The organism is Burkholderia sp. Ac-20384, assembly GCF_017104605.1.
Lineage (GTDB): Bacteria > Pseudomonadota > Gammaproteobacteria > Burkholderiales > Burkholderiaceae > Burkholderia > Burkholderia lata.
This window is the reverse complement of record NZ_JAAGPE010000040.1, coordinates 1-50,178: the sequence shown is the minus strand read 5'-3', so window position 1 is coordinate 50,178 and position 50,178 is coordinate 1. Positions and strand designations below refer to the sequence as shown.

Here is a 50,178-nt window from a genome sequence, read left to right as displayed (position 1 = left end):
TTCTGTTCGGTGTGCTTTTGATCTATGGTACTCATTTGTTTATGTTCATGATACGTCGACGCCCGTGATCTACACAGTATCTTACACTCTGTCCCTGCACGACGCTCTTCCGATCTCTTCCGAATCATCGAAGCACTCCGAACAATTTTCGTTTCTTTTCCGGCAGCATCCGTGCGACGGCGCCACCCCATGATTCTTTCGTCGTAACGCGCACGCATCGTCATGCCGGCTTGCGCCCCTGAAGCTTGACGAGCACCGGATACGAAGTCGCCGGCGGCGGCACCTCGTCGACCCGACCGAGCGCTTCGACCGCCGCGACGACGGCCGCATCGATCTTCGCGTCGCCGGTGGACTGCGCGATCGTCACCTTCGTGATCCGTCCCGACGCATCCATCCACAGGTTCAGGTTGCCCGCGAACCGCGCGCCGCCGGCCTCCTGCACGCCCTTGTCCTGCTCGATCGCGCGCTGCAGCACGTACACCATGTATTGCGCATAGCTCGCGTTGCCGAACTTGCCGCCCCCGCCGCTGCCCAACATGCCGGAACCGTCGCCCGCGCCGATGCCGAAGTTGTCGGTGCCCGCCTGCGCATCGGCGTTCATCGTCATCTGCTGCGGCTGGTTGTCTGCCGGCTTCGGTGCTTCGGACGGCTTCGGCGCGATCGTCGGCCGGTCGATCGGCGTCTTGACCTCTTCCTTCACCTTCTCGGGCGGCGGCTTCTGTTTCGGCGGCGGCGGGGGCGGCGGCAACGGAATCACCGTCGTCACCTGCGGCGCGCTCACGCGCTTCACGCCCGCGGTGTCGCCCGCGAAACGCCAGATCAGCGCGGCCACGCCCGCGAGCACCAGCGCGATCGCGACGGGCTTCACGTAGCGGCCTGGGCCCTTGTCCGGCGGGCCGCCGTTGTAGGTCATTTCCATCGCGTCAACCGCCCTGCTTCGCCTTGCCGGTCACCAGACCGACCTGCGACAGGTCGAGGCGGCGCAGCAGGTCGAGCACGTCCATCACCTTCTGGTACTGCACGCCCGCGTCGCCCTTCAACACGATCGGAAACTCCGGACTGGTCGCCTTCTCGGTGCGCAACCGGCTCTCGAGCTCGTCCATCGTCACCGGGTACGCGTCGAGGAACACCTGCCCCGAATCGGCCACCGTGATCGCCTTCGTCTTCGGTTTCGCGAGACTCGCGGACGAGCTCGCCTTCGGCAGATCGACCTTGATGCCCTGCACCGACGCGGTCGTCATGATGATGAAGATGATCAGCAGCACGTATGCGAGGTCGAGCATCGGCGTGATGTTGATGTCGTCGTACGGCTTGTCGTCGTCCTGAACCTGCATGGTGGTCTCCTGCGTGCGTCAGTCGGCCAGCACCGCGTGATCGGGCGCGCGGTGGGCTTCGGCGAGGCGCGTGACGAATTCGTCGACGAACACCTGCATGTTCGCGGTCACGTTCTTGTTGCGGATCAGCAGGTAGTTGTAGCCAAACAGCGCGGGGATCGCGACGAACAGGCCCGTGACGGTCGCGAGCAGCGCGGCCGCGATACCCGGCGCGATCGCGTTCACGTTCACGTCGCCGGCCGCCGCGATCGCCGCGAACGTGATCATCACGCCGACCACCGTGCCGAGCAGCCCGAGGAACGGGCCGCCCGAGATCGCGATCGTCAGCAGCACCATCGACTTCGACAGCTTCTGGTTCTCGCGTACCAGCGTCGCGTCCATCGACGCGCGGATCGCCTCGATCGATTCCGACGTGATCACCGTGCGGCCGTTGTTGTCCACGCGACTGTGGATTTCATGCACGCCGGCCTTGTACAGCCGGTACAGCGACGACTGGTACAAACGGCGGCCGTCGGCGCTCGCCTCGTCGACATGCGCGAGACCGACCAGATGACGCCCGGCCACTTCGCGGAAACGCTGCACGAAATACTGGTTCGCCTTGTCGACGGTGCCGACGTAGCGCGCCTTCGTCCACATCACGATCCACGACACGAGCGCCATGCCGAGCAGGATCGTGATCACGACCCACGCGTCGACGGTCACCGACTGCACGATCACGCCGAAGTAGCCGAAGCCGAAGCCCGACTGCTTCTCGTCGGCGCCGTACGCGACGAGCTTCGATTCCGAGCCCTGCGCGAGCGCGTCGACCGCGATCACGGCCGGCGAGCGCGCGATCTTCGACAGGCGCAGTTCGTCGAGCGCGCCCGAATACGCGGCGAACCCGGCCGGCGCACCCGTTGCGTCCGCACCGATCGTCGCTGCGGCATTCAGCGCGGGCAGCGTCGCCGCGACCTGCGCGGCCTGCTTGCCGTTCACGTACACGGTGAGATTCTTGCCGTCGGCCGTGACCGCGAGATACGTCCACTGGTTCGCGGCGACCGGCGATGCGGCCGGCGTGCGCACCGGCGCCGTGCCACCCGCGACTTCCGCGAACGGCACGCCGTTGTCGAGGCCGATCAGCAGCGCGTTCGTGCCATCGCGACGGCTGTACAGCAGCGTGTTCGGCACGAGCGCCGCCGGCTTCACCCACGCGCTGAACGTGAAGCTGCCGCCGGCCGGCACATTCAGCGACGCACTCGCCGGCAGCGTCAGCGACCCGCTGCCGTCGAATCGCGCGCCCTTGCCGACGATGCCGTCCTCGACCGTCTTGAACGAGGCGTTCTGCGCATGGTTGCCATACGCGGTCAGGTCCTTCGGCGGCGCACCGGCGGCGCCGTTGAAGTGATAGACGAGCGTGTAGTCGGCATCGAACGTCTCGGCCGGCTTGCTGCCGTCCGGCGCCTTCTTGTTGCCGTAGTACATCCAGATCGACTCCGCGGCGCCGGCCGGCATCTTCGGAATGTCGACCCAGATCAGCGCGACACCCAGCACCGGATCGTATTGCTCGACGTGGTAGTTCAGCGGCGTCTTGTCGTCGGCGGCGACGAAGCGGATGTCCGCGCCGTTGTCGGCCAGCCCGTCGAACTGGAAGTTGCCCGAATGCAGGCGGATCAGCAGCGGCACGCGGCCGGCCGATTCCGCGAGGTTCGCGCCTTTCGCGCTCGCGTCGATCGTGATCGCCTTCCGGTACGACCAGTCGTTCTGCCACCATGCGTTCGCGATGCCGGGCAGCACGCCGAGCATCACCGCCAACAGGAAAAACAAGACTCGCTTCACGATCCACTCCCCGAATGTGCGGGCACCGCGCTCGTCGCATCGCCCAGGCACGATCAAAAAAAATCCGTCAGAACCCCAGCCTTACGTAGAAATCGAACCGCGGGCTGTACTGCCGCGTGTAGACGCCCGCCTTCAACGGCCATCCGGCCTCGAAATCCGCGCTTGCGTACTTCATGATCTGCACCCGCGTGCCGACACCGACACTCATCAGGTTGAAGCGCGACGTCTGCTCCGGCAGCGGGCTCAAGAGCCACAGGTGCGCCGCATCGAAGAACGCATGGAAACGCCATTCGTTCACGCGGCTGCCGATCGTGCCGCCGAGCCACTTCGCGAGCGACGGGCTGCGCAGCTCGACCGACGCGATCACGCCGCTGTCGGCGGTGTCCTCGGCCTGCATGTAGCCGCGCACGCTGTTCATCCCGCCCGCGGCGAACTGCTCGCTCGACACGAGCGGCGAGTTCGAAATCTGCGCGTTCACGTGCGCATTGGCCTGCATGTCGTTCGCGAAGCGCTGCGTGTGGTTGACGTCGAACTTGCCGTACACGAAATCGGGCGTCGCGCTGTAGCGCTTGTTGTCCCAGGCGCCCCAGTCGCTGCCGAGGCCGCGGATGTTCGTCGTCACCGATGCGGAGAACGACGTCTGCGAGTTCTTCAGGCTCAGTTGGCCGTTGTACGACAGCGTCACCGGCACATACGTGAGCGGCGCGGTCGAGCCCGTCTGGCCCGGTATCGACACGTTTTCGTCGAAGTGCTTGCGGTCGATCTCGACGCTGACCGAATGCGCGTAGGTCTCCGTTGCCGGCAGCGAATAGATCGCGGTGAAGCCATATGTGGTGCCCTTGCCGAGCACATTGGTATTCGCGACCGACGCGACGTTGCTGTCCGAATGCACGACCGTCGCGAGGAAGCTCCAGTGCGAATCCTTGATCGGCGCGAGATACGAGAATGCGTAGACGCGCGCATCGTTCGGATGCTGCGGCGCGATCACGTAGGTGCCGGAAATCACGTGGCCGAGCTGCCAGAGATTCGAGTAGCTGACGTTCGCGGTCGTGCGCAGCGTCGACGTGCCGGGGCTGTTGTCGTTGTTCAGTTCGAGCGAGCCGTGCAGCGGGCTGTGATCGTCGACCTTCAGGTCGACATCGACCGTCTGCGGCAGCGCGCCCGGCTTGAGGATCGGAATCACCTGCCGGTCCGCCGAGCGGTTCAGGTCGGTGAGCTGCTGCTGCGCCTGGTTGAAATCGGGTACCTGGCCCTCGGCCAGTGCGGGCACCGCATCGCGGATGTTCTGCGGCGAGTTGTATTTCGCGCCGTCGACGCGCAAGCGCCCGACCTTCGCTTCCGTCACCTGCAGCAGGATCACGCCGTTCTTCACCTGCTGCTGCGGCAGCTCGACGACGACCGACTGGTAGCCGCGATCCTGGTACGCCTTCTGCAATGCGTCACGTGCCGCGTTCACGTCGGCGAGCGTGCGGCCCGGCCCTTCGAACGGATACACGGCCTTCTCGATCTCGAGCGTCGGCAACGTCGTGTTGCCGCGCACCACGAAGGCATTCACGTCGAACGACTGCGGCGCGGCCGGGGCCGCCTTCGCGGCGGGCGCAGCTTCCTGCGCATGAATCCCCGGCGCGAAACCCAGCCCACCTGCCAGCACGACACCCGCCAGGCATCGGCAGTTCAGCCGCCATCGTTCGCGTGACTTGCGGTCTACTCTCGGCGGCATGCGCCATTCCCCTTTGTTGTTCCGGATCGAAGCTTTGCGCACCGCGCCAGCCGTTCGCCCCGCTATCAAATGCCTGTTTCACTTTGATGACGATTTATTCGTCATCCTCAACATCTTCTGCGCAATGCCATTTCCTTCCACCGATCCGAACTTAGCCGTGACGCATCAGCGCCGCCCGCGCATCGGCCGCACGAACAAACTGCGCACAGGCGAACTGCATCAGCGTGTCGACGCACGTCGCAAGCGAAGCACGACCCGTATCGATCTCGAGGTCGGCAGCCACCGGCGGTTCGTACGGCGCCGAAACACCCGTGAATTCCGGCAGCGCACCACGCCGCGCCTTCGCATACAGCCCCTTCGGATCCCGCGCCTCGCAGCAGGCCAGCGCCGTGCTCACATACACTTCACGGAATGCCGGCCCCACGATCGCTTTCGCTTCGTCGCGCATCGCCGCGAGCGGTGAAATGACCGCGACGATCGCTAGCGCGCCGGATTCGCTCAACAGTGCCGCGACTTCGGCGATGCGCCGCACGTTCTCGAAACGATCCTGCACCGTAAAACCGAGATCCCGATTCAACCCCGTCCGCAACCGGTCGCCATCGAGCACCACCGGATGCATGCATCGGTCGATCAGTCGCGCGGCCACCGCATCGGCCAGCGTCGTCTTGCCCGCGCCCGACAGCCCCGTGAGCCACAGCACCCCGCCGGCCCGCTGCGGCGAAGCTCCCCACCCTGCGTGAGCCCCGTCTACCGATAAGGACGAAACGACGCCGGAAAACCCGCAACGTTCGATCTTCATCACGTCCGTTCCCCCGTATTCAAGGGTTCGTCGTCCTCGCGCGGACGCGTCTGCCAGAAGCCGCCCTGCATCGTCACGATCGACGGCGTCTCGGCCCATTGATGCGGACTCAGGATCTCGGCGCGCCGCACGTTCGGGAGCACCTGCACGTCGAAGATCTCGTCCACGCCGTTGAAGAACTGAAGGATGCCGAGCACCTCGCCGGTGTTCGCGTCGAGCGCGGCCACCCCGGCGACCAGCACATCCGATTCGCTTTCGATCGGCAACCCCTGCGGGCCGCGCTTGTCGCGCAGCTTCGACAGCCCGACGAACAACACGCCGCCGTATTCCGCAAGACCGTGCGTGAAGCCCGGCAGCTTCGCGAGCACCCGCCGCGCGCCGGACTGCGGATCGATCTGCAGCACGTGGCCGCGGCCGCCTTCGAGCACATGCAGTCGCCCGCCGATCACGCGCGGCGAATGCGGCATCGACAACCCCGATGCGACGACCCGGCCGGACGGCACCTCCATCACGATGCCGCTGCTTGCCATTCCGCTCCGCCAGCCGAACGGCTCGTTGCTCATGCCAAGCGCGGTCACGAACCGCACCTTGCCGTCGGCAAACGCCATGCCGTTCAGGTGGCAGCGATCGTCCGGCGCGGTCTCCGTCACGAACGGCGGCTGCCAGATCGGCGTGAAGTTGAAATAGCCGTCGATCACGCTGATGCACGAATAGCGCGTGTTCACCGCGAGCAGGACGTGCTTGTCGAACGCCATGTCGTGCAGGTCAAGATCGCCGGTGTAGTAGGACATGCGCGGCACGAACATCGCGTCGTAGTGATCCGGGCGAGCCGGATAGCGCGGCGCGAGCGTCGACACGTTCGCGAACACCATCAGCTCGTGCATCGTCGCGACCGCAAGCCGGTTGCCCGACACGGCCATCCCCATCGAGCGCGGCAACAGGCACGCGGACAGCGTGGGAACGCCATCGTCAACGCCGATCACGGCGACGCCCGACGGGCGGCGGCTCACGGCCAGCGAGCACTTGAGCGCCTCGAGCACCTGCAGGAAGCGCCCCGTGTCGCGCAGGTTGATGACCGGCGACAGCGCTTCCGCTTGCCGTGCCGATGCGTCGTCCACTGGCGCGTCGCGCTCGCCGGTCGGCCTGGTTTCCTCGAACTGTTCCACTGTCATGCACCTGTCGGCTTCATGCCGCCTGATGAGAAAAAATGCGCGTCTCCGCGTGCTCCCGCGCGCCGGCACGGCGCGTCGGGGCCGCGTGCGGCGCACCAAGTCGCAGCTCCCACCTACCTAGACGGAACGAAGCGCGCATTGCCGCAATGTTTTTTTGCGTGACGCCGATCGATCCGCCTGCACGGGCAAACGATCGACGCAAGCGGGCTGCAATGCGCGCACAGCCGCGCCTCGCGCAAGACTTGCGAGATGCGGTGCATGACCTTGCGTGGCCCCCGTTTCGTGTACGTGTCGTCGCCTGGCCGACGTGCGGCGCCCGGCGGTCCGCCGTTGCGCGCGGACGGCCGGCAAGCGTGTCGCCGTCTGGCCGGCCGACGCGTGAAAAGCGCAACGTGCCAGCGAGCGGCCCGACAATCCTCGGGTTTCAACCGGGAAGTTTTTGTGACATTCCGCTGAAGATATTCACGAAACGCTCGCGAAACACGGCAAGCGATCGTCGAGACCGTTTACGCGGCACGGCGGAACCGCGATGTGCCGCGCCGCAAAACGCCGGTACGCACGAAATCCTGCGGCTTGCGGCTGCCCGCTTCGTCCTAGCTATTGAGAACAGAACACGTCAACGACAGGACCCTCCATGTCATTCGCCACGATGCTCGTACGGTGGCTTGCCGGGCGCTTGTCCGGCGCCGCCGGAATGCCGGGCCGGCTGTTTCCGCCCGCCGCTCATGCCGCTCATGCCGCGCTGATTCCGCCGCTGCGCTGGCGCGCGCCGTGGCTCGTGTGGCAGCTGCTGTCATGGTCGGTACTCACGCTGCTCGCGCCGCCGATCTGGATGATCGGCACGCTGCTGCTGATCAACTCGTCGAGCGATCAGCCGCTGTTCTGGGGGCTCGCGATGACGATCGTGCCCGTCGCTAACGGGGTCGCGATCGTCGCGACGAACCAGCGGCATCACCGCATGCCGTTCACGCGGCGTCCGGCCGTCGCGGCGCACATGTTCGGCATCGCGATGGCCGTCGGCTGCGCGCTGTTCGTGCTGCTGCTGTGGCGTACGCACGCGATCGCCAGCCTGGTCGGCCCGCTGGCAAACGACGGCATGCGTCCCGCGACGCTCGCATGCTGGGTCGCGGGGCTCGCCGCGCTGTTCGGCGTCACGTCATCTGCGCATGCGAGCATCGCGCATGCGTGGCTGGCGTTCGAAGTGTGAGCGCACCGCGCCGACAGACACTGCGGAGGCACGCGGATGCATCGATACGGGACAGGAAGGACGGCGCGGGCTCGACGCGAACGCGGCATTGCGATCGTGACGGTACTGCTCGTCGTTGCATTGGCAGCCACGCTTGCCGCCAGCGTACTGTGGCGCCAGCAGGTCGCGACGCGCGACGTCGAGAACCAGCGGCTCGCGACGCAGACGATGTGGATCGAGCGCGCCGCGGTCGAGTGGGCACGCGCGACGCTGCGCGCGCAAAGCGCGACGTCGAACGTCACGTTCGTCGGCCAGCCATGGTCGGCACCGGTCGCCGACGTACAGCTCGCGGACCTGTTGCCGTCGGACGCCTTGGCGGTCAACGCCGAGCTGTCACGCGCGTGGATTTCCGGCAGCGTCGAAGACGCGCAGGCGCGCTTCAACCTGACGAACCTCGTATCGCGCGCCGCGCCGGGCAAGCCGTGGCAGTCCAGCGGCGAAGGCGTGCTGGCGTACCGGCGCCTGCTCGGCCAGCTGTCGCTCGATCCCGCGCTCGCGCAATCGACGGCAGACTACATGCTGCGCTCGCTGCGCGACGCGAACGGCCCGGACGGCTGGCCGCTGCAGCTCGTGTCCGTCGACGATCTCGCGCGCATTCCCGGCTACGACGCGCGTACGATCGACGCGATCGCACCCTTCGTGACGATCCTGCCCGACCTGACCGTCGTCAACGCGAACACCGCCGCCGAACCCGTGCTCGTCGCAGCGATTCCGACGCTGTCGCAGAGTCAGGCGAAGCGGCTCGTCGACCGCCGCGCGACGGCCTATTTCGTCAGTACCGGCGACATCGCCGAATACCTGCTGCCGGCGCAGGGCGGCAACCCGACGCTGCCGGACGGTTCGGCCGTCGGCGTGAACAGCGGCTATTTCATCGTGCATTGCCGCGTGCATTCGGCGCGGATCAACACGCGTATCGACACGCTGATCGCACGCTACGGCAGCGGCAATTTCGCGTGGACGTCGGTCATCTGGGTGCGACGGCTCACGAGTTGACGCCGACGGGGCTGGCCTCAATGCGTACACGGGCGTACGCACTTCATGCCGGAATGCAGCAACGGAGGCGTCTATTCGTCGACCGATCCCGAGTAGCCTGAGCGCCAATGAACCGCGACGGGCGAGCACCCCGTTCCTTCTTTCATGTTCGTGTCGGCAGGCATTTCGATGTCATCGCAACGGAATCCGGCCAGCGCGTTGCGCGACACAGGCGGCGTCCGCCAGTCACCGCGCCCGGAACGCTAGACCCGCGACAACTCGCCCAACCCGACCGCGCGCACACCCTGCTGCGTCACCGCCGCATCGAACGACAGCCGCGTGAAGCTCGTCTCGCGCACTTCGCCGAGCAGCCGGTTCCAGTCGTCGATCGACACGAGCAGCGCGATCGGCCGGTTGTACTTGGTCACCATCACGAGCGCTTCACCCGCATGCCGCAGCGCCTTCGACGGATTGCTGCTGAAGTCGCGCGTCGCCATCGCGATCGTGCGCAAGCTGAACACATTGGCAGCCGGATCGCCGTCGTCGTCGTGCATCAGACGCTCGAGCGTCGCCGCGCGCAGCAACGCCTGCGACTTCGCGGACAGCCGGTTGTCGCGGCGCCGACGCCGCTCGCTGCGCGGGTCCACGTGCACGGCGAGCATCCGCACGATCTGGCCCAGCGTCGCCGCAGGCAACTGGTCGTAACGCTGCCACCAGTCCGGCGGCAGCGCGATCATCATGCCCGCGTAGGTCGCCGTCACCCCGTCGGCGATCAGCGACGGCAAGCGGTCGACGTCGCGTGCATCGAGATCGAGCGCACCGCCGACGACGCGCGTCATCACGCTGAACGCGTTGTATGCAAACGCGGCGATCCCGCTCGCCAGCAGCGCCGCGCGTGCGGGCACGCCGCCGAACGGCCCGCCGCCCGTGACGGGTTCGAGCGCCAGCGGCAGCGCGTCGCGCCAGCGCCGGGACGACAGCGCCACGACCTGCGGTGCGTCGAACCGCTCGGCCGGCAGATCGGTCAGCAGCGTGACGATTTCGCCGGGCGAATCCGCGCTGTGCCATTCGATCCGCCGAAACGCGCCCGACACGCCGCCTTCGCCGGCCATCCCGACGGATTGTTCGCGAACGCGTCCGCCGCCGAACACGCCGCCTTCCTGCCAGTCGCCAAGCGGCCGGCACGCGGCCGAGCGGCCGTATTCACGCAGCACGAATGCGCCGCCTCTGCGCGGCCAGCCGGAAAGGAGCGCGTCGGTATCAAAGCGTCCGTCGACGATCCACAGCTCGCCAGGCCGGACCGTTTCAAGCAGCGCGCCGACGAATGCACGCTCGTGCGTCCGGCCGCGCTCGCAAGGCAGCAGGTCAACGATCATCCCGAGCTCCGGATCGTAGACCGGCAGGACGCGCACACCGCCCGCCGCATCGCGCGCGGGGTCGTCGCACGCGCGCCCGCAGTCGCATCCGCCGGCCTGTGGCGCGCAGGCTTCGCCGGTACCATCCAGCACGCGCAGCCGCATCCCGTCGACGGCACGCTCGCCGTCGACGTTGCGCGCCGCTGCGACCGGCAGCAGCAATTCGACGCTGTCCTTTGCCAGCGCGCGCCCCCAGCCGGAACGCCAACGGCTCATGCAATCGTGCAGTGCCGTCACGGCCGAACCCAACCCCGGCGCGGCGGCCACGCCGGCATCCGGCATCCGCTGCCACGCGGCAATCGACGCGATCGCGTCGACGGCGAGGGCGAACAGCGTCTCGCGGATCGACTCGCCGTCGGGCTCGTCGCCGGCGTCCGCCGCGGCGCCGATCCAGTCGTCGTGCAGCGCGCATTGCAGCACGAGCCGCGCCATGATCGTCATCGGGCTCTGCTCGACAAAGCGTTCCACGATCGTGCGCATCATCGGATTACCCCACCCTGTCTGGTTGATCGCACGCGCCGCCGCAACGGCATGCGCACGCGTGCGTCGCGATACGTTCGCACTTGACGGCCCGCCCGCGACGCCGCAGCATCGTGGGCGACCGGACCCGCGCGACGGCGCGCCGCCGCGGCGGTCCGCCCGCAATCGATGCACGAGGCACCGGCATGTACGTAGATCCCCGCGTGGCCCACGGCCGCGCCCGGTTCGACCTGAGCGGCTCCCCGCGGCTCGTCGCCGACGAGCGCCGCTGGGAAATCAGCGACGTCGTCACGCGCGGCGTCGACGATTTCACGGGCGTGCGCAACCGCCGCAACCTGATGCGGCTGCTCGAACGCCAGATCGCGCCGAAGCTCGCGCGCCTCGGGCTCGAGCCGTACGTCGGCGCGCTCGGTCATGCCGAAGGGTTGTTCGTCAACTTCTCGACGATGAGCGCCGAGCACGGCCTGCGCGAATTCCAGCTTCAACTGACGGTGCCCGACCTCGTGCTGCGCAGCTTCGCGTCGAACGTGATCCGGCCGCACGCAGTTGCGCGCTGCATGCAACGCAACGGCGTGCTGTCGCTGGCGGAAATCGAATCTGAAACGCGCATCGCGTTCGTCGCGGCGCGTGTGATGCGCTCGCTGGCCCTCGCGGAAGGCTGGCAACAGATCGGCGTGCCGACGCCGCACGGGCTGTTCGTCGGCGCGCTGACCGACGCGCACGACGTCGCGATGAACACCTACTTCCGGCCCGGCGACAACGACCGTCCGTCGCGCTGGAGCGGCTTCTCGGCCCTCTTCTCGACGATGCCGGACTGGCGGCCGGAACAGGTCCGGCACGGCGGCGATCTGCTGCAATGGATGGTCAACCATATCGTGGCCCTGCAAGAATCCGCACCGTTCGTCGAACGCTTTCCCTTTCTGCGCGAGCCGCTGCGCGATGCCGGCGATCCGCTCGACGCTGCCTGGAACGGCGCACGCGCCAGCCTGCAGCCAGGGGCGCCATCCTGAATCGTGAGTCGTGAATCCGGGCTGGCATGACGCGGCCGGCACCCACTCGGCCCATACCCGCCACCCTGCGTGAGCGGTGATCCGGGAGCCCATTCAGGCCCCCGTTCCCCGGTCTCCGCCTTACCGCCCCTCTGCACGGCCCCTCGCTCTCTCATATACAAGGTCGAAGCGAGCCCGCATAACCCGCATACTTTCTTTCAGCGCGCGCGCCACGGCACGAGCACGACCACGCGCGCGATTGCGCACCACCCCGGTGCGCGCGCAAAGCGCCGCATCAATGCGTGCGCGTCGGCCCGCCGGGCTCCTGGCGGCCGACCGTCTCCAGCACGGCCCACATCCAGATCAGCTCGCGGACCGTGCGTGCATGCTCGTCGCTCTGCGCGCGCCAGCGCGCGAAAGCGTCGAGTTCCTGTTCCGTCGTGTCGCCGGTGCGCAGCCACAGCAACCAGCGCACCGCGCCCTCGCGGATCGCATCGGCGCGCGTATTCGCGTCGCCGGGATCCGACTCCCGTTGCGATTCGTTCATGATCACGCCACCGCCCGAAGCTCCATCGACACACATCCCCCGCACCGTGCATCGCTGCACGGCCGGGGCGCTTGCCACCCACGCCTCGGGTCCGACGACGTCACACCGGGCCGCCATGACAGACAGCCCGGCGTTTGCCGGCCCTCATTGATCAAGTCGTATCGAACGGCCGTAACCCGCAGGGTGCGGACAGCCGGAAGCGACGCGAACGCATCGCCAGCGGGAGGAAGAACGAAAAGTAAGACGCAGGGAGCCGCGTCAGCTCAGCAGCACGATGTTGCCGGGCAGGCGCGTGATGTGCGCGCCATACAGGCGGCCGACCATGTCGATCACGTCATCGAGCCGCGTGATCGGGAACTGCGCCTGCATCCGGTTTTCGCCGAGCGACGCGCTGCGCAGGATGACCTTGCCGCGCCGGTAGCGGTTGATCTCGTCGACGACATCGGACAGCGGCACGCCGTTGAACACCAGCATCCCGCGCCGCCATGCGCTGACCGCGCCCGGATCGATCCGCGACACGGGCTGCACGCCGCGATCGTCGTAGACGACCTGATCGTCGGCCGTCAGCGTGCGCGCGCCGCGCGGATGTTCGAGCGCGACCGTGCCCGACAGGCAGGTCACGCAGACCTGCGAGCCGGTGCGCCGTACGTTGAAGCGCGCGACGGTCGCCTGCATGCGGCCGCCGCCCGCAACCACGGTGACGGGCTGGATCGGCGTCGCGCGGTCGGCCGGCGGCGCGGCCGCGTCGATCTCCGCCTCGCCGGCGACGACTTCGACGCCGTGCGCGGCGTCGCTCGCGGCGAGTACATCCAGACGCGTCTGCGTATTTAGCTCCACCGTCACGCGCGACGACAGCGCAACACTGCGTTGCTCGCCGGTGCCCGTGTGGTAATCGGCCGCGAGATCGCCGAGCGACGGCCACAACTGCATCGGCGGGCGCACGGCAAGCCACGACGCGCCGGCCGCGACTGCGAAGCCGAGGAACGCGCGCCGCCCGGTGCGCATCGTGCGCTCGCGCTTTGCAACGTTTGCCCAGGCAGCGGCCGCGCGCTCCTCGTGCGCGAGTTCGGTCGCCGCCGTGCGCAACGAGCTCCAGGTGTCGCGCAGCAGATCGGCGGCTTGCGGACGATCGGCGCACCAGCGCTCGAACGCATCGGCTTCGGCCTGGCTCGCGTCTCCGGAGCGCAGACGCAGCAGCCACGCACTCGCTTCGTCGAGTTCGTCGTGGGCAGGTTCGGCCTGGGCTTTCGTCATCGTCCTGATGCTCAAAATTTACGCGGGCCGCCTCGCGTGCCCGTGTACGGATCGCCGTCTTCCTGCATGCGCTGCAGGCAGTACTTCATTGCCGCACTCAGCTCGCTTTCCACGAGCCGCAGCGAAATGCCGAAATGCTCGGCGATCTCGCGGTTCAGCAGGCCGTCCACGCGGGCGGCCAGCAGGATCGCGCGGCGCCGCGGCGGCAGGCCGCGCAGCACGTCCTTCAATGTCTCGACCTTGCGGCGCGCCGCGACGATGCGCTCGGGATCGGCCAGTTCGTCAGGCATCTCGAGCAGCGTCTCGACATCGTCGTCGTGCAGATGCCGGCGTTCGCGGCGATGCTGGTCGATCGCGACATTGTTCGCCATCCCGAGTATATAGGCGTCCGCGTTCGTTACCTGCGTGGAGACGTTCGCGTTCTCGAGACGCAGCCAGGTTTCGTGCAGCGCGTCGGCGGCGCCGTCCTTCGACCCGGTCACGCGCTCGAGGCGCCTGACGAGGTACGCATAGCGCGTCGCCAGCAGATTCCGGAGCCCGGAGCGGTTGCTGTCGGACATGACGGCCTAGCCCCGGACGGCCGGCTGCGGCGCCGGACAGCGGAAATGCACGCCGTTGCCGGCCGGCCGCAGCAGGATCGTGACCGGCTGCGGCAGCTCCGCAGGCGGCGCGTCGTCCAGCTTCAATGCGCGCAGCGCGCGCATCACCGCCGCGTCGCGGGCGGCCGAACCGCTCGATGCCACCATGTTGACCGCCACCACCGCCCCCCTGTTGTCGATGCGCACCTGCGCGACGAGTCGATAGCTGCCCGGCACCGCTCCCGGCTGCGCGCAGAGCGCATCGATCAGATGCGCCTGCAGCAGGCCCGCGAACGCGCGCCGATCGTCGGAATCGCCGATCCCGTCGATCGGCAAGGCCGCATCCGCCGGCATGTCGGCCGCCGCGGGCGCCTGCTCGGCGGCCGGTTGCGCGACGATGATCGCTTCGTCCGGGCGCGAGAATTCCGCACGCAACCCCGTTCCGGCCAGCATCCGCTCGAGCGCGTCGCGCGGTGCGAATTCGCCCTGGACCGGCGCACTCGTGCGCCCGTCGAGCAGCGGCGCCGGCGCCAGCACGATCAGCTCGGTGAGCCGCGCGAAGTCCTGCAAGGCCTTCGCGAGCGGCTGCGCGGGCAGATCGAAGCGCGCCGTGCTGCCCGGCTGGCGGACGATGGAACCGGTCTCCTGCGCGTGTATGCCGTGCATGCACGGCACGACGAACGCCAGCCACGCGACGAGCGCCAGGACACCGGTCGGCGCCCGTGAACGAGTCATGAATCCCTGGACGGAAGTGGAGTTGCACGTTGCCGGCGTAACGCGCACCCCCGTGAGCGGTTCCGCAGCAAACGAACGTCAGATTGTGAGCGGGCACTATGACAGTCAGGTGAAGCGTGCAGCGATGCGATTCAATCGCCGCGCGTTCTCGCCTTGCGGGCGTGCCAGGCGCCGAGCGTCGCTCACGGCCGGCGCACGACGAAGTTGCCGATGCCCGTGCCGACGACGGCCATCCGCACGTCGCCGGACCACAGCGTGATCGTCACCGGCACGTCGATGCCTTCACTGCCGAGCACGAGGCGCGACGGCACTTCGCCGCCGCCGGTGTACCGCACCGACACGCCCGTCACTTCGGTGCCCCAGCGGCGTGCGCGATACAGGTCGTCGGTCATCGGCGCCCACGCGCCGCTTTCGGTGCGCTGCACGAAGCGATAGCCTCCGCCGACCGTCTGCCATGCGATCGGGACCGACCGCACCTGCGCTTCGTCGCCGGCCGATTCAAGCAGGTTCGCCAGGCGCTGTGCCTCTTCCGCCAGATCGGTGCGGCGATTACGCGACGGCGCGAGCGTCACGACCGCGACCAGCAGCCCGACGATCAAGAGCACGACGAGCATCTCCAGCAGTGTGAAGCCTGCTGCACGACGCGACGCGAGCGGACGCCGTTTCCTGACGGGCACGATCCTCATGCCGTTACTGCCACGAGCCGATGTCCGCATCGTTGCCCTCGCCGCCTGGTTTGCCGTCCGCGCCATAGCTGAACACGTCGATCGCGCCGTGCGCGCCCGGGTTCAGGTATTGATACGGGTTGCCCCACGGATCCTTCGGCAACCGCTCCAGATAGCCGCCGTCCTTCCAGTTGTTCGGCACCGGATCGGTGGCCGGTTTCTGGACCAGCGCGGTCAGCCCCTGCTCCTGCGACGGATAACGGCCGTTGTCGAGGCGATACAGGTTCAGCGACTGCATCATCGTGCCGATGTCCTGCTTCGCGGCGATGCGACGTGCCTCGTCGGGACGGCTCATGATCTTCGGCACGATCAGCGCCGCGAGAATCCCGAGGATCGCGACCACCACCATGATCTCGATCAGCGTGAAGCCGCGTTGCGTGTGCCGTCCCACATGGTCGGCGCACCGCGTTCGGGTTTCGTTGGGCCCCGTCATCATGCATTCACCCTCGCAACAAAGAATGGAAAACATCTTCTGTTCATCGCACCGACCTGCCGCCATGAAACCGCTCGACCTGCTTCGCATCGCGCCATCCCGCGCCGATCTCGTACCACTCGCCGCGACGCTCGCTGCCGCGGCCGCGCTCATTACCGTGTCGCTGTGGGCCGTGCGCGTGCTGAGCGCTGCCGATGCGCCGGTCGCGGCGCTTGCACCGCCGCCCGCGCCGATCGACGTTGCCGCCGCCGCGCGGCTGTTCGGTGCGAAACCCGACGACAGCCGCGATGCCATCCAGCTGCTCGGCGTGCTCGCTTTCGACGCGCGCCGTGCGGCTGCGATCGTCAGCGTCGGCGGCGAAGCGTCGCGCGTCGTGTCGCTCGGCGCGGCGATCGGCGAAGCCGCGAAACTGGCCGAGGTTCGCGCGCGCTCGATCGTCGTCGACCGCCAGGGCCTGCAACGCGAGATCGCGCTGCCCGCCACGGAGAAGGCCAACGCATACGTGCGCTGAGCCGCGCATCACTGCACCATGTTGTTCAGCTCGATGATCGGCATCATCACCGCCAGCACGATCACGAGCACCACGCCGCCCATCGCGAGGATCAAGAGCGGCTCGAGCAGGCTCGTCAGGAACATCGTGCGGCGCTCCAGCTCGCGCGATTCGCCTTCGGATGCGCGATCGAGCATCGTCGTCACGTCGCCGGTCGCCTCGCCCGAGCGGATCAGGTGGACGAGTACCGGCGGAAACGTCTTCGTATGCGCCAGCGCGCGTGACAGTGCCGAGCCCTCGCGCACGCGGATGATCGCGTCATCGACGTTCGCGCGCATCGCACGATTCGACAACGTCTCGCCGGCCGCCTGCAATGCGCGCAGGATCGGCACGCCGGCCGCGGTGAGAATGCCGAGCGTGCTCGCGAAGCGCACCGTGTTGTAGCCGCGTACGAGCTTGCCCGCCAGCGGCGTGGTCAACAGCCACGTGTCGAACCTGAGCCGTGGCGCATCGCGCGACAGTACCTTGCGGATCGCATAAACGAGCACGGCCGCCGCCGCGAGCGACGCCCACCACCAATGCCGCACGAAGTCCGACAGCGCGAGCATCACGACCGTCAGCGTCGGCAGTTGCTGCTTCGTGCTGGTAAACACGTTCGCAACCTGCGGCACCACGTAGCTCAGCAGGAACGTGACGATGCCGAACGCGATCAGCGTGACGATGCCCGGATACGTAAACGCCAGCAGGATCTTTTGCTTCAGTGCGTTGCTTTGTTCGATGTAGTCGGCGAGGCGCGACAGCACGATGCCGAGCTTGCCGGTGTGCTCGCCGGCCGCGACGAGCGCGCGATAGATCTCCGGGAAATCGCGCGGATGCTGGCTCAGTGCGTTCGCGAACGAATGGCCGCCGACGACTTCCGCGCGGATCGACGCCATCAGCTCGCGCACGTAATCGCGCTCGGCCTGTTCGCTCAACACCGACAGCGATTCGTCGAGCGGCAGCCCCGCGACCAGCAGGCTCGCGAGCTGGCGCGTGATGATCGCCTGCTCGCGCTGCGACAGCTTGCGGCCGAGCGACAAGCGTTGATGACGTTCGCCGTGCAGGCGCTGTGCGGCCAGCTCGACGATCAGCGGCGTGAGACCTTGCGTGCGCAGATGGCTGCGGCCTGCGCGTGCGCTGTCGGCTTCGAGCACGCCTTTCAGCGTGCGGCCGGTGGGATCGATCGCTTCGTAGCGGAATGCCGACATGCCGGGGTTCTCCTGTCACGGGCGCGACTGCTTTCGATGACGTCGCGCAGCTTGCCGGACGGAGTCGCCGGGGAAGACTACGGAGCGAACCGGCGCAAATTTGTGACGGATGTTGGGCTACCTTTTTTGGCGGGCTTTATTACGTTGAGCCGTTATTCTTATAACTTAAGAACGATTTCATTTTTTTCAACAATTGATCCATCACACATTAACTACACGATACTTTACTGACCTTCCATTTACGAATTAGCGCGGTCAATGAAAGGAATACATCAAGGGATAGGATATTCATCGACGTGCGGAATGTTCCGTAACATTCGCCACAAAACCGTCTTGAAGTTGAGATAGCACCGCGCGAGCTCGCGTGCGACGTCGGCGGTCGGCGCCATGCGTGATTAAGGCTCTGGCGCTCGTTCCGCCGGAACGGCCCTGCGCCGAATCCCAGTATCTGAACGCTCCGACCAGTGCCGAATAACGCTCCAATCCCCGCTTTACCAATCCGAATAACGAAATGGCTTATTCGATAAAAATGTTACGCACCATTCGTTATGAAAAATTCACACGCGTCACTCGTGTTTCCCCCTACATTTACCCGGCGGTCTACAAGCATTCCAACCGCAGTAGCAGGGGTTCCCGTTTATCTTCGTCCAAGGAAATTTCTCATGAAATCCAGCAAGCGCAAGATCTGTCAAGTCCTCGCTCTCGTTGTTACCGGTCTGGGCGCCACGGCCGCAATGGCCTCGCCGAACGTGCAAGGCGGCGGTTCGTCGCTCGTCGCGCCGACCATCGGCAAGATCGGCAACACCGCAACCGAAATCGGCCTGTTCGGCACGGGCCAAGGCTCGTTCACGTATTTCTCGGTGGGTTCGGGTGCCGGCCAGAACGCGTTCCTGAACAACCAGCCGACGTACTTCGGCACCACGGTCACTGGCACGGTCCATTTCGCGAACAGCGATGCGGCCCTGTCGACCGCCCAGCTCACGTCGTACAAGGCCGGCCTCGCCACGACCAACGGCCCGCTGATCCAGATTCCGTACATCGTCACGCCGATCACGGTGTCCCTCGTCAACGCGCCGGCCGTGACGAGCACGACGACGCCGCAAACGACGCCGGGTCAAGCGCACAGCATCGCGCTGAACGACGACGATCTGTGCGGGATCTTCTCGGGCAACTTCACGAACTGGAACCAGGTTACCAACCCGGAAACCGGCTCGAAGTACGCATCGAGCGCAAAGATCAACGTGATCTATCGCTTGGACGGCAGCGGTACGACTGAACTGCTGACCCGCCACCTGGCCGCTGTCTGCAAGACCAACGCCAATACGGCGTCGGGCGTCACGTTCGTCGATTCGCTCACGTTCACCGATTCGTTCCCGACCGGCTTCCCGGTGAGCGCATCGTTCACGCCGGCTTCCGGCAGCGGCGGTGTGCGCACGGCACTGCTGGCCGCGACCGGCCCGGCAGTCGCCTACCTCAGCCCCGACTACACGAACACGTTCCTCGCGCCGCAAAGCACCGTCGTCAACCCGTCGGGGACGACCGCCACGCAGCTGCAGGTCGCCAGCCTCGTGAACGCGACGAACGGCGTGTACTACGCACCGAACTACACGAACGCGTCGCAGGCACTGGGTTCGGTTGCGCCGCCCGCAACCCGGATCCAAGCGGCCAACCAGGTGAACTGGGTTCCGAACGCCGGCACCCCGGCCTCCGGCTATCCGGTTTCCGGCACGAGCCAGATCATCCTGAGCCAGTGCTATGCCGATCCGAACGTCAAGTCGGCCGTGCATGACTTCCTGAACGCTCACTACACGAACACCAGCTTCGCGTCGATCGTTCATGGCAACGGCTTCGATACGGTTCCGTCGAACTACCAGACGGCCATCTCGAACGACTTCCTGAGCAATGCAAGCGCGTTCAACCTCGACATCGGCAACGCGAGCGTCTGTACGGGTACGGTGACCGGCCGTTAAGTTCATTTGACGGCAGATGCACCGCCGTCAATCCGACCGCGCCCCTGGATCGTCACGGGCGCGGTTTTTTGTTTACTCGCCCAATCGGTACTTCTCATCCTCGTCCAGTTGAGCGTCACTCGAGCACTCACCGGACATTTGGGGATATCCGGTTGACGCAACAGGACAATCCAATGGAATTTCAACAACGCAACCTCTGCCGGATCGTCGCGCTTCTGATCTCATGCATCGGTTCCGCGTCCACGATGGCCGCAGGCCCGCTCATCCAGGGCGGCGGGTCGCTACTCGTTGGGCCGGTCATTGGTGCGATCGGCAATGCAGGGACCGAGATCGGCATGTTCGGTACCGCCGAAGGGTCATTCACGTACTATGCGACAAGTCCCGGCGGCGGCCAGGCCGCATTCCTGAACAATCAGCCAACATACCTCAACGCAAACCTCACCGGCACAATCGATTTCGCGAATGCCGACATAACCCTTCAGGCGGCGGACATCGCGTCATATCGGACAGGCCTCGGTGCAACCAGCGGTCCACTGATTCAGATTCCGTATGTCGTTACGCCGATCACGATCCCGATCGTCAACGGCCCGATAGTAACCAGCACGACAACGCCTCAAACAACGCCAAATCACGCCCACAGCATCGCGCTGAATGACGATGACCTTTGCGGCATCTTCTCCGGCAAATTAACGAACTGGAACCAGGTGATCAACCCCGAAACGGGCTCACCTTACGCGTTCAACGCATCAATCACGGTGATCTATCGTCCCGTCGGTGACGACGGCGCAAACAAGATGCTGACGCGCCATCTGGCTGCGGTCTGTTCGCCATCGAATACGGCCGCTGGCGTCACATTCGTCGAGAGGATCAACCCTGCGGCTTCGTTCCCGAACGGTATCGTTCCGGCCAATTTCGTAGCGGCGACCAGCAGTAGCGCCAGTCGCATCGCCCTGTTGTCGTCCACCGGGGCTGCAGTCTCGTACCTGACCCCTGCCCATACGAACGCGTTCCTTGCGCCCTCGAGCGGAGTCGTCGCGACGCCGGGCGCCGCGCAGCTACCCGTGGCGAGTCTCGTGAATACGAATGACGGGAAGTACTATGCGCCGACATACTCAAATGCGGCGATGGCTCTCGGTACGGCACGCCCCCCCAACGACAGGACCACGGCATCCAACCCGGCGGCCTGGGTGCCGGACATCGGCAATCCGGTGGCTGGCTATCCGGTTTCCTACACAAGTCAGATCATCCTGAGCCAGTGCTACCTCGATCCGAACGTCAAGATCGCGATGCACGATTTCCTGAGCAGTCACTACACAAACGCCAGCTTCGCATCGATCGTTCACGGCAACGGTTTCGATACGGTTCCACCAAATTTTCGGACGGCCATTTCGAATACGTTCCTGAGCAACGCGAACGGATACAGTCTCGACATCGGAAACACAAGCGTCTGCACTGGCACGATTACCGGTCGTTGAGAAGTCTGCGATCCGCTCTTTCCGTAACACCGCTCCGAATCTCCCCGGAGCGGCACCCTTCATGCGTCAACCGTGACAATCCACGTCCCGATCACGCCCCCTCTTACGACTCGGTAAAGGAGCGAGCCGCCCATCAAGCCGGCCGCTCGCATCAACAGAACGTCATCAGATCTTGCCCAACCGCGCGCGCTCCTCGGCCGTCAGCACGGCTCGCTGCGACGGCCCCGCCTGACCGAAACCAAGAATCGACACCGAACTCGACGCGTCGTATCCCACCTGCTGCTTGTGCTTCTTCCCGCCATCGCCGCCGGCATCGCCGAAGCCCTCGACCTGTACCGAGATCGTCCAGCGACGCGACGACACGCCTGATGCGCTGTTCCTGGCGATGTCCTGCGCAGCCTGCGTCGCGGCCGACGCCGCCGCACTCGCCGCCGTCAACGCCCCGGTGTTCACCGCCTGCACGAGCGGAACGCCGGTGGCCTTGCCGGTCACCTGGATGTTGTCCGCGTTCACGACGCGCAGCGCGGCGATGTTCAGGTTGCCGGCGCGAATGCCCGCATCGCCGGCATCGACCGTGCCGCGCGGCGCGATCAGGTTGATCGTGCCGATCGGCACACCCGGTACGCTCTGTAGTGTTGCGATACCGGCACCCGTGACCTGCCCCCGCGCGTCGACCGTACAGTAGTGGTTTGCATCGCACACATATTGCGGCGCCGGCGTGTCCGCCGACGACTTCGCGCCCTTGCCGGCGTTGATGTCGCCGTTCGAACTCCAGATCGTCATGTCGCCGCCCTGCTCGGTGAAGATCCGGCTTTGGGCAAGCAACACGCTGCGGTCCGTGAAGATGTCGATGTCACCTTTTTCGAGCGTGAGAATCCCCATCGTCCCCGGCCCGACGATCACGGCACCGCTCGCATCGGTAATCTGAGGCGGCGCGGATGTGCTGCCGACCAGCGCCTGCCCGCCCGGACCCAGAATCGACACGTTGCCGCCTTGCTGCGTCTGGATCGTCGTACTGCGAATATCCAGATCGCCCGTATCGATCACCTTGTTCGCGCCGTTGCTGCCGCCGCCGAGATTGTTAGCCGTGTAACCGAGCGACGCCGGGAACATCGTATTGAGGGCGTCGTATCCGCGTGCGTACTTTTGATAGAACGGACTGGCAGGATTGTTGTAATCCTCGCCGACATTCGTCAGCACCTTGAACAGCACCTGCTCGGCGAAGAGCTGCTGGACATATTGCGGAAGCGCCTTGAATTTCGACCATGCCTCATCCGCAGTCAACGGCTTGATCGCCGGCTGATCGTTGACCAACCCGGTATCAACCGCGAGGCCTGCCTCGTATTGCTCCATGAACGTGATGAGCGCCGGTGTCGCACTGGACACGCCGGACACGGATTTCGCCGGATCGACGTAAGTCGAGACGAACGACGCGGTGTCGATGCCCGGTCCGACGCCGAACAACACGTTGACGCTCGCGCTTTCATGAGGCAAATACGGGTTGCTGCCGTTACCGATGGCATCGATCCCGGTCTGAACCCCCGACGAATATCTACCGCCCAGGCTCGCATAAGCTTCGGCCTGACTCGTCAACGGACCGATATTCCTGCCGGCTTCGACATCGAACGTGCCCGGACCGCCGAGTACCAGCGCCGGTACGACGGCACTCGTCAGTCGAACGAGCGGCGTATCGTAGATATCCCGCCCCGCCACGATACGTGTCACGTCCGATTTCCGCAGGTTTTGCCCGAGGAACGACAGATTCACGATGTCGCGCCCCGCCTGAAGCAGCGCGGGCTTGTCGATCACGACGGGCACCAGGCTGTCATAGAAGCCGACATTGGCGCCTGCCGTCCGGAGTATGCCGTCGACAATGTCGCCGCCGAGACTGTAGATTCTCGCCGGCACCGTGTCGTTGCCATGCAGCGCATCCGAATCGTGTGCCGCCGCAGAAGCGACCGTCGGGTTCGTCACCAGGACGTTCGGTCTGGCCGGCGAAGGCATCGACGACGGATCGACGTCGAGCAGCCCGAACACCGGGCGCCCCGTGGGACCCGTTCCGTTCACACTCGACAGATTGATCGACTGGTCGGCGATCAGGTTCAGGTTGCCCGACGACGATGGCGCCAGCACGCCGCTGGCCGCCACCGTGATTCCACCGGTGAACGCAGTCAGATCGACCGAAGCCGGCAAGATATACGACAGATCGTTCTTCCCCGCTATCGCCGTGCTGGTCGCGCCCCCGCCGATGACACCGACGTCGGATAGCGTTCCGATCGTCACGTCACCGGTCGTCGCCGATATATTGACGGCGGACGTCGACGAATAGCCTTGCATGTCCGCTTGTTGCTTGTATGCGCTCAACAGCGCATTGCTCTGCGCATACGACGGATCGAACACACGCCCGATGCTCACGCCTTGTCGAGCATTCACGTCCAGCACGCCGTCCTGCGTCGCCAGCAACGTATCGACCGTTATCGGCGGCTGCCCCGCGAGTTGCGACGGTACAGTCAGATCCGATCCGATCTTTCCTCCTGCCGTGATCGTTCCGGTTCCTTTCGCGACGAAATAGCCGCCACTCAGAATATCTCCGCCCGCATGCACCGTCAGGTTGCCACCGCCCACCGTGTTGACGGTCGGCGCATCCGTATTGGTACCGGTCAGCCACCATGTCGTCGGCAGCGAAACCGACAGATCGGCAATGTTCCCGCCAGCCGACACCGAGACGTTCCCGCCGGCGCTCAACACACCCTGGTCGAACGCGCCATAGTTGATGGACGTACGAACGACCTGCGTGCCAGGATTGGTCGCGCCGACCGTCCCGGTCGGATTGCCGACCTGCATCCATTGCCACCAGAACTGGCTGATGTCGCTGCCCGGTTGTCCGGTCACGGCGCCGGTCGTATCCACCAGATGCTCCGCGCCGACGACATCGCCCTGCGCATGAATCGTGATGTCGCCAGCGGAATCGGGGTTGACGGTCGGCGAAATCAGGATGTCCTGCTTGCCGGACCAACTCGGATGCAGGATTGACACGCTGCCGCCGACTGCCGGTGCACCCGCAGCAGGTGCGCCGGCCGTATAGATGACGCCCGGGACAATCATCGAATTCGGATCGTTCGGCGGCGTCTCCGTTGCGTCGAACAGTGCAACGCCATTTGCGGCAGCCACATCGATCGCACCGGTGCCGGTACGTATCATCGTCGGCGCAAGGAGCGCCAGTCCGCTCGCATCCACATAAGTCGAATGAGCACCGAGCGTCACGCTTCCGTTTCCGCTCGCGCCGGTCGATGGCGAAAACGGTTGCAATGCCAGCGGATTCGTACTGCCGAGATCCGCCCCGGCCACCACGCGGAAGGAACTGCTCGCGCCCCCCGCCAGGGACGCCGACAGCAGCGGCAGCGGATTGCCCGCGACCGAGACCGGCGATGGCGTATTGTCGGCCACCGCCGGCAGGTCGATCGTCGTCGTCGCGATCACGGTCACGGGCTGTACCGCCGGCGGCGCAACCGTATCCGCGTGAGGCGCCATGACGGCCCCATGCTGGGCATAGAATTGCGCGGTCGCTGTCAGGTAGGTTTTGTATTGGTTCAGATAGAGCAGATAGGAGGCCGGATTAGTGGCCTGCTCCATCGCCGATGGCGCGACTGGCGCAACCGGTTGCCCGGCTTGCATGCTGTTGCCGCGCATTTTCAAGATGATATCGGCGGTGGAAGATTTCGGATCCCACCCCAGCAACGAACTCATCGAAGTGGCGGTCTCAGCCAGATATCCCGCGTATGCCGAATACAACGCGTAGTACTCGGCAATTTCATCCGGTGTTCCGCCTGCAGGATGCCCAGGCCCGAATGCAATATTTTTGGCCGAACCAAAACCGTTATCTCCGAAATAATTCAGCCCGTATCCGGCATACCCAAGCGCGCCCGACGGCGTCGTGTAAATCGTGTCCGCTGCGTTGAAATTCGACAACGGCGGCACCGGAATCGTCCCGCCACCGCCCAGCGGGTTCGCGATCTGGAAGAATCCGTCCGACAGGCTCGCCTTCACCTTCACGTTGTTCTCGGCGCGCAGCGTCACGACCGGCGCCTGCCCGTCGAAACGGAATGCGAGATTCGTCGGCGATGCGCCCGCACCCAGGTTCCAGTTCGTCAGCACCTGAATGTCGCCGCCGTTGATCGCGGGGCTCGGGTTGTCGAGCTCGATCCCCGGCACGATGCGCGTATTCGCGATGCTCTTTCCTGCGAACGGATCCACCAGCATGTCGAGACCGTGTTGCACGAATCCCATCAGCGTGCCTGGTGCGGCCGACGACGCATCCCCGTTCTGATATCCGTAGAAGGTCTGGTGATCCGTATTTGCGCCGCCGCTCGCCGGCGCGAAATACATGCTGTTCAACCCGGTGAACCCGATAGCGGTATCGCCGCTTTGAAGCTGGGCCTGCGTGACGTTGGTCGATACGCCGGTCGCCTGGTTCTTCAGCGTGCCGCCGCCGGAACCATCCGGCGTGAACGAGAACGTCGCCGGCGTGCCGGACGTGCCCTGCGCGGTAAACGTGCCGGACAGCAGATGACCGCTCTTGTCATACCATCCCGCCGGGTCGATGACCCCGTCGAAGTGCTTTGCCCCCGTCGTCGCGTCCGTCGTGCTCCACACCGCATAGGCTTCGAGCGAGGTCGCGCGCGAACCGACGATCCCCTTGCCCGGGTTGAACGCTTCGGGCAGATCGACCTTCACGCCGTTATCGATCAGCAGCGGCGCACGGAAATTCACCGTGCCGCCCGAAAGACCGCCGGCGGTACCGCCCGACACGTCGATCAACGCATTCGCGCCGAGCGTAATGGCACCCGCATTGGCACGCAGAATGTTCTCATAACCGTACGTCGCGTTGTACGCGATCGAATTGCCGTTCGCGTCGACGATCGTCGGATCGAACACGGCGGTCGTGCCGATGTTGATCTTGCCGCCGCGCTGGTTCGGGTCCGACCCGCGGGCCAGCAGCGAACCTTCGACATCGACGCCGTTGCGGCCGTACAGGTCGATCTCGCCGCCCGCCTTGCCCGATGCGTCGATCGTCCCGAGCACGTTTATGTTGCCGTTCGCGATATCGGCCGCGTTGCCCGCCCCGCCGTCCGCCGTGAGCAGCACCGAATTCGCGGTCAGCGTATTACCCTGCGACAACGTCAGGTTGCCCGTCTTCGTGTGGATCTCGATCGCCTGGTTCACGCCGCTCGAGGCGAGCGTCTTCGACAACGCGTCGAGATCGGCGGCACCGCCCGTATTCAGCGAGAACGAACCGCCCGCATAGCCGCTCGCCGCGCCGCCCTTGATCGTGCCGTTCAGGTTCACGACCTGTTGCGGCGCCGACAGCGCGAGGCTGCCCGCCGCACCGCCGCCGCTGGCGCCGGAGAAATCCAGCGTCGAGCCGGACTGCACGTCGACGGTGCCTGCGTCGGCCGTCAGCTTGATCGAGCCTGCGGGCGCATTACGCGTCACGTCGAAGAACTGCTTCGATACGCCTGCGGAACTGACCGTCGACCCACCGCCGATCGTCAGGTTGCCGGTCGTCGCTTCGAGCGTCACGTTGCCGGCCGGCGCACTGATCTTCGCGCCGTTGTCGGCCACCGCACCGCCCTTGAAGGTCCATGCACCCCCCACCGCGTCGCGCGTCAGTGCGGTGCCCGCCGCACCATTCAGCGTCAGTGCCCCCGTCGTCTTCACGGTCGAGGCCGAACTCGTATCTGCCAGATAGACCGGCGCACCGAGCGTCACCGGCAATGCGCCGAAATCGAACGTGCCCGTGCCCTGTCCGACGATGCCGCCCGTCGCGTTCATCACCGCCGAACCGAAGCCGCTCGCGGCCTTCGTTCCCGTACCGAAGTCGATTTCCTTCGCATTGACGGTCAGCGTGCCGTTTCCGGCAGTCGCCGTGCCCGGCGTCGCGCCCATCTCGTTCGTGAATGCAACCTGCTGCGCATTCAGCGTCACGTGGCCACCATCGCTCGTGAACGTGCCCGCACTCAGATCGACGCTGTTGCCAAACGTCGCGCTCACGTCGCCGACGAAGCCGATCGCGCCGTAGCTGCGCAGCGTCACCTGCTGCGCGTTCGCGAATTGTGCGAGACCGGCCGGATCTACCACGAAGCCCGGCAGGTTCGTCGCCGCCGCACCGCTCGCGCTCGTGAACGTGATCGCGGAGCCGTCCGCCGTGATCGCCTTGGCCGACAGCACTGCAGTCGGATCGACCTTCAGGTTGCCGGACGAATCGAGCAGCAGCGCCTGGCCGCCCGCGAGCGTCGCGCCCGCGCCGACCGTCATCAGGCCCGTGCCGGTTCCGCCGGTACGCGACAGCGGCGCCATCGCGCCGTTCGACACGCGCAGCAGCGCACCGTCGCCCGCGATCGCGATCGGCTGGTCCTTCGCTGCCGGATAATCGCCCTGCGCGGCAATCGAGGCACCTGCATCGACGCGCAGGCCATTCGCCGCGTTCGGATCGGTGCCGCTGCCATCGGTCTTCGTGACGAGCAGGATCTCCGGGCCATTCAGCGTCGTGTTTCCATCGTTCGACAGAACGACACTGTTCGCGATCGGCGTGATCGTGACGCCGCTGGTCGTTGCGGCACGCGTGCCGCCAATCAGCAGGCTGCCTGCGTTCAACGAATCGAGTGCATCGCTGCCGATCTGCAGATAGCCGGGCAGCGCCGCGCTACCGCTGCCGGTAATCTGGATGTCCTGCGACGCGATATCCACTTCGGCCGGTGCGCCGCCCGCGCCGGCCGCCGCGTTCAGCGTCGCACCGAGCGCCAGCGTCTTCGTCGCCGCCAGCACCAGCTGGCCGCCGTCCACCGGCAACGGCGGTGTCACGTTGCCCTTGGTGGCGGCGAGTTTCGTGAAGTATCCGTTCGCGCCTGTCAGCGTGTATTGCGAGTACTGCTGCCACACGCCGTTCGACTGCACGTTGAACAGCGTCGGCGTCGCGCTGCGGCCGCCCGTCAATGCATCGCCGAAATAGCCCGCCGTCACGACCGTGCCGTCCGGCAGTACCTGGCTCGCACCCGGCACGACGTTGCCGGCCATGCCCGACACCGTGACGCGATAAGCGCCCGGCAACGTCGCGTACTTGCCCGGCAGCAGCGTGTAGTAGCCGGCTGGCAGGCCCGGCACACCCGACAGGTACACCGCCTTGCCGACCGAATCCGTCAGGCCCGCCTGACCGACGCCCATCGTCGCGGTCGTGGGCGCGCCGTTCGCATTGGTCGACGGTTGCTGCGTCTGCGCGAACATCGGGTCATAGGCGGCAACGGGCGACTGCGCGCCCGGCACGATCGCGTAGACGTTGCCGCCTCCGACATTGACCGGCACCGCCGTCGCGCCCTTGCCGCTTGCATAGCTCACGTTGTATTGCGACAGCACGTCGCGTGTGCCGCCGGTGCCCGGCACCCATTCGGCGGCCTGCAGATCGCCGCCACCGGACAGGTCGATCGTCGCGTCCTTGTCGAGTGCGACGTTGCTGCCGTTCACCCCCACATATTTCGCGGGCGGCGCGGTCAGATCGGGGGTCGTGGCGCCTGCAACTGGATTGAACTGCCACTCAACCCCGTCGATCGTCGTCCCGTACGGAATGACCGCCCTTTCGTTGGAAACCGATGTCACGCTGCCGCTTGCCAGCCTGACCGAATCCGTCGCGACAAGTGGCAAACCGGCAAACTGCGCCTGTGTGGCCGCATTCGACGGATCGCCGACGCCGAGCACGATCGTGCCTGACGGCGCGCGTACCGTGCCTCCCTGTACGATGTCCGTCGCGTCGACCAGCAGCGTGCCGCCCGCGGAAAGCGGCGTACCGGACACACCGTTCGATACGAACGTGACCGTCGTCGGCGCCGGCTTGCCGGTCGACGAATCGGTCGGGCCGACCGCAGCGACGACGAATGTGCTGCCGGTCGACGGATACAGGTCCGCCGCTTTGAACGTGAGGTCGCCCGGCGTGTACAGCACGCCCGTGGCGAGCTTCGCAAAGGACTGGTCGGCCGTTGCCGAACTCAGACGGATATCGCCGCTGCTCGTGAAGTTCGCGTGGCCGAAATTGTTGAGCTGGAACTGGTTCTTCAGATCGATGAACGATGCATTCACGTTCAGCGTTGCGTCGGACAGCGTCGCGACCGGATTGAATGCGGGCAACTGCGGCCGGATGGTCGGCCCCGACAACGCCACGTACGGCGCATCGATCTCGACCGTCGTACCAAGCGGCACGCCTGGCGCCTGTGCCAGCACGGCATCGACGACCGATGCCACCGTGCCGTCCGGTTTGCGCGCCGGCGTCGACAACAGTGTCGACAACTGCCCCATGCCGATCGCGGCAATACGCCCCGCATTCAGCGTCACCGATTCCGGCAACGCCAGCGTAACGTCGCCCGCGAACAGAACCGGCGTTGGCCGTATGCCGGAAAGCGTGGACAGCATGCTGCTGTCGAACACGAGATTCGCGATGCCCGAGCCTTTCAGTCGGTCCGCGGCGAACTGGAGGACGCCGGTCGGCTGGCCGATCGGCAACCCTGTCGTCGGATCGATCGCCGAGGTAAAATCCTGCCCCGGCGCCAACCCGACGGGCACCAGCGCGCCGCCTTGCCGCACGACAAACGCGGTGCCGGTCGTGCTGTCGGACTGATTCGACAGCACCGTCAGCGTGCCGCCGCGTGCCTGTGCGGCCCCCGGATGCCCCGCCAGCGTCGCATCCGCGAACAGGCCGTTGGCCGCCGACAGCGTGATCGAGCCGGCGTCGCTCCATACCGGCTGTGACGCGTAAGTACCGTTCGGCTGCAACTGATCGAAATTCGCCGACGTGCCGGATACGTCGATCTTCGAGCCTGACTGCGCAACCACGTAGCCCGTGTCGCTCGACATCGTGACCGAACCGCCGGCCAGCACCTTGCCCGTATCCGGCACCACCGTCGCCGAGCCGATCTTGACCGGCGCCGCAAGAGGATTGGTCAATGCTGTGCCCGATACGTCGAGCGACGCGTCGACGCCGAGCCAGACCGACTGGCTCGCGCTCCGGAAACCGGTGTTGAACTGCCCCGCCTGCGCGTACTTGCCGTTGCCGTCCGCACTCAGCGTGATCGCCCCGCCTGGGGCGATGATCGAGCCGAGCACCGTGACCTGCGTCGGCGAACCCAGGCCGATGCTTGCACCGGCATCCGCTTGAATCGACGCGCCTTCCGACAACGTCACCGCACCAGTGACGCCCGGGTACGACGGTGTAGCGCCGGTCGCGGTCCGCCACGAAGTGTAGTTGCCGCCCGTCAGGACGAGGTTCGTCGCTTGCCGGTGATAGGCATCGAGTTGTCCGATCGCGGTCAGGCCGCCCGCCGACAAGTTTGCGCCCGTGCCAGCCTGCTGGAGTGCGAGCATGTCCGGGATGCGGTTCAGTTGCGTGACGGCAACCGCTGCGCCTGGTGCGACCGTCGCATCGTAAAACGCATTCAGCACATACTTGCCAAAGCCCTGCCGCGCAAAGAAATTCCCGGGCAGATAAACGTCCCACGGCGACGCGGTCGCCACGTCGCCGCCGATCTGGAACCCGAGCGCTTGCAGCGTCAGCGTGCCACCTCCCGAAAACCCCTCGCTCAGGATCGTGCCGCCCATCGAGATCGTACCGACTGTCGGCTTCACGGTAGGCAGGTCCGGCGCGCTGTCCGTCGCACCGAACTGCTTCAACGGTGTGGCCGAGTACGCCTGCAACGTCACATTGCCGCCGCGCCCGGCAGGCACGCCGTTCTGCATCAGCATCTGACCGTTCGACAGCAGTTCGCCGCCGCTCGATACATCCAGCACGCTGCCGGGTTGCAGCAGCACCGACCCCGACGTATCGCCAAAAGCCCCGCCGCCGACGACGTTCGAGCTGAGCAGCGCCGACAGCGTAATGCTGCCGCCGTTGATGAACTGGCCGTTGCCGGGCGTCGTGCCAGGCATGGCCTGCACATCGTTGTTCACCCACTGCCCAGCGGTGCTGATCACGCCCTGCGGCCCGACGATCACGTTGCCACCGCTCGTGATCGAGATCGACCCCGACGGCACGGACAATCGCCCGGCCACGTTGACGTCGGTGCCCGGCACCGGGCTGTTCAAGGTAATGGAGCCACCCGGTTGCAGGTTCAACTGCGTACCCTGCGGAACCACCACACCCTTGCCGCCAACCTTGTCCTCGGTCACGTTCAGGTTCGCAAAACCGCCGTTGTTCAGCGTCGCGACCGGCACCACGGTGGTCGTCAGCACGTTGCGCGGATCGGTCGCGGGTAATGCCTGCAACGCCGTCTTGTCGAGCGGCGTATCGATCGAGAAACCCGGCGCGATTTCGGTGAGCTGCGGCGCGTTGTCCTGCAGCACGACGAGACCGGTGGTGCCCGACGTAACGTCGTTGTTGTTCGACGTCAGGTGCACCAGCGCGCCGCTGGCGAGCTTCGGATCGGCGCCGAGGTTGAACGTTCCGCCGCTCGGCAGGCTGTTGCCCTGCATCTGCTTCGCGCCGCCGAACGCCTGCGCGCTGATGTCGCCGTCCAGCACCGTCGACTGCAGCCCGTAGATGTCGAGCGTGCCCGCGTTGCCGCCAACGATGTAGTCGCCCTGATAGGTGCCCATCGTCAGCAGCGGGTTGTACCACGTCTTCGTCACGCCCCAGCGCGGGTGGGATTCGACGAACTGCCCCGCGATGCCGACATAGGTGTCGTACGGGCTTGCCTGTCCGATCGGCACGAGCGCACCATTCGCGTCGACCAGCCGCGTCGTGTTGACGATCCCCCCGTCGTAATGCACGTAGCCGCCGTTCAGGTTCATCGACGAACCGGTCGCGGTCATCACCTCGTTGCCCGACAGCGTGATCGAGCCGCCATTGGTCAACAGCTGGTCGACCGTGCGCGGAATCAGGTTCACATAACCCGACAGGTTCAGGATCGGACTGCCGACCCATTGCACGCCGTCGCTGCGGGTGCCCGTCAGCGTGCTGTCGAACACGAGGTTCTTGTACCCGAGCAGGAAGCCATTGCGCAGCAGCGGCGAATCCGCGAGCTCGTTCTGGCCGATGCGGTCGACCGTCACGAACGATTGCGAGATCGGCACCTCGACGTTCGCAAGGCCCGATACGTCGATCGTCGCACCGCTGTCGAGATAGATCCGGCCGGGTACGGCGGTCTGGCCTGCCGGCGCCTGCGCGCCCGATGCCGAAGGTGTCAGCGCCGTCACGGATACCTTCGAACCGGGCGCCTCGATCAGCGAGCCGCCCTGGAACCAGATCGATCCGGCCGTCATGCCGATGCTGCCCGGCGTGAAGGTCGCACCCGGCGTCGACGGCGTCGTCTGGCCGTTGCCGTCCGGCATCACCGTCGTCACCGAATCTGGTCCGAAGCTCAGCAGGCCTGCACGATGCGTGTCGTTGGCGCCTCCGGTGAAGGTCGTGGTTTGGAGCGCCTGCCCAAAATAGGCGGCACCGGTCGGATTGTTCGACTGGTATTCGTCGACCGTGGAAATCGTGATCGCGCCGGGTGTGTTGACGCTCGTCGTCACGCCGACCACACCGTTCTGCGCGACGCGGCTACCGAGCAGGTTCACGTTCCCGCGCGCGGCTTCGACGATACCCGTGTTGGTCAGCGTACCGGCCGGCGTGATATCGGTCACCTGCCCGTTCGGCCCGAGCAGCGAGATTCTTCCGCTGAGTTCCGGAAGCAGCACCTGAGGATTCGCCGGCGTGCCGACGACGGGCCGCAGGCTCACGCCCACCCCGGCCGCGAGCACGACCTGCCCGTCCGTCGCCTTGATGTGCCCGGCGTTCGTCACGTTCGGCGCCGCAATCATGACAAAGCCGCCGTCGCTCGCATTTCCGTTCGCATGCGTGGTAATCGACGCGCCCTGCTCGATGGTGACATCGCCCCACGGCCGATACTGGCTAGCAGAAGTCAGGTTGATCTGGTTGCCCAGCCCGAGCACCTCGTTCGGAATCGTACCGTCGCCGTTCACCCCCGACGAACTGCCCGATTGCGGATACGCGAGCCCGCCCGTCGTCCCTGCCGGCAGGCTCAGGAACTGCTTGTTGCTCGCGACGATCCCCGCCGCATCCTGCGCGAGACTGCTATCCGTCACAACCGGCACCCGGTTCTGCAGGGTCTGGTTGTAGTTGTTCATGTTCAGCACGTCGAGCGACGACGCCACCAGCGAATGCACATTCACCTGCGACCCGGCGCCGAACAGCACCCCGTTCCGGTTGATCACGTACACCGCCCCCTGCGCGGTGATGTTCCCCAGAATCTGGCTCGGCCTGCCGCTCGGATCGTTGATCCGGTTCAGCACGGCCCAGTTGTTCGCGCCGTTCGTCTGCGTGCCGCCCGACTGGTCGAAATTCAGCGTCGTCTGCCGGCCGACGTTCATCGTCTCCCACGTCAGCACCGCGTTCTGCCCGGTCTGCTTCACGTCGACGTTCACGTGGCCGCTCGCGTCGACGTTCTGCGTCGGCGCGTTCGCGTTGACCCACAGCACCGGATTGTTCGTATCGCCCGTTGCGCCCGCGGCCACCTGCAGCCCGCCCGGCGCCAGCCCGTTCGGCACGGTCGACGGCAGCTTCGCCGCGGCCGCCGCCGCATTCTGCTGCGCCGCGATCTGCGCGGCGATCGCGTGCGCCGCATAGCCGAGGTTGCGGATCGACGGCTGGCTCGCCTGCAGCGCCTGCTGCGGCGACACGCCGAGATTCGGAATCCCCGGCACGCCGCCGGCACCGCCCGCGCCACCGGCCACCGGGCTCGCAGCCACGTGACCGAGGTTCATGATGCCTGCCGCATGCGCATGAGCGGACACACCCGCCGCGAGCATCAGCACGACCGCGCGGTAAAGCGGGCTCAGCTCCGATTTCAGGACCGACCGCGAGGCCGTTGCGCGAAGTTGCCGTTCCGTACGTGCGCGTGCTGCCATTCTTGCCACCCCGATGCTAGGAATTTGCGCGCGGCGCCGGTCCGGCACCGCACATGTCGTTGCGCCTGAAACAGGCCGCTGGAATCCGAAGACCATACGAAGCGCGAATGGCAGCGACATGGCGACTGTTACGGACCATTCCGGCCACCGTGAAAAGGTCCGTAGCTTTTGTCATGGAAGGCGGTCACGCCGCCACAGCGGGCGTGCGGCGCACCGTGCCGAATGCGTCGGCCACCCGGCCGATCACCGCCGGCCAGTCTCCGGGCCGCGCCTGCCGGAACAACCTCGCGGACGGATACCACGGGCAGTCGTCGCGTTCGAGCAGCCAGCGCCAGTCCGGTACGCGCGGCAGCAGCACCCACACGGGCCGCCCGAGCGCGCCAGCCAGGTGCGCAACCGACGTGTCGACGCTGATCACGAGATCCAGCGCGTCGACCAGTGCAGCCGTTTCGGCGAAATCCGTGAGCGTGTCCGCGAACGACAGCACGCCGCTTGCGGCGAACGCGTCGGCGTCGCGCGCACGTATTAGTGGCTGCAGGCTCACGAACGTCGCGTCGTGCGCTGCAACAAGCGGTAAGAGCGCGGCAAACGGTATTGAACGGTTTTCGTCGTTCGCATGGCGCGGGTTGCCCGACCATACGAGCCCGACTCGCAACCGGCCGGACGGCGAAATCGCATCGAGACGTTCTGCCCACGCGTCGCGCCGTCGCGCATCGGCACGCAGGTACGGCACATCGGCCGGCACCGTATCGAGCGTCGTGCGAAACGCATATGGCAGGCTCATCAGCGGACACTGCAGGTCGAACGCCGGCATCGGCTGCCCCTCCGTGACGACCCGGCTCACGCCGCGCAGCGTGCCGAGCAGTTCGCCGAGCGCAGCCGGCGCCTCGACGATCACGGTCGCGCCCCGGTCATGAACCAGGCTGGCGTATCGACAGAATTGCAGCGTATCGCCATAGCCCTGCTCCGCATGAAGCAGCACCGTCCGGCCCGCAAGCAACTCGTCGCCACGCCACATCGGTCGGTCCGCATGACGCCGATGAAGTACCACGTCGGACGCGCGCCAGCGCATCTCATGCTGCCGCCAGCCCGACTCAAAATCCCCCATCAGCAGCCGGCAGAACGCTTCCGAACGGCGTGCAGTGCCGTTGTGCGGATCGCGTTCACAGGCGAGCACATAATCGTCGAGCGCCGCGTCGTGCTCGCCCATCTGCTGACGCGCCACCGCCCGCGTATAAATCGCGTGCGCGGTATCGGCGGGCGCGTCGGCTGCCGCCGCGTGGCTCGCGAGCGCGTCGTCGTAACGGCCGAGCTGCTGCAACGTCAGCCCACGGTTGTGCAGGAGTTCCACATGAGCGCCAGTCGTCGCAAGTGCTCGGTCGTAATGCGCCAGCGCGTCATCAAAAGCGCCGAGCGCGCGCAATGCGGCGGCGCGATTGCGCAGCGCGTCGATTTCGTCGGGTACCCGCGCGAGCGCCTCGCCGTATGCGATCGCGGCCTCGCTGTAGCGTTCGAGTCCGAGCAGTGCATTACCGCGGCCGACCCATGCAGCAACATGGTCGCGATCCAGTCCAATAATCCTGTCGCAACGCGTGAGAAGTGCATCGCGCGCATGCAGCAGATCGAGCGCGACGCAGCTCGCGAACAGCAACTGCACGTCGTTCGGTGTGCGGGTAAGCGCTTCGTCGAGGTACGTCAGCGCCTCGGCCGGACGACCCAGTTCAGTCAGCACATAGCTGCATGCGTACACGAGTTCCGACGTCTTGCCGCGCGCGACCATCGCAAGCTGGTAACCATGCAACGCCTCTTCGCAACGACCCAGAATCCGCAATATACGAGCGCGCTCTGCATGCGCGTCCGGATCGTTCCGATCGACGTGCAGCGCACGCTCGACACTGATCAGTGCGTCGGCGGGTCGTCCGAGCTTCCGCAGCGCCTCGCCACGCTTGATCCAGGATGCGGCGAGATCGCGCGCACGTGTCAGCGCGCAATCGTATGCTGCAATTGCCTCCTCATATCTCCCGAGCGCAAGCAGCGCGTCTCCGCGCGCGGCGTAGGCCGGTGCATGACCTACGTCCCGTGCGAGTGCCAGATCGGCCGCCGCAAGCGCTTCCTGATGACGGCCGACGCCGGTCAGCGCGGCAGCATGATTCGCCAGATTCCACGACTGATTCAACCCCAGCTGGATCGATCGCGCGATCAGTGGTTGCGCCCGCGTCGTATCGCCGAGTCGTAGATGAACAAGTCCGAGCAGATGCAGCGCTTCGACGTTGTCGGGCGACATCGTCAGCACACCCTCGTACAGCCGCCTCGCACCGACAAAGTCACGTTGCTCAAGTCGCGTGCGCGCATTGCGCAGCGCATCGTCGAGTGCTGCACGCAGCAAACCTGCGCCGGCTTCCATGCCTGTCGTCGGACGCACGTTCATCGCGGCCCTCCACCTACGATCGCGGGCAACTCGGCCGCGATCCGTTCGACAACGGGTGCCCATTGCCCACCTTCCGGCTGACGGAACAGTCGCGCGGACGGGTACCACGGGCTGTCGTCCCGATCGAGCAGCCAGCGAAAATCAGGCGTATGCGGAATCATCATCGCGAGCGGCCGGCCGAGCGCGCCAGCGAGATGCGCAACCGACGTATCGACACTGACCACGCAGTCCATCAGTTGAGCCAACGCCGCCGTATCGGCGAAGTCTCGCAGTTCATTGCCGACGAATCGAATCGGATTCGATTCGAGCACCGGACGATCCTCGTCGCGCACCACCTTCTGCAGACTGATCCAGTCGTACCTGTCATCGAGCAGCGGCAGCAGATCGGTCAGTGTCATTGAACGATTCCGATCATTTGAGTGCATCGGATTGCCAGACCAGACGAGCCCGACACGCGGACGGCCCGACGAGCCGAGCATGTCTTGCCAGCGCGCGACCAGCACCGGGTCGGCCCGCAGATACGGAACGCCAGCGGGAATCGACGCCAGGTCCGTACGGAATTCGAGCGGCAGGCTCAGCAGTGGGCAATGCAAGTCGAACTGCGGCAGCGGATCGCCGCGCGTGATCATCGTATCGATGCCGTCGAGCGTCGCCAACAGTGGCCGCAATTCAACTGGCGACTCGACCACGACACGCGCGCCGAGCGCCTTCACGAGCGGCACGTAGCGACAGAACTGCAGCGTGTCGCCGAGCCCCTGTTCGGCGTACAGCAAGATCGTCCTACCGTCGAGCGGCATTTCACGCTTCCATCGCGGTTGCGCGAAATTGCGTCGACTGCCATCGAGCTGCGTATCGCGCCAACGCCATTCATACTCGGCCCAACCCGCTTCGAAATCGCCGATCGACAGGCACAGGAACGCACGCATGCAGTGCGCGAGCACGTAGTCGGGATCGATCTCGATCGCATCCGCGTAGGCCTGCCGCGCGGCGTCGTGCTGCCGCAGCGCACGCAGGGCATTAGCTTGATGAAAATGCGCAAGCTTGTCGCGCGGCGTCGCCTCGATCACGCGCGCGAAATCGTCGAGCGCGGCCTCGTAGCGGTGCGTCTCGAGCTGCACGCGGCCGCGCGTGAACCAGGCGGGCACGTAGCCCGCATCGAGCACAAGCGCGCGGTCGCACATGTCGCGCGCATCGTCGTGACGTTCGATGCGCATCAGCGCGCTCGCGTAGTTGCACAGCACGCCGGTGCTGCGCGGTTCCGTGTCGAGTGCACGCGCGTAGCTGTCGGCCGCGTCGCGATAGCGTTCCAGGTGGCTGGCCGCGTTGCCGCGGTTCGCCAGTGCCCGCGCGTGGCGCGGATCGATCGCGAGCACGCGGTCGCAGCGCACGAGCGCTTCGTCGTGCCGGCCCAGCAGCTCGAGCGCGATCGAGCTGTTGAAGATCGCATCGATGAAAGTCGGGCTCGCCGCGATCGCCGCATTGAAATCCGCGAGCGCGCGCTCGGGATCCTGCAGATCGAGATATGCGACGCCGCGCAGGAACAGCACCTCGGTGCTGCCGGGCGTCTGCGCGAGCGCGTAGCCATAGCTGTCGACTGCATCGCGGAAGCGGCCGAGTTCGCGCAACGCGAGGCCGCGTCCGCGCATCGCATCGAACGAACGCCCGGCCAGCGCGATCGATCGATCGCAATCGGCAAGCGCTTCGTCGTGACGGCCGAGCGCGCGCAACATGTCGCTGCGCTTCACATAGCCGTCGGCAAAACCGGGCGTCAACTCGAGCAGCCGATCGTAGACCATACATGCGTCGTCGTACCGGGCGAGCTGCCCGAGCAGGCCCGCGCGCTGAAACAACACGCGCTGATGAACCGGGTTGATCGCGAGTGCTTCGTCGAGACGCACGAGCGCGTCGTGCTCCCGCCCGAGCCCGGTCAGCACCGCCGCGTAATTCGCGAGTGCGAGCGGCACCGGCCGGTGCTCGATCGAGCGCCGCATCAGCGGCTCGGCGTCGTCGAGCCGCCCTTGCTGGAAGCGCACCGCGCCGAGCAGGTGCAGCGCCTCCGGATGCTCGGGATCGAGCGTCAGCAATTCGGTATACGCGTGCTCCGCATGCTGCAGCGCGCCCTCGTGGTGCGCCTTGCGCGCGCGCAGGAGCAGCCGTTCGAGTTGCGCGGTATCGGGCGGACGGCGATCCGGCGCGACCGGTGCGCTCGCGAGTGTCGTCCCTTCCCCGTTCGGTGTCATCGTGTGGCCCCCACTTGTCGCTGTTGGTATCGCGTGTCGTGTCTAACGTGTCATCGGCCCGATCGCGGCACGCACCGCGTCGATCGCGCCTGTCCAGTCCCCCGGCGCGGCCTGCCGGAACAGCCGCGCGGACGGATACCACGGGCTGTCGCCGCGCGTGCGCATCCAGCGCCACTCCGCCGGATCGGGCAGCAGCACCCAGACCGCGTGGCCCAGCGCACCCGCCAGGTGCGCGACGGCGGAATCGACCGCAATCACGAGATCCAGCGCGCCGATCAGCGCGGCCGTGTCGGCGAAGTCGCCGAGTTCGTCGTCGACGCGACGCACCGGCGCACCCGCGAGCAGCGCCTCGTCGCGTTCGCGCACGGGCTTTTGCAGACTGATCCAGTCGACGTCGAGATCGAACAGCGGCGCGAGCCGCGAGAAATCGATCGACCGGTTGTGATCGTTCCGGTGCTCCGGATTGCCGGCCCATGCGATCCCGATCCGTGGCCGGCGCCGCTCGCCGAGCAGCGCGTCCCACTGGCGCGTGCGCTGCGGGTCGGCATGCAGATACGCGCCGGGTTGCGGAATCGTGGCTTCGTCGGTGCGAAACGCATGCGGCAGGCTCAACAACGGGGCCTGGCAGTCGAACGCCGGCAACGGTTCGCCGCGCGCGATCACGTGGGCCGCGCCGGACAGCGACGCCATCAGCGCGCGCAGTTGCGGCTGCACCTCGAACACGACTCGCGCGCCACGTGCCGCCACCAGCGGCACATAGCGGCAAAAATGCAGCGTGTCGCCGAATCCTTGTTCCGCATGAATCAGCACCGTCCGACCGTCGAGCGGCGTATCGCCCTGCCACGCCGGCTGCGTGAACGGCCGGTAGTGCCGCGCAAGCTGCGCATCGCGCAGCCGCCATTCGTACTCGGGCCAGCCGCGCGCGAAATCGCCTTCGATCAGATACAACGACGCACGTGCGAAATGCGCTTCGGCGTAGTCGGGTTGCAGCGCGATCGCGCGGTCGTACGAGGCAAGCGCATCGTCCGTGCGCGCCGTTTCGAATTGCAGGTTGCCGCGGTTGAGCCAGTTCGTCGCGTGATCGGGGCGCAGCGCGAGCGCACGGTCGAGCGACGCCATCGCTTCGTCGTAGCGATGCAGGTCCTGCAGCACGCTGCTGCGGTTGGTCCACGCTTCGGCGAACCGCGCGTCGCGCGCAACCGCGGCGTCGTAGCTGGCCAGCGCGTCGTCGTAACGCTTCAGGTAACGCAACGCGGTGCCGCGATTGCACAACGTCTCCGCCGAGTGCGGATCGAGCGCCAGCGCACGCGCGTAGGCAGACAGCGCGTCATCGTGGCGCTTGAGCTGCAGTAGCGCGTTGCCACGGCTCGCATGGGCGCGAACATGATCCGGATCGAAACTCAACACGCGCTCGCAACGGGCGAGCGCTTCGTCCGCGCGGCCGAGCCGTTCGAGCGCGACCGCGCTGTTGTAAAGCACGTCGATCCGCGCGGGATCGGCAGCGATCGCTTCGTTGAACGCGTCGAGCGCCTCGCCCGGCCGATCGAGATCGATCAGCGTGCGGCCGCGCTCGGCCATGATCGCGGCCATGCCGGGCCGGATCGCGTTGGCACGCTCGAAGCACTGCAGCGCATCGGCCGGCCGCTGTAGCTCGCGCAGTACGAGGCCGCGGTTGAACCACGATTCGAACGAACGCGGGTCGACCATCAGCGCGCGATCGTAGGTATCGAGCGCCTCGTCGAAACGACTCAGCGCACGCAGCGCGCTGCCGCGATTGCAAAGCGCATCGAGCACCAGCGGCGACACCGCGAGCGCGCGGTCGAATGACGCCAGCGCCTCGTCAGGGCGGCGCAGCCCGAGCAGCGTGTTGCCGCGGCGCACGAGCGTCTGCACGTCGTCGGGCGTCGCTCGCAGCGCGGCCGCGAAATGCTCGAGCGCCTCGCCGACACGGCCGCGCTCGCCGGCGATCGCACCGAGATCCGACAGCACGCGCGTGCCGGGTGCGATCGCAACCGACTGCCGCAGCAACGCTTCGGCGTCGTCGGCCGCCCCGCGCTGGAACTGCAGGATGCCGTACAGGTGCAATGCCTGGGGATTGTCCGGCTCCTTCTCGAGCACGGCGAGATATTCGCGCGCCGCGTCGTCGAATCGTCCGGCGCTGTGCCAGTTTTGTGCGCGGCTCAGGATCGCCGCCGATTGCCGTTGTTCGCGCGCGTCGAGTCCCGACGCGCCCGCGTGTGCATCATGCCGGTGCTCGACCGTCACGTTCGCCCCCTTCCCGTTTGCCGATGCCGCCGCCGATCCGGTTCGATGGAACCGGTCGCGGCGGCCATGCTCGTCACGAGACTAACGGACGGGCAATAACAGACGTATGACGAAAGTTACGGACCATTTTGTCCGGGGGACGGAACACACGCCGTGCCGGGGGCCGCGCGCGCCGCCGTCACTGGCCGATCGGGATCGTCCGCACGTATTCGACCGCCGGCGCGCCCATCGTGACCGAGAAGCGAACCCCGCGCGGCACCGGCACGCCGATCGACGTGAAGTTGCTGATGCCGTGCTGCGCGAGAAACTGCGCATACGACTGTTCGATGACGGCCTGGCTCGTCGTCCATCCGCCGGGCGGAATCCATACGGAAAGCTGCATCGAGCGCGCATCATTGCTGACCACCACGCGCGCGAACCCATCCATGTGATGCAGCGCGTCGTCGACTTCGACAAGCGACGCGAGCGGCTGCGACGCACTGCGCACGAGCTCGCGCCCCTTGAGCTGGTAGCGCACCACCTGCATCTGCGTCGGCCCGCCGCCGACCCCGAGATGGCGCACCATCACGAGTTCGCCCGGGCGGATGCGCAGCGGCGGCCCGAAAACTTCATCGGGCGTCACGAGGTTCGTCAGGTCGAACTGCAGTTGAGAGAAGTAGCGGCCGAGCAGACGCGTTTGCGCCAGATTCGACGCAATATCGTCGCGGCCGCGGATCGTCGCATCGAGACCGCGCCACGACAGCAGCGCGATCACGGCGAGCAGCGCAATCGCGACCAGCATCTCGATCAGCGTGAAGCCGCGGGCACGGGTACTGGCACGCGCTGCCGCGCGCGGGTCAGCGGCGCGCTTCATTCTGGATCACCGTGACGACTTCCGCGAGCACGTTGCGGCTCGACGCGGACGGATACACGCTCACCGTCACGCGACGCACGAGCGGGCTCGGCAGCGCGGCCACCGACTGGCGGCACACGAACCGGTAGCGGCCCTGTGGGCAGGCAAACGTGTTGGTGCCGACGGACGGCCAGGTCGATGCAATGCGGATCTCGCCGAGCGCGTTGTCGGCGCTCCACAACGCGAGCAGGCGCATGCGCGCCATGTCGGTATCCGACGCGAGCGCGCCGATCGCGCGCATCACGGCGCCGAGCGCCACGGCGACGATCGCCAGCGCGATCAGCACCTCGATCAGCGTGAATCCCCGTTCCGGCGCCCGCGCCGTGCGCGATCCGCCGCATGCCTGGCGGTTGTAGTCGGTTCTGTCGTCGCACATGACCTGCATTCTTGTCGATGGGTCGGCGTCCGGCGTCCGGCATTCGAATCGCGGCACGAAGCCGCATCGCCGGCGCGACGGACGCCGTGCAGCGACGTTAAGCGTGGCGTATGGCACACACGTGTCGAATGGTACGGACCATTTGGCGCGGCGGGCTCAGGCGAACGGGCGTGCAAACACGCCGCACGCACTGTCGCGCGAAGCGCGACAGGCGACGGAAAACTGAAAACGATCGGGAAAGAACCACCCGGCGGCGGGCGGCCAACGATGAAGACGATCCTCGGGCGGCGGGATCGACGCGACGGCGTCAGGCCGTCACGGCGTCGTCATACTCGGCGCGGGCAAGCTGGCCGGCGGCGTAGGCCTCGGCTTCGCCGCGAAAGCCTTCCTGGCTGAACGCAACGACTTTCACGCCAACGCCGGTCGCCCGCTTCACCGTCAGCGCCCATTGCCATCCGCCGTCTTGTTCAAAGACGTGCAGCGAGGGTTCGAAGGAAGGGTCGAATACGGTCACGCGTTTTGCTCCTGCCCCCTTGCGCACCGCATCGGCAACGCTTGGGGCATGTCGAAAGGATCGCGCCGGGATGCGACGCGCTTCTGCCATTCGACAGTCTAGTCAAGGATTGTTGCGACGCACCATCAGAGGTTTCACTCATCTATCGGAACCGAGCGGTCGATCGAATTTTCCTGAAACCCATATGCCACGGGCCTCAGCGCCGTTTCAACGCGCCCGGTTCGGCACTCGTGCGGCAACGTGCCGCACACGCGACTGCTTACCTGCATCGATCGCCGGTGAATCGAAAAAAGGGGCGTGAATCGTCCGGCGATCCAGGCACGTCGGCGACGACGGTTGTTACCGGCCCGTACCAACCGGCATCACGCGCCGAAACGTCAGGTTCACGCGCTCGCCCTGCACGCCCGGCGCCTTCGGCACGCGGTGCTGCCATTCGGCCTGCGTGCGCCCGTGCATCACGAGCAGGCTGCCATGCCCGAGGCGATACGCATGCGTGACACCGGTCTTGCGATGGCGAAGGTCGAACACGCGCATCGCGCCGAGGCTCACCGAAGCGATCACCGGCGCATCGCCCAGCTCGGGCTCGTTGTCCGCATGCCAGCCGAGGCTGTCCTGCCCGTTGCGGTAGCGATTGAGCAGCACGCTGTTGAAACGCGCGCCGGACGTCGCCTCGACCGCGCGTTTCAAGTCGAGCACGGCCGGCGTCCACGGCGCCGGCACGTTGCGGATCCCCGAATACACGTAGACGGCATCCGGCTCGCCCTGCCATGCGGTCAGCCGCGGCAACGGAATGCGTCCACGCGGCGTGCGGATCGTGTCCTGCTGCCACGCGACCTCGCCGATCAACGCGGCCAGCACGCGATCGGCATCGGACGGCGCCAGCCAGTCCGGGTACCAGTCCACGTCGGGAGCGGGTGTGTCAGCGAAGAGATCGGGTGTCGACATGTCGGGAGAAACGGGCGATGAACGGAGCGAACAGTGCATGCCTGCATACTAGCCAACGGCGTCGCACACTGCCATGCGCTGTCATTCACTGACAAGAGGAATCCGCCGCGCCCGCGATGCGCGGTTCTCGGTTCTCGGTTCTCGGTTCTCGGTTCTCGGTTCTCGGTTCGCGGTTCGCGGTTCGCGGTTCGCGGTTCGCGGTTCGCGGTTCGCGGTTCGCGGTTCGCGGTTCGCGGTTCGCGGTTCGCGCGTCACGCTATCATCGCGGCGTGTCGCGGCCCGCGTTGCCGAAGCGTGCCGCATTGTTTCCTCTGCCCGGCCGGCTCGCCCCGGCCGCTTTCCTTCCGGATCCCATCCATCATGACGACGCTGTCCGACTCCGCTCTCGACCAACTGTTTCTCTCCGCGCGCACGCACAACGCGTGGCAGGACAAACCCGTCGACGACGCACTGCTGCACCGGCTGATCGACCTGACGAAATTCGGCCCGACGTCGGCGAACGCGAGCCCCGCACGCTTCGTGTTCGTCAAGTCGCCCGAGGCGAAGGCGCGCCTGAAGCCCGCGCTGTCCGAAGGCAATCTCGCGAAGACGATGGCCGCGCCGGTCACCGTGATCGTCGGCATGGACATGGCATTCCATGAGCACCTGCCGCGCCTGTTCCCGCACGCCGACGCACGCAGCTGGTTCGCCGGCAACGATGCGCTGATCGAGACCACCGCGTTCCGCAATTCGTCGCTGCAGGGCGCATACCTGATCCTGGCCGCGCGCGCACTCGGCCTCGACGCGGGCCCGATGTCCGGCTTCGACGGCGCGAAGGTCGATGCCGCGTTCTTCGCGGGCACCGCGATCAGGAGCAACTTCCTCGTGAATCTCGGCTACGGCGATCCGGCCGGCCTGTTCCCGCGCAGCCCGCGCTTCGACTTCGACGATATCGCCCGCATCGAGTGACAACCGCCGGTCGGGCCGGTTCCCGCTGATGACGGGCCGGCGCCGGCCTCTTTTCAAACGGGGAAGCGTGCGCTACCCGCCGCGCGTCAGCCGGATCAGCGTGATCTCGGACGGCACGCCGAAGCGGTTCGGCGGCCCCCAGTATCCTGTGCCGCGGCTCGTATAGAGCCACAGATCGCCGAAGCGGCTCAGCCCGCCGATCACCGGCTGCTGCAGCCGCACGAAAGGCGGCCACGGCAGGAACTGGCCGCCGTGCGTATGCCCCGACAACTGCACGGTAAACCCGGCGCGGTTCGCCGCTTCCGCGCTGCGCGGCTGGTGCGCGAGCAGGATCTTCGTGCCGACGTCGCGCGGTGCGCCCGACAGCGCCTGCATGGGGTCGCTGCGGTGAGCGGGATCGAACCCGCCCGCCGTGAAATCGGTGACGCCCGCGAGCACCGCGTGCGCACCGTCGTGCTCGATCAACACGTGTTCGTTGAGCAGCACCGTCAGCCCGATGCGCCGGAACTCGTCGATCCACGCATGCGCGCCCGCGTAATACTCGTGGTTACCCGTCACCAGGAAGCTGCCGTGCCGCGACTGCATGCGGCCGAGCGGCGCCGTGTGCTCGCGCAGGCGCTTGACCGAGCCGTCGACCACGTCGCCCGTCACGACGACGAGGTCGGCATCGAGCGCATTGACCGCACGCACGATCCGTTCGACATAGGGCCGCTTGATCGTCGGCCCGACGTGGATGTCGGACAGTTGCACGATCGTCAGCCCGTCGAGCCCGGCCGGCAGCCCCGCGACCGGGATCGACACGCGCTTGACCGCCGCCGTGCGGCGCGCACCGACGAACCCGATCACGGTAACGAATACCGCACCGGCCAGCACGCCGAGCGCCGTGTCGGTCGCGGCGGCAGGCCACGCGCCGTCGTGCCCGAGATGCCGCCATCCGGACACGCCGAGCAGCACGAATTCACGGAGGAACGTCAGCAGGAGCAGCGACGAGAAGAAGCCCATCACGAGCGAACCGGCCCACCCGGCCAGCGTCGCGGCCCAACCTTCGTCGAAGCGGCGCGAGAACATGCCGACCGGGATCAGCACGACGAAGCTCGCCAGCACAAGCGCCGCGATCGTACGCGCGACCGGCGACGTAAACGCATCGGGAATGATCCGTATCCCGACGTACAGATGGAACAGCACGCCGATTGCAATGAACCGGACAAAGAAACTTCGCATGGAATGCTCACCTTCGTTGCGATACCGCTTCCGCGTCGCGTGTCGCACGAGACCTTGAGGCCCCGTACCGCGCATCGCGCCATACGTACGATGGTACACAGATCGCAGCTTTGACGACCGGTCGCCGGCCGGGCTTCGACGCCGCTCGTCGCAGCGCTCGACCGCGGCTGCATCGGCCTGCCCGACGCGAGCGACGTTGACGCTTTCCTGAAGCCCGTCGTTACCGACAGGCGGCGCACGCTGCGCTTACCCCTCCACGTCAGCCGTTTCGAGAACGGCGTCCGGATGATCGACGCGAACGTCCGCGTCTTGCTCGAAGGCGCCGCGCGTCGTCGCTCTCGCGGGCGAGCAAACAAGCAGACGAACAAGCGAACAGACAGCTCGGGCCGAACACCCGCCGCGCATCTGCGTCACCGATCGCGACGCGCTGCAGCACTTCACACGCAATCCGGTCGACCTGCTCGTCAACATCGCCCCCCGATCTGCCGGATCGAACCCATTCCCGTGCGTCCGAACGGCAATCGGCCGTTTCCGCACCGATTCCGCGCTACCGACACGACAAATCAGCCACCCTTCGTTCGTCTGACGATCCTTTACAGTCCGTTAGCAACCCTACGCGAGCTAGCACTGGCAGAATCGCGACGGTCCGACCATCATTGCAGAAACGCAGTGCCGAACGGGCGGATGCGCTTCCTGGCCGGCAGCGGGCCGGGCGGGTGGCTGGCGGTCCGCATCGCGCTGATTTATTATCGGCTCCGTATCCCGGAATCGTCGTCGCGGCGACGATCCGCATTGCGCCGTGCCCGGCATCCACCTCCAACGTCGAGCTCGTCACACCATGAGAAAAACAACGCCGCGCGCGCCCTTGCGCGTCGCCGCCGTCCTGGCGCCAGCCCTGCCGCTCGCGGGCTGCGCATCGCGCGGCGCACCGTCGTACGTCCTGTTCGGCGCGTATTTCCCGCTTTGGCTCGTCAGCGCGATCGTCGGCGTCATCGGCGCGATCGTCGCGCACCGCGTCTTCGTCGCGACCGGCTGGGCCGCGACGGTGCCCTACCAGCTTGCCGTCTGCACCGCGATCGGGCTCGTGGTCGCCGTGATCGTGTGGCTCACCGGCACGGGGCCGTTCGCATGAAGGCCGCCGGCATCGCCCGCCCCTCCGTCAAAGGCCGCGTGATCGCACTGGCGATCGTCGCGCTCGGCATCGCGGCACTCGTGTACGCGTACTACCGCACGACGGCCTACCCGTCCACCGACGACGCGTCGATCGACGCCGACGTCGTGCACGTGGCATCGCCGGTCGGCGGCCGCATCGTGCAGCTCGCGGTGCATGAAAACCAGCGCGTCGCAAAGGGCGACCTGCTGTATGTCATCGACCCTGTGCCGTACCGGTTGACGGTAGCCCAGGCGCAGGCCGACCTCGAGCTCGCGCGCGCATCGCTCGACACGCGCCGCCGTTCGCTGATCGGCGAGCGCTCGAACGCGGCCGTGGCCGCCGAACAGGTCAAGCGCGCCACGCAGAACAGCGACCTTGCGACCCGCGACGTGAACCGGCTCGCACCGCTCGCCGCGCAGGGCTATGTCAGCGCGCAGCAGTTCGACCAGGCGAAGGTGCGCCAGCGCGACGCCGCCGTGTCGCTCACGCAGGCACAGGAACAGCAGCGCGCGTCCGCGCAGACGATTGGCGACGAGGCCGACGCGATCGCGACGCTGCATGCGCGCGAAGCCGCGCTGGCCCGCGCGCAGCATGCGCTCGACGACACCGTCGTGCGCGCACCGCACGATGGCCTCGTCACGGGCCTGAGCGTGCTCGCCGGCGAAACCCTTGCGCCGAACCAGTCGATCTTCACGCTGATCGACGCAAGCGAATGGTTCGCCGTCGGCAACTTCCGCGAGACGTCGTTGAGCCGCATCGAGGTCGGCGACTGCGCGACCGTCTATTCGATGATCGACCGCAGCCGCCCGCTGACGGGCAAGGTCGTCGGCGTCGGCGCAGGCATCGCCGACAGCGCCCGCATCAACCTGCCGCGCACGCTGCCGATCGTGCAGAACTCGGTGAACTGGGTGCACGTCGCGCAGCGCTTCCCGGTGCGCGTGAAGCTCGACGAACCTGACGCCAAGCTCGTGCGCGTCGGCGCCAGCGCGATCGTCGAGGTCCGGCATGGCACTGCCTGCCGCTGAGGTTCGCTCGCCGGGCCCGCGCGAAGTCCTGCGACTGCTCGCGCCGTTTCCGGGGCGCATGTCGATTGCCGTGCGGGTTGCGCTGATCTGCGCACTGACCGCGCTCGTGACGGCCGCCTACGGCACGCCCGAAGCCGCGCTGTCCGCGTACGTCGTGTTCTTCATGATCCGGGCCGACCGCGTGACGAGCGTGGTGCTCGCGGCCGCGCTGCTGGTGATCGTCACGATCGTGATCGGGCTCGTGCTCGGCATCGCGATCTTCAGCATCGACTATTCGATCCTGCGGGTCGCGTGCATGGCCGTGCTGTCGGTCGGCCTCCTGTACCTGACGTCGGCCAGCAAGCTGCGCCCGGTCGGCGCGATCCTCGCGATGATCGTCGGCTTCGGGCTCGACCAGCTCGGTCTCGCGCCATTCGGCGAAGCTGCAACACGCGCGCTGCTGTACATCTGGCTGACGATCGCGATCCCGGTCGGGGTCGCGATCGTCGTCAACCTGCTGATCGCGCCGTCGCCGCGCAAGCTCGCGCACGCGCAACTCGCGAAGCGCTTGCGGCTCGCCGCGCAGCGGCTGCGCGGTGACGATGCGGCGCGCGACGCATTCAACGCCTGCCTGCACGAAGGCGACAAGCAGCTACTCACGTGGCTCAAGCTGTCGAAGCTCGAAGGCTCGTCGTCCGCCACCGACTTCGCGGCGTTGCGGCAGGCCGTGGCATCGAGCACCGCGCTGCTCGTCGGCGTCGCGCTGGCCGATCGCGAACGGGGCGCGCGGCTGCCCGACGCATACGCCATACCGATCGCCGCGACGCTCGACGAGATGGCCGGCATCCTCGACCAGGGCGGCTACCCAGTCGACGTGACGCTCGCGCTACCGCCGACCGACACGCTGCCGCCGCTCGCGCGTGTTGCCGCGACGGATCTCCATGCGGCGATCACGCATTTCGCGGAACCGACCGCAACGACCGATGTCGCTTCGACGGCTTCGACGGCTTCGACGGCTTCGACGGCTTCGACGGCTTCGACGGCTTCGACGGCTTCGACGGCTTCGACGGCTTCGACGGCTTCGACGGCTTCGACGGCTTCGACGGCTTCGTCGGCAGCCGCCGAATCCGCCCCGCCCCCCGCCCCACGCGGCGGCTTCTTCCTGCCCGACGCGCGCACCAATCCCGACCACATCCGCTACGCGCTGAAGACGACCGCCGCCGCGATCTTCTGCTACCTGCTGTATTCGCAGCTCGACTGGTCGGGCATCCATACCTGCGTCGTCACCTGCTATATCGTGTCGCTCGGCTCGACGGCCGAGACGGTCGAGAAGCTCACGCTGCGGATCTTCGGCTGCATCGTCGGCGCGCTGCTCGGCACGGCGGCACTCGTCTTCGTCGTGCCGTCGCTATCGTCGGTCGGCCACCTGATGGCGCTGGTGTTCGCCGGCGGGTGGCTCGCCGCGTGGGTCGCATTCGGCTCGCCGCGCATCGCGTATGCCGGCTTCCAGATCGCGTTCGCATTTTTCCTGTGCGTGATCCAGGGCGCCGGCCCCGGCTTCGACCTGACGATCGCGCGCGATCGCACGATCGGCATCCTGCTCGGCAACGTCGTCGTGTATCTCGTGTTCACGCGCATCTGGCCCGTCAGCATCGGCAAGCAGATCGACGTCGGGCTCGCCGCGCTGATCGACCAGTGGCGGCGCCTCGTGCAGGTCGCGCAGCCGGCCGAGCGGCGCGCGCTCGCCGCTGAGGCGTTCGCCCGCCACGGCGCGATCACGCAGGAGCTCGGGCTGGTCCACTACGAACCGTCGTGGGTGCGGCCGGCCGCCACGGGGCTTGTCACGAG

General features: G+C 66.6%; 33 protein-coding genes. 10 read left to right on the top strand and 23 right to left on the bottom strand.

Translation table 11 applies throughout. The features are described 5' to 3' along the window. Positions 1 to 220 precede the first annotated feature (220 nt). The 6 genes from G3O00_RS10935 to G3O00_RS10910 form a co-directional block, all read right to left on the bottom strand. Complete coding sequence (locus G3O00_RS10935; RefSeq protein WP_174935732.1) at positions 221 to 919, bottom strand: TonB family protein; 699 nt, start codon at positions 917 to 919, stop codon at positions 221 to 223. A gap of 4 nt (positions 920 to 923) precedes the next feature. Then, positions 924 to 1,334, bottom strand: a complete 411-nt coding sequence (locus G3O00_RS10930) for a biopolymer transporter ExbD (RefSeq protein ID WP_011354695.1) — start codon at positions 1,332 to 1,334, stop codon at positions 924 to 926. An 18-nt stretch (positions 1,335 to 1,352) separates the two neighbouring features. After that, positions 1,353 to 3,149 (bottom strand): MotA/TolQ/ExbB proton channel family protein, encoded by a 1,797-nt coding sequence (locus G3O00_RS10925; protein WP_174935734.1) that lies wholly within the window; start codon positions 3,147 to 3,149, stop codon positions 1,353 to 1,355. A gap of 67 nt (positions 3,150 to 3,216) precedes the next feature. Then, positions 3,217 to 4,869, bottom strand: coding sequence for a ShlB/FhaC/HecB family hemolysin secretion/activation protein (locus tag G3O00_RS10920; RefSeq protein WP_241025083.1), 1,653 nt, complete (start codon positions 4,867 to 4,869; stop codon positions 3,217 to 3,219). A 151-nt stretch (positions 4,870 to 5,020) separates the two neighbouring features. Next, positions 5,021 to 5,668 (bottom strand): adenylyl-sulfate kinase, encoded by a 648-nt coding sequence (gene cysC / locus G3O00_RS10915; protein ID WP_241025082.1) that lies wholly within the window; start codon positions 5,666 to 5,668, stop codon positions 5,021 to 5,023. Next, complete coding sequence (locus G3O00_RS10910) at positions 5,668 to 6,840, bottom strand: TIGR03032 family protein (RefSeq protein WP_206142958.1); 1,173 nt, start codon at positions 6,838 to 6,840, stop codon at positions 5,668 to 5,670. Before G3O00_RS10910 ends, cysC begins: the two co-directional genes overlap by 1 nt. Positions 6,841 to 7,474: 634 nt before the next feature. On the opposite strand from G3O00_RS10910, the gene G3O00_RS10905 reads away from it, so the two are divergent. Together G3O00_RS10905 and gspK are read left to right on the top strand one after the other, a co-directional pair. After that, positions 7,475 to 8,047, top strand: a complete 573-nt coding sequence (locus G3O00_RS10905; RefSeq protein WP_206142957.1) for a hypothetical protein — start codon at positions 7,475 to 7,477, stop codon at positions 8,045 to 8,047. Between the two features lie 36 nt (positions 8,048 to 8,083). After that, a complete protein-coding gene (gene gspK / locus G3O00_RS10900; RefSeq protein WP_206142956.1) occupies positions 8,084 to 9,079 on the top strand; it encodes a type II secretion system minor pseudopilin GspK in 996 nt (331 codons plus the stop codon). Positions 9,080 to 9,321: 242 nt separating this feature from the next. Here the strand turns inward: gspK and G3O00_RS10895 are convergent, their stop codons facing one another. Further along, positions 9,322 to 10,956: a transposase gene (locus tag G3O00_RS10895; protein ID WP_206142955.1), complete on the bottom strand. Its 1,635-nt coding sequence runs from the start codon at positions 10,954 to 10,956 to the stop codon at positions 9,322 to 9,324. A gap of 182 nt (positions 10,957 to 11,138) precedes the next feature. Here G3O00_RS10895 and G3O00_RS10890 point away from each other — a divergent pair, with 182 nt between their 5' ends. Beyond that, entirely contained in the window at positions 11,139 to 11,963 is an 825-nt protein-coding gene (locus G3O00_RS10890; RefSeq protein ID WP_174935759.1) for a hypothetical protein, read from the top strand. Positions 11,964 to 12,237: 274 nt separating this feature from the next. Here the strand turns inward: G3O00_RS10890 and G3O00_RS10885 are convergent, their stop codons facing one another. The 6 genes from G3O00_RS10885 to gspG form a co-directional block, all read right to left on the bottom strand. Continuing rightward, positions 12,238 to 12,489, bottom strand: a complete 252-nt coding sequence (locus G3O00_RS10885; protein WP_241011610.1) for a DUF4880 domain-containing protein — start codon at positions 12,487 to 12,489, stop codon at positions 12,238 to 12,240. A gap of 258 nt (positions 12,490 to 12,747) precedes the next feature. Beyond that, positions 12,748 to 13,743: a FecR domain-containing protein gene (locus G3O00_RS10880; protein WP_206142954.1), complete on the bottom strand. Its 996-nt coding sequence runs from the start codon at positions 13,741 to 13,743 to the stop codon at positions 12,748 to 12,750. 11 nt (positions 13,744 to 13,754) lie between these two features. Next, on the bottom strand, positions 13,755 to 14,303 hold the full coding sequence (locus G3O00_RS10875; RefSeq protein ID WP_011354683.1) for an RNA polymerase sigma factor: 549 nt from the start codon (positions 14,301 to 14,303) through the stop codon (positions 13,755 to 13,757). A gap of 6 nt (positions 14,304 to 14,309) precedes the next feature. Then, the gene (locus G3O00_RS10870) at positions 14,310 to 15,056 is read right to left on the bottom strand and encodes a secretin and TonB N-terminal domain-containing protein (protein WP_206142953.1); all 747 of its coding nucleotides are present in this window, start codon (positions 15,054 to 15,056) and stop codon (positions 14,310 to 14,312) included. Positions 15,057 to 15,238: 182 nt separating this feature from the next. Continuing rightward, positions 15,239 to 15,742, bottom strand: coding sequence for a GspH/FimT family pseudopilin (locus tag G3O00_RS10865; RefSeq protein ID WP_241025081.1), 504 nt, complete (start codon positions 15,740 to 15,742; stop codon positions 15,239 to 15,241). A gap of 4 nt (positions 15,743 to 15,746) precedes the next feature. Beyond that, positions 15,747 to 16,214: a type II secretion system major pseudopilin GspG gene (gene gspG, locus G3O00_RS10860; RefSeq protein WP_174935787.1), complete on the bottom strand. Its 468-nt coding sequence runs from the start codon at positions 16,212 to 16,214 to the stop codon at positions 15,747 to 15,749. Between the two features lie 64 nt (positions 16,215 to 16,278). Between gspG and G3O00_RS10855 the strand changes: the two genes are divergently transcribed. After that, positions 16,279 to 16,725 (top strand): general secretion pathway protein GspC, encoded by a 447-nt coding sequence (locus G3O00_RS10855; RefSeq protein ID WP_206142951.1) that lies wholly within the window; start codon positions 16,279 to 16,281, stop codon positions 16,723 to 16,725. A gap of 8 nt (positions 16,726 to 16,733) precedes the next feature. Here G3O00_RS10855 and gspF read toward each other — a convergent pair whose 3' ends face one another. Next, positions 16,734 to 17,951, bottom strand: a complete 1,218-nt coding sequence (gspF, locus tag G3O00_RS10850) for a type II secretion system inner membrane protein GspF (RefSeq protein ID WP_174935769.1) — start codon at positions 17,949 to 17,951, stop codon at positions 16,734 to 16,736. A 662-nt stretch (positions 17,952 to 18,613) separates the two neighbouring features. Between gspF and G3O00_RS10845 the strand changes: the two genes are divergently transcribed. Both G3O00_RS10845 and G3O00_RS10840 read left to right on the top strand, forming a co-directional pair. Beyond that, a complete protein-coding gene (locus G3O00_RS10845; protein ID WP_206142950.1) occupies positions 18,614 to 19,921 on the top strand; it encodes a substrate-binding domain-containing protein in 1,308 nt (435 codons plus the stop codon). Positions 19,922 to 20,094: 173 nt separating this feature from the next. Beyond that, positions 20,095 to 21,396, top strand: a complete 1,302-nt coding sequence (locus G3O00_RS10840; RefSeq protein WP_206142949.1) for a substrate-binding domain-containing protein — start codon at positions 20,095 to 20,097, stop codon at positions 21,394 to 21,396. Between the two features lie 165 nt (positions 21,397 to 21,561). Here the strand turns inward: G3O00_RS10840 and G3O00_RS10835 are convergent, their stop codons facing one another. From G3O00_RS10835 to G3O00_RS10800, 8 genes are all read right to left on the bottom strand, one after another. After that, entirely contained in the window at positions 21,562 to 34,344 is a 12,783-nt protein-coding gene (locus tag G3O00_RS10835) for a filamentous haemagglutinin family protein (protein WP_206142948.1), read from the bottom strand. A gap of 184 nt (positions 34,345 to 34,528) precedes the next feature. Then, positions 34,529 to 36,772, bottom strand: coding sequence for a tetratricopeptide repeat protein (locus G3O00_RS10830; protein WP_206142960.1), 2,244 nt, complete (start codon positions 36,770 to 36,772; stop codon positions 34,529 to 34,531). Continuing rightward, positions 36,769 to 39,012 (bottom strand): tetratricopeptide repeat protein, encoded by a 2,244-nt coding sequence (locus tag G3O00_RS10825; protein WP_206142947.1) that lies wholly within the window; start codon positions 39,010 to 39,012, stop codon positions 36,769 to 36,771. Before G3O00_RS10825 ends, G3O00_RS10830 begins: the two co-directional genes overlap by 4 nt. A 42-nt stretch (positions 39,013 to 39,054) precedes the next feature. Beyond that, positions 39,055 to 41,277 (bottom strand): tetratricopeptide repeat protein, encoded by a 2,223-nt coding sequence (locus G3O00_RS10820; protein WP_206142946.1) that lies wholly within the window; start codon positions 41,275 to 41,277, stop codon positions 39,055 to 39,057. A 178-nt stretch (positions 41,278 to 41,455) separates the two neighbouring features. Then, entirely contained in the window at positions 41,456 to 42,130 is a 675-nt protein-coding gene (locus tag G3O00_RS10815; RefSeq protein WP_206142945.1) for a prepilin-type N-terminal cleavage/methylation domain-containing protein, read from the bottom strand. Next, positions 42,114 to 42,545 carry a type II secretion system minor pseudopilin GspI gene (gspI, locus tag G3O00_RS10810; protein ID WP_050781659.1) on the bottom strand — a complete coding sequence of 144 codons (432 nt, stop codon included), beginning with the start codon at positions 42,543 to 42,545 and terminating at the stop codon, positions 42,114 to 42,116. Before gspI ends, G3O00_RS10815 begins: the two co-directional genes overlap by 17 nt. 307 nt (positions 42,546 to 42,852) lie before the next feature. After that, positions 42,853 to 43,059, bottom strand: a complete 207-nt coding sequence (locus G3O00_RS10805) for a hypothetical protein (protein WP_041493247.1) — start codon at positions 43,057 to 43,059, stop codon at positions 42,853 to 42,855. Between the two features lie 339 nt (positions 43,060 to 43,398). Continuing rightward, the gene (locus G3O00_RS10800) at positions 43,399 to 44,004 is read right to left on the bottom strand and encodes an alpha-ketoglutarate-dependent dioxygenase AlkB (RefSeq protein ID WP_041493246.1); all 606 of its coding nucleotides are present in this window, start codon (positions 44,002 to 44,004) and stop codon (positions 43,399 to 43,401) included. Positions 44,005 to 44,364: 360 nt separating this feature from the next. Between G3O00_RS10800 and G3O00_RS10795 the strand changes: the two genes are divergently transcribed. Further along, on the top strand, positions 44,365 to 44,952 hold the full coding sequence (locus tag G3O00_RS10795; protein ID WP_011354667.1) for a malonic semialdehyde reductase: 588 nt from the start codon (positions 44,365 to 44,367) through the stop codon (positions 44,950 to 44,952). A 72-nt stretch (positions 44,953 to 45,024) separates the two neighbouring features. On the opposite strand, the gene G3O00_RS10790 is transcribed toward G3O00_RS10795, so the two are convergent. Continuing rightward, complete coding sequence (locus G3O00_RS10790; RefSeq protein WP_206142944.1) at positions 45,025 to 46,173, bottom strand: metallophosphoesterase; 1,149 nt, start codon at positions 46,171 to 46,173, stop codon at positions 45,025 to 45,027. Positions 46,174 to 47,011: 838 nt separating this feature from the next. Here G3O00_RS10790 and G3O00_RS10785 point away from each other — a divergent pair. From G3O00_RS10785 to G3O00_RS10775, 3 genes are all read left to right on the top strand, one after another. Beyond that, complete coding sequence (locus tag G3O00_RS10785) at positions 47,012 to 47,305, top strand: hypothetical protein (protein WP_011354664.1); 294 nt, start codon at positions 47,012 to 47,014, stop codon at positions 47,303 to 47,305. Further along, entirely contained in the window at positions 47,302 to 48,351 is a 1,050-nt protein-coding gene (gene mdtN / locus G3O00_RS10780; protein ID WP_206142943.1) for a multidrug transporter subunit MdtN, read from the top strand. The genes G3O00_RS10785 and mdtN overlap by 4 nt, the downstream gene beginning before the upstream one ends. Next, positions 48,332 to 50,178 (top strand): FUSC family protein (locus tag G3O00_RS10775; RefSeq protein ID WP_206142942.1); only part of this gene is annotated, 1,847 nt, incomplete at its 3' end. The genes mdtN and G3O00_RS10775, both read left to right, overlap by 20 nt.

What these genes read in the sequence shown, in the direction of transcription:
- G3O00_RS10935 (WP_174935732.1), bottom strand. Translation starts at nt 919, where the DNA reads ATGGAAATGACCTACAACGGCGGCCCGCCGGACAAGGGCCCAGGCCGC.
- G3O00_RS10930 (WP_011354695.1), bottom strand. Translation starts at nt 1,334, where the DNA reads ATGCAGGTTCAGGACGACGACAAGCCGTACGACGACATCAACATCACG.
- G3O00_RS10920 (WP_241025083.1), bottom strand. Translation starts at nt 4,869, where the DNA reads ATGCCGCCGAGAGTAGACCGCAAGTCACGCGAACGATGGCGGCTGAAC.
- cysC (WP_241025082.1), bottom strand. Translation starts at nt 5,668, where the DNA reads ATGAAGATCGAACGTTGCGGGTTTTCCGGCGTCGTTTCGTCCTTATCG.
- G3O00_RS10910 (WP_206142958.1), bottom strand. Translation starts at nt 6,840, where the DNA reads ATGACAGTGGAACAGTTCGAGGAAACCAGGCCGACCGGCGAGCGCGAC.
- G3O00_RS10905 (WP_206142957.1), top strand. Translation starts at nt 7,475, where the DNA reads ATGTCATTCGCCACGATGCTCGTACGGTGGCTTGCCGGGCGCTTGTCC.
- gspK (WP_206142956.1), top strand. Translation starts at nt 8,084, where the DNA reads ATGCATCGATACGGGACAGGAAGGACGGCGCGGGCTCGACGCGAACGC.
- G3O00_RS10895 (WP_206142955.1), bottom strand. Translation starts at nt 10,956, where the DNA reads ATGATGCGCACGATCGTGGAACGCTTTGTCGAGCAGAGCCCGATGACG.
- G3O00_RS10890 (WP_174935759.1), top strand. Translation starts at nt 11,139, where the DNA reads ATGTACGTAGATCCCCGCGTGGCCCACGGCCGCGCCCGGTTCGACCTG.
- G3O00_RS10885 (WP_241011610.1), bottom strand. Translation starts at nt 12,489, where the DNA reads ATGAACGAATCGCAACGGGAGTCGGATCCCGGCGACGCGAATACGCGC.
- G3O00_RS10880 (WP_206142954.1), bottom strand. Translation starts at nt 13,743, where the DNA reads ATGACGAAAGCCCAGGCCGAACCTGCCCACGACGAACTCGACGAAGCG.
- G3O00_RS10875 (WP_011354683.1), bottom strand. Translation starts at nt 14,303, where the DNA reads ATGTCCGACAGCAACCGCTCCGGGCTCCGGAATCTGCTGGCGACGCGC.
- G3O00_RS10870 (WP_206142953.1), bottom strand. Translation starts at nt 15,056, where the DNA reads ATGACTCGTTCACGGGCGCCGACCGGTGTCCTGGCGCTCGTCGCGTGG.
- G3O00_RS10865 (WP_241025081.1), bottom strand. Translation starts at nt 15,742, where the DNA reads ATGAGGATCGTGCCCGTCAGGAAACGGCGTCCGCTCGCGTCGCGTCGT.
- gspG (WP_174935787.1), bottom strand. Translation starts at nt 16,214, where the DNA reads ATGACGGGGCCCAACGAAACCCGAACGCGGTGCGCCGACCATGTGGGA.
- G3O00_RS10855 (WP_206142951.1), top strand. Translation starts at nt 16,279, where the DNA reads ATGAAACCGCTCGACCTGCTTCGCATCGCGCCATCCCGCGCCGATCTC.
- gspF (WP_174935769.1), bottom strand. Translation starts at nt 17,951, where the DNA reads ATGTCGGCATTCCGCTACGAAGCGATCGATCCCACCGGCCGCACGCTG.
- G3O00_RS10845 (WP_206142950.1), top strand. Translation starts at nt 18,614, where the DNA reads ATGAAATCCAGCAAGCGCAAGATCTGTCAAGTCCTCGCTCTCGTTGTT.
- G3O00_RS10840 (WP_206142949.1), top strand. Translation starts at nt 20,095, where the DNA reads ATGGAATTTCAACAACGCAACCTCTGCCGGATCGTCGCGCTTCTGATC.
- G3O00_RS10835 (WP_206142948.1), bottom strand. Translation starts at nt 34,344, where the DNA reads ATGGCAGCACGCGCACGTACGGAACGGCAACTTCGCGCAACGGCCTCG.
- G3O00_RS10830 (WP_206142960.1), bottom strand. Translation starts at nt 36,772, where the DNA reads ATGAACGTGCGTCCGACGACAGGCATGGAAGCCGGCGCAGGTTTGCTG.
- G3O00_RS10825 (WP_206142947.1), bottom strand. Translation starts at nt 39,012, where the DNA reads ATGACACCGAACGGGGAAGGGACGACACTCGCGAGCGCACCGGTCGCG.
- G3O00_RS10815 (WP_206142945.1), bottom strand. Translation starts at nt 42,130, where the DNA reads ATGAAGCGCGCCGCTGACCCGCGCGCGGCAGCGCGTGCCAGTACCCGT.
- gspI (WP_050781659.1), bottom strand. Translation starts at nt 42,545, where the DNA reads ATGTGCGACGACAGAACCGACTACAACCGCCAGGCATGCGGCGGATCG.
- G3O00_RS10800 (WP_041493246.1), bottom strand. Translation starts at nt 44,004, where the DNA reads ATGTCGACACCCGATCTCTTCGCTGACACACCCGCTCCCGACGTGGAC.
- G3O00_RS10795 (WP_011354667.1), top strand. Translation starts at nt 44,365, where the DNA reads ATGACGACGCTGTCCGACTCCGCTCTCGACCAACTGTTTCTCTCCGCG.
- G3O00_RS10790 (WP_206142944.1), bottom strand. Translation starts at nt 46,173, where the DNA reads ATGCGAAGTTTCTTTGTCCGGTTCATTGCAATCGGCGTGCTGTTCCAT.
- G3O00_RS10785 (WP_011354664.1), top strand. Translation starts at nt 47,012, where the DNA reads ATGAGAAAAACAACGCCGCGCGCGCCCTTGCGCGTCGCCGCCGTCCTG.
- mdtN (WP_206142943.1), top strand. Translation starts at nt 47,302, where the DNA reads ATGAAGGCCGCCGGCATCGCCCGCCCCTCCGTCAAAGGCCGCGTGATC.